We start from the raw sequence: 54321 nt of genomic DNA, 5'->3' as shown, positions 1-54321 counted from the left end.
GTGTGCATCTCCTCGGGTGAGGCCCTCCCGCTGGAGCTGCACCGCCGGTGGCTGGACACCTTCGGCGTGGAGTTGATCGACGGGATCGGCTCCTCGGAGATGTTCCACGGCTACGTCTGCAACCGTCCCGGCCGGGTGCGCATGGGCAGCCTCGGCGAGGCGGTGCCGGGCTACCGGGTCCGGGTGGTGGACCGCGACGGGAACGAGGTGCCGGACGGCGAGGTCGGCCGTCTGGAGATCACCGGGGAGACCGCGGCGCTCGGATACTGGCGCGAGCCGGACAAGAGCGCCGCCACGTTCGTCGCCGAGCACACCGTCAGGTCGAGCGACCTGTTCAGCCGGGACGCCGACGGCTACTTCCACTACAAGGGCCGCGCCGACGACATGCTCAGGATCGGCGGCAGGTGGGTGGCGCCGGCGGAGGTCGAGAACTGCCTGCTGGCGCACCCGCGGGTGGTCGAGTGCGCCGTCTCCGGCCACGAGGACGGCGGCCTCACCGTCCTGCGCGCCTTCGTGGTGATCGGCGGCGAGGCGACCGGCGGCGAGGTGACGTCCGACGAGCTGCGGGAGTTCGTCAAGGAGCGGCTCGCGCCGTACAAGTGCCCGCGGGAGTTCCGCTTCGTGACCGCGCTGCCGCAGACCTCGAACGGCAAGCTCGACCGCACGACCCTGCGGAATCTGTCCTGACGACGCACCGCCCGGCCGGCGGCTTCCCGCCGCCGGCCGGGCGGCCGTGTGCCCGGTGGTGTCCCAGGTGGCGTCACGGATGGCGTCCCGGCCGCCGGCCGGGACGGACGCCGGTCAGCCGCGCGGCTCCGCCAGGGACGACGCCTGCGCCTCGTCGCCGGACACACCCTGCTGCGCGCCCTGGTCGCGGCCGCCCCGCGCGAGTACGGCGAGGGCGAGGACGGCGAGCGCTACGAAGATCACGGCGCCTGCGGCGGCGACCGTGTTCAGGCCCGCGTCGAAGGCCGAGCGGGCGGCGGCGAGAAGCTCGGCGGCGGCCTGTCCGGGCAGCCGGCCGGCCTCGACCACGGCGGCGGCGATGCCCTCCCGCGCCGCGCCGGCGGAGCCCGCGGGCAGGCCGGGCAGGTCGTCGGGCAGCCGCAGCCGGTAGACGAAGGCGCCGAGGCTGCCCATGATGGCGACGCCGAGCGCGACGCCGAGCTCGCCGCTGGTCTCCATGATCCCCGCGGCGGACCCGGCCTTCTCCGGCGGGGCGGAGCCCATGATCAGGTTGCCGGACAGCGTCATCGGGAGGGCGAGCCCGCCGGAGGTGAGCACGAGCCCGCAGGCCAGCGCGTACGGCTCGCCGGACGTGCCCACCTGGGTGATCACGAGGAGCCCCGCCGCGGAGAGCAGCAGGCCCGCGGCCATCACGTACACGATGGGGAAGCGGCGGGTGAGCATGGGGGCGACGATGGAGCCGGCGACCATCGCCAGGTTGAAGGGGAGCAGCCACAGCCCCGCGGTGAACGGCTGGAGCCCGGCCACCATCTGCAGGTGCATCGAGGACAGCAGGGTGATGCCCGCCATGACGATGCCGCTGATCAGCATGATCGACAGCGAGACGCCGAACCTGCGGTCGCGGAACAGGAGCAGGTCGAGGAGCGGTTCCGCGAGGCCGCGCTGCCGGCGCGCGAAGACCACGCCGACCACCACGCCGGCCAGGACGGCGGCGGCGGGGACCGCGCCCCAGCCGCTCCTGGCCAGCTCCTTGACTCCGTAGGTGAACAGCAGGATCGCGCCGAGCGAGAGCGCGACGCTGGTGAGGTCCAGCCGGCCCGTGCCCGGGCTGTGGTGCTCGGGCAGCAGCAGGGGGCCGGCGACGAGGACCACGACCATGACGGGGACGCCCAGCAGGAAGACCGAGCCCCACCAGAACGAGTGCAGCAGGAGTCCGCCGATGAGCGGCCCGATCGCCATGCCGCCCATGAAGCAGCCGAACCAGATGCCCATGGCCCGCCCCATCTCGTGGGGGTCGCGGAACATGGTGCGCAGCAGGGCCAGGGCCGAGGGCAGCAGCGTGGCCGCCGAGACCCCGATCAGCGCCCGGGCCGCGATGAGCGTGCCGGGATTCTGGGCGAACGCGGCGAACAGCGAGGCCACCCCGAACACGGCGGCGCCGACGAGCAGCAGGCGCCTGCGGCCGATGCGGTCCCCGAGGCCGCCCATCGTCACGAGGAAGCCGGCGGTCATGAACGAGTAGATGTCCATGATCCACAATTGCTGGGAGGCGCTCGCCCCGAGATCGGCGGTCAGCTCCGGCAGCGCGAGATAGAGCACGCTGATGTCGAGTGACAGCAGCAGGGTGGCCAGGGCCAGGACGGCGAGCCCGATCCACTCTCTCCGTCCGGCCCGGCTGCCGGCGCTGCCTTCGGCGGTCGTGTCCATGGGAACGCCCTTCCGCTAGCGGTATTCCGGGAGTGTTTTTCCGCCGCAGCATAGTGCCGAATGCGCCGGGACGTTTCTCGCAGAATGCCGAAATGTGGAAGGGGAGGTTTCGCTCCTCCTTATCGACGGTAGTGTGTTGTCCCTTTCAGACCGACATTTCCTGATTTGTTTCTTCGGCTCGCGCAGGCGAAACGGGCAGGGGCGGCAGTTCGTCGAGTTCGATGCCGAACCAGGCGCGGTAGGCCTGGCGCAGTTCCTCCTCCCCGTCGAGCACCGTCCGCACCCGCCGCCCGTTCTCCCGCAGGGTGAGGGTGTCCCCGCTCAGCGTGACCCTGCCGCCGGGGGTGGGCAGGGTGCAGTAGAGGTGGGTCACGTGCGGGGAATCGGGGGCGTTGTAGTGCCACCAGCACATGGGGTGGAAGTCCTCCGCCGCCCGGGGCCGCGTCTCAAACCGGTACTGCAGGACGTCGTCGCGGAACAGGTCGAGGTCGCCGTACGGCGCCTCGGCGAGCCGGAACACGCCCTGCGGGTCCTGCTGCGGCCCCCGGGAGCCGAACCGCAGCGGGTGCCGGGCCCCCCGGCCGTAGCCGACGTCCGCCAGCCACTGACCGGGGGAGTCCGCGGTCGTCACCAAGAGCAGCATGTGGCCGAACACCGGGCCGAGCACGCCGCCGTCGGACACCCGGCCGGCGAGCATGGTGACCTCGTACCCCAGGGCCCGCAGCAGCGCGGCGAAGGCGCCGTTGAGCTCGTAGCAGATGCCGCCCCGTCGCCTGTGCACGATCTTGTCGATCGCCCGCAGGCCGGTGGCGTGCGGGCGGCGCAGGTGGACGTCGACGGTCTCGAACGGCACCGTCATCACGTGCCGTTCGTGCAGCTCGCGCAGGGCGGCGGCGGTCGGCCGCGCGGGGCGTGCCGCGCCGATACGCCGCAGGTACGCCGCCACGGTCGCGTCGTCGAGCACGGGCTCCGGGAAGTCGGTCATGCCATGGCCTCCTTCGGTCGGCTGCGGGTCAGTTGCGCGCGGGCAGGTCGGCGGGCACGGCGGGGGGCGCCGGGCGGCGGCGCGGCGAGGCGAAGCGCCGCATGAGAGGCTGCTCCACCAGCGTGAACAGCGCCCAGGACAGCGCGAGCACGACGCCGAACAGCAGGACGAGCACGCCTGCCGCGACCGGGGTGGACCAGCTCTTGCCGGGGCCGAGCCACAGGTGGCCGTAGGTCAGCACCATCTGCTGCCACAGGTAGAAGGCGAACGAGATCTCCCCGAGGCGGATCCAGAGCCGCCCGGACAGCCCCGTACGCCGGCCCGCCACGTCGGCGGCGGCGCCCGCGGCGACGAGGAGGCCGAGCGGCACCACCATGACGGCCGTCAGCGTGTAGGTCGTCGGGAACAGCGGCGCGACGGCGTACGCCGCGACCGCGAGAACGGCCGCACCGCCGAGGCCGAGCGGAAGCCGCCGGCCGGTCATGACGATGCGGGCCAGGATGATCCCGAACACGAAGTCCAGCATCCGCACGGGCGGGAACTGGTAGATGATCCAGAAGTCGTACGCCGGGATCTCGACCATGGGCAGCACCGGTTCGCGGGGCAGCAGGCTCGACGCGACCGGGACCAGGAAGATCGCCACGGCCACCCCGGCGGCCCACGCCCACAGCCGCTCCGGCCTTATCCGGCTCAGCGGCCGCATCAGCAGCGGGAAGGCGAGGTAGAACAGCAGCTCGCACGACAGCGACCAGGTGACGCCGTTGAGGCTGCCGCGGATCTCGAGCTGCGGGAACCACGACTGCACCAGGAGCAGGTTGTACAGCGCGTGCCAGTGGTCGACCGCGACCTTCGACACCAGGGTCAGCAGGACGAACGCGACGACCATGGTGACCAGGTGGTTGGGGTAGATCTTGACGAGCCTGCGCCGCCAGAAGCGCCGCGCCGGCTGCCCGGGCCGGTACGACCAGGCGAGCACGAAGCCGCTGAGCACGAAGAAGAATCCGACCCCGGCCCAGCCGCCCTGGGTGAAGACGGCGCTGAACGTCTTCTGGGCCCCGGGCTCCGCGAAGAGCTGCTGCACGGTGGCGTGGAAGAGGAAGACCAGCGCCGCCGCGATGAAGCGCATCCCCGTGAGCGTGGGCAGCCGGGAGGGCGGGGGCGCGGGCGCGGCGGGAGGACTGTTCGCGGGCTGAGCTGAGGATGTCATCGACAGGCTCCTTTACGTCATCGCGTCATCCCTGTAAGAATTCATCGAAAGCGGTGATGTCGCGCCCGTAATCGGTGACGGGCCGGATACGCATGCGCCATCCGCCGGATCGATGCCCGTACCGTGCCACCTTCCGGCGGGCGCGGCTTCTTTTCTCTTGCTGATTTTCCTCCGGCCGCCATATATCCGACGGCAATACAGGAGATGCGTCGCGTTCCGGCCGCGGGTGACCATACGACAAGTGATCGACACCATTCGTCAAACGTGTCGATAAACAACCCGGAAAAGCCAAGGCCGGAGGCCAGCCAAATGACGAGTAACAACTCCGCGGAGACCGGGGCCGGCGGGATCACGATCGAGGTGCCGACGTCCGACGACTGGGACGGCATCTACCGGATGTTCTCCGCGGCCATCAACATCGACGGGGACCCCATGTCCTCGGCGGCGGAGCGTGAGCTGTTCGAACCCGACCGCTCGCTCGTCGCCCGCCGCGACGGTGAGATCGTCGGCACACTGGGCTGCACCACCCGGAACATCGCGGTGCCGGGCGGTGTCGTCCCCGCCGCCCACGGCTGCCGCGGCGCGGTCTCGCCCACGGCCCGGCGGCAGGGCGTGCTGACCCGGATGATGCGCAGGCACTTCGAGGACGCCCGGGCCCTGGGCGAGCCGATCGCCCTGTGCTGGGCGAGCGAGGGGCGCATCTACCACCGCTACGGCTACGGCCTGGCCATCCGCAGGCTCGGGCTGAACATCGAGACCCGCGAGGTCGCCATCCCCCGCGGCGCCGCCAGGGGCAGACTGGTCGAGGCTTCCCCCGCGGACGTCAGGGACGACCTGGTGAAGCTGTACGACCAGGTCCAGGCCCAGCGTCCCGGGTGGTCGGAGCGCTCCGCCAAGCACTGGGACTACCTGCTGGCCGAACTGCCCGCCTTCCGCGCCGGGGCCACCGCGCTGCGGGCCATCGTGCACGAGGGCGACCACGGCTTCGACGGCTACGCGCTGTGGCGGGCGACCGGCGCGTGGACCGAGTCCGGGCCGTGCGGCGAGGTGCGCGTCGTGGAGGTCGTGGCGACGACGCCGCAGGCCTACACCGACCTGTGGACCTTCCTGCTCACCGTCGACCTCACCCGGTCGGCGCAGGTGTGGTCGTGCTCGGTGGACGAGCCGCTGTTCTACTGGGTCGGCGAGCCCCGCCGGATGTCCGCCCGGATGAACGACGGCATGTTCATCCGGATCGTGGACCTGCCCGCCGCGCTCGCGGCCCGCCGTTACGCGGCACCCGTCGACGTCGTGATCGAGGTCGAGGACGCGTTCATGCCGGTCAACGCCGGCCGCTGGCGCCTGACCGGATCGCCCGACTCGGCGTCCTGCGTCGCCACCACCGACGAGCCCGACCTCGTCTGCGACATCCGGGCACTGGGCGCGGCCTACCTCGGCGGCGCGTCGCTGACGTCCCTCGCGGGAGCGGAGCTGGTCCGGGAGACGCGGCCCGGCGCCCTGGCGGCCGCGGACGTCGCCTTCCGGTGGCCGCAGGCTCCCTCCGCGTTCGAAATCTTCTGACCTCGTCCCAGCGCCACGGCCTCCGCCGTACCGGATCGGGGCGGAGGCCTTTCTCACAGCGGGGAACCGGAACCTGGAGGAAGAATTGACCGAGGCGAGTATCGCAGTGCGCGGTGCCTACACCAGCGTTCCCTCGCGCATCGCGTGGTGGGCGCAGGTGCAGCCGCAGCGGCCGGCCATCGTGCACGCCGGCACCGTCGTCACCTATGCCGAGCTCTACGACCGCGCTCGTCGCCTCGCGGCGGTCCTGCGCACCCGGGGGGTCACGCCCGGCACGTTCGTGGCCCTGGCCCTGGAACGCTCGCCCGACCTTGTCGTGGCCGCCCTGGGCGTGCTGCTCGCCGGCGGGGCCTACGTCGGGACCGACGTGGACGAGCCGGAGCCCCGGCTGAACGCCATCCTCGCCGACTCCGGCGCGTCCCTGGTGCTGACGCGGGCGGCCAGGGCGGACCGCTTCGCCGGCGGCCCGGTGCCCGCGCTCCCGGTGGAGGAGGCCCTCGCGGAGGAGGCGGTCGCCGACGAGGTCGCCGAGGCGCTGCCCTCCGACGCGTTCTACGTCGTCTACACCTCCGGTTCCACGGGCAGTCCGAAGGGCGTGGTGGTCGCGCACGAGGGCGTCTCCAACCTGGTCGCCTGGTACCACCAGGCGTTCGAGGTGCGCCCGAGCGACCGGATGACGCAGCTCGCCCGGCCCTCCTTCGACGCCTGGGCGCTGGAGGTGTGGCCGTGCCTGAGCGGTGGCGCCACGCTCTGCCTCGTCGAGACCAGGCTGCCGGAGTCGCCCCTGGACTTCGTCCGCTGGCTGGCCGCCGAGCGGATCACCGTCTGCTTCCTCACCACCGCGCTCGCCGTCGAGATGCTGGACCAGCCGTGGGCGAGCCACGGCGCCGCACTGCGGGTGATGCTCACGGGCGGCGAGAAGCTGCACCGTCACCCCCCGAGGGGGCTGCCGTTCCGGCTCTACAACCTCTACGGGCCGACCGAGACGACCGTCGTGGCCACCTGGACCGAGGTGCCGCCCCGCGCGTCCGGCGACGACCAGGCCCCGCCGATCGGCCGTCCGCTGCCGGGGCTGCACGCGTACGTCCTGGACGCCGAGCGCCGTCCCGTGCCGCCGGGCACGGTCGGCGAACTGCACGTCGGCGGGGTCGGCGTGGCGCGGGGCTACCTGAACCGCCCCGAGCTCACGGCCGAGCGCTTCCTGCCCGACCCGTTCGTCCCCGAGGCCGACGCGCGCATGTACGCCACCGGCGACCTGGTGCGCGAGCTGCCCGACGGCGCGCTCGACTTCGTCGGCCGCGCCGACGACCAGGTGAAGCTGCGCGGCTTCCGCATCGAGCTGGGCGAGGTCGAGACGGCGCTGAACCGGCTCGCCGGGGTGCGCGAGGCCGTGGTCGTCCTGCACGAGCGGGGCGACCGGCTCGTCGGGTACGTCGTGCCCGAGGATCCGGGCAACCCGCCGGAAGCCGGGGAGCTGCGCCGCGAGCTGGGCCTGCGGGTGCCGGACTACATGGTGCCGCACACCGTGACGCTGCTGGAGGCGCTGCCGCTGACGCCGCACGGCAAGGCGGACCGCAAGGCGCTGGCCGGGCGCCCGCTGCCGGTCGGCCGGGGCACCGACGGCGACCAGCAGTTCCGGACCGACACCGAGCGGGTGCTCGCCGAGCTGTGGTGCGAGGTGCTGGAGGTCAGCTCGGTGGGCCGCGAGGACAGTTTCTTCGAGCTGGGCGGCGACTCGCTGCACGCCATGCGCCTGGCCAACCGGGCCAGGGAACGCGGGATCCGCCTGGGCGCCGACGACCTGTTCGAGTTCGACGTGCTGCACGAGCTGGCCGCGTCGATGAACGCGGCGGCGGACGGGTGAGGGGGCGGCGGCGATGAAAGTGGTGCTGCTGGAGCTGTCGGCCTACCCCAACACCCTGCCGCTGGCCTCGGGCTACCTGCAGGCGTACGCGCAGCAGGACGAGCGCGTGGCGGAGAACTGGGACTTCACGATCCACGCGGTCGCGGCGAACACCCCGACACAGGAGATCGTGGCCGCGCTCGCCGGCATGGAAGCCGACGCGTACGGGCTGAGCTGCTACCTGTGGAACATGCGCCGGATGAAGGAGGTGCTCGACGAGCTGGTCCGTCTCCGCCCCGGCGCCCACTTCATCCTCGGCGGGCCGCAGGTGATGAACCATGCCACCGAGTACGTGCCCCGCGAGTGGGAGCACGTGCTGGTGTGCAACAGCGAGGGCGAGCAGCCGTTCACCGCGTTCCTGCGGGAGCTGAGCGACCACGGCGGCGACGGGCCGGACTTCCGCCGCGTCCCCGGAGTGAGCTTCTGGTCCGGGGGCGAGCTGGTGACGACGGACAAGCCGCCCCGCATCAAGGACCTGGACGAGATCCCCTCGCCGTTCGCCGCCGGGATCTTCGACGGCGGCGAGTACACCTTCGCCGTCGTCGAGACCAACCGGGGCTGCCCCTTCCGCTGCTCGTACTGCTACTGGGGTGCGGCGACCAACGACAAAGTGCACCGCTGGGAGCTGGACCGGGTCAAGGCGGACCTGACCTGGATCAGCGAGCACGGCATCGAGAGCATCTTCCTCGCCGACGCCAACTGGGGCGCGCTGCCCCGGGACGTGGAGCTGACCCGGCACATCGTCGAGTGCAAGGAGCGCAACGGCTACCCGCTGATGGTCGCCATCCAGGCGGCGAAGAACCGGCCGGACCGGGTCACCGAGATCACCGAGATCCTGGTCGAGGGCGGCATGCTGACCAGCCAGCCGGTGTCCCTGCAGACGACCAGCCCTCAGGCGCTCGAGATGGTCCAGCGGTCCAACATCAAGGAGTCCACCTATGTGGAGCTCCAGCTCAAGCTGAAGGACAAGCAGATCAGCTCCTACACCGAGCTCATCTGGCCGCTGCCCGGCGAGACGCTGCAGTCGTTCCGGGAGGGCATCGGCAAGCTGTGCGCCACCGGCGCCGACGCGATCGTCGCCTATCCGCAGCTGCTCCTGCGCAACACCCCGATGTACGAGCGGCGCGAGGAGCTGGGCGTGGTCACCGTCCGGGTGGACGACCCGGTGGCCGAGGCGGACGTCGTGGTGGGCACCAACTGGGTCACCCGGGAGGAGTTCCAGGAGGGCGTCTGGTTCTACTACGCGGTGATCAGCCTCTACAACGCGCGCTCCGCCTTCTACGTCGCGCGTGAGCTGCACCGGTCCGGCGCCTGCTCCTACACCGAGTTCCTGACCAGGGCCGCTGATTACTACAAGCGGCGCACCGACACCGAGATCTGCCGCTTCTTCGCGGATTCGGTCGCCACCCTCGGCAACTACGACATCAACAACATCGGCAAGGTGCTGCACTACGTGTTGCACTCGCACCGGGGCGAGATGGACCGGCTGCTGGAGGGGTTCCTCGACGAGCAGGGCTGGCTGGCCGACCCCCGGGTGCGGCTGGCCTTCGAGCTCGACCTGCTGGCCCGCCCGTACGTCTACCGCGAGGCGGTGGCCGAGCCCGTCGTGGAGCTGCGGCACCTGCGCCTGCTGTCGCGCGAGCGCTTCCGCCTCACGGCGGAGCTGCCCGCGGAGGCGGCCGAGCTGCTCGCGTCGTACGAGAACGTTGCCGGCCTGGACGGCGCGGAGGCCGGCATCGGGCCGGTACGCATGCGGATCGACCACCTGGGCCGGCGCAAGATGCCCTATCCCAAGCAGCGCAGCATCGACCACAACGCCGCCTACTGCCAGGCGATGATGAACCGGCTCAAGGACATCCTTCCGTCGTGGACGCCGGTGGTGCCCGACGCGGTCGCCGGAGTCCCCTGATGCGGCGCGAGGTGTTCACCGCCGAGCACGACGCCTTCCGCGACCTCGTCCGGACGTTCGTGAGCAAGGAGATCCTCCCCTCGTACACCCGATGGGAGGAGCAGGGAAGCGTCGACCGGTCGGTGTGGCGCAGGGCCGGGGAGCACGGCCTGCTCGGCATGGACGTCGACGCCGAGTACGGCGGCGGCGGCGACCCGGACTACCGCCACCACGTCATCGTGGCGGAGGAGCTGGCCCGCGCCGGGGTGTACGCCCCGGCGCTGTCGCTGCACAACGAGATCGGCGGCCTCTACCTGCGCACCCTCGCCACCGAGGAGCAGCGGCGGCGCTGGCTGCCCGGGTTCTGCTCGGGGGAGCTGGTGACGGCCATCGCGATCACCGAGCCCGACGCGGGCAGCGACGTGCAGCGCATGCGCACCAGGGCGGAGCGCCGCGGCGACCGGTATGTGCTCAACGGCCAGAAGACCTTCATCTCCAACGGGGCGACCGCCGATCTCGTCCTGGTGGTCGCCAGGACCCCGGGCGGGCGGGGCGCGCCGGGCGCCAGCGTGCTCGTCGTGGAGCCCGGCATGGCCGGTTTCTCCCGCGGCCGCAAGCTTGACAAGATCGGCATGCGGGCGATGGACACGGTCGAGCTGTTCTTCGACGACGTGGAGGTCCCCGCCGAGAACCTGCTCGGCCGTGAGGGCAGGGCGTTCGCGTACATGATGCGCACGCTCCGCCAGGAGCGCATGATGATCGCGGTGGGGGCGCTGGCCGCCGCGGAGCGGATCTTCGAGGAGACGCTGGACTACTGCCGCCGGCGCGAGGTGTTCGGCCGGCCCGTCGGGCGTCACCAGTACAACCGCTTCGTGCTGGCGGAGCTGGCCACCGCGCTGGCCGTCGCCCGCGCCTTCACCGACCGGTGCGTGGCCGGGCACGCCGCCGGCGAACTGGGCGCCGAGGAGGCGGCGATGGCCAAGTGGTGGAACACCGAGCTGTGCCAGAAGGTGGTGGACCGCTGCCTCCAGATGCACGGGGGCTACGGGGTGATCAGGGAGTTCCCGGTGGCCAGGGCGTTCGTCGACACCCGGGTGCAGACCATCTACGGCGGCACCACCGAGGTCATGAAGGAGATGATCGGCCACTCGCTGATCTGAGCAGCCGAAGGCGGCGATGGTGAACCGTTCCTCGTGGTATCTGGCATTCGAACCCCGGCCGCGGGCGCGGGCGCGCCTGTACTGCCTGCCCTGCGCGGGCGGCGGCGCGTCCATGTTCCGCCTGTGGCCCAGGCACCTGCCGCCCTGGGTGGAGGTGCGGGCGGTGACCCTGCCCGGCCGCCAGGCCCGTCGCCGGCAGCCGGCGTTCACCGACTGCGACGAGGCCGCCCGGTGGCTGGCGGAATCGCTGGCCGAGACCCTGGCCGAGGAGGCCGCGCAGACGCCGGGCGGGCCGCTGCCGTACGCCCTGTTCGGGCACAGCATGGGCGGGATGCTCGGCTACCGCCTGACCCGGCTGCTTCTGGCGGAGGGCGGGGCGCCGCCGCCCGCCCTGCTCGCCGTCGCCTCCTGGCCGGTCCGCGGCGCGACGGCGGCGGGTCTGCCCGACCCGGACGACTCCGACGACGGCTTCCTCGCCGCGCTCGGGGCTCTCGGCGGGCTGCCGCCCGAGGTGGCGGACGACCCGGCGATGCTGGCGCTGACCCTCCCCGTCGCCCGGGCCGACTTCACCCTGTGCCGGTCGTACGCGTACCGGGACGAGCCGCCCCTACCGGTGCCCGTCGCCGTCTTCGGCGGCACGGAGGACCTGGTGGCGCCGCCCGTGAGCCTGGAGGAGTGGCGCGACCACACCGAGGACTTCCTCGGCACCCGGCTGTACGAGGGCGGCCACTTCTTCCTGCGCGAGCATCTGGCGCCGCTGGCCGCGTCCCTGACGGCCGCCCTGACCGGAGTCCTCGGCCGCGGCGTCCGCGCGGGCTCCGCACGGTGGGAGATGCCGTGGACGGCGTCGCGGTCGCAGGCTTGTGTGGCCGATTGACCGTATTGACCGTGACGACCGAGCGGTGCCCGTACGGCCACCGCTCCTGGAGGTGCGACCGTGACCGATGCGATGGAAGGCCTGGCGGGCCTGACGGCCGCCGACCTCTTCGGCGGGGCCCGCGCCGGCCGCCTGCCGGCGACCGTCATCACCCCCGAGGACCCGCGTTACGAGAGCATGCTGCGGGGCATGAACCACCGCTTCGTCCCACGGCCCGACTACGTACGGGTGACGAGCACGACCGAGCAGGTCGTGGCGGCGGTGGGCGAGGCCGTCGCGGCGGGCAAGCGCGTCACGGTGCGCAGCGGCGGGCACTGCTTCGAGGACTTCACCGCCTCGCCGGACGTCGAGGTCCTGCTGGACATGTCTGAGATGACCGACGTCTACTTCGACGAGGAGCGGCGCGCGTTCGCGATCGAGCCGGGCGCCACGCTGGGTCACGTCTACCGGGCGCTCTTCAAGGGCTGGGGGGTCACCATCCCGGCCGGGGAGTGCACCGAGGTCGGCGTCGGCGGTCACCTCGCCGGCGGCGGGTACGGACCGCTGTCGCGCAGGTACGGCTCCATCGTCGACTACCTCCACGCCGTCGAGGTCGTGGTCGTCGACGAGGACGGCACCGCGCGGGCCGTGGTCGCGACCGCCGATCCCGGCGACCCGAACCGGGACCTGTGGTGGGCGCACACCGGCGGCGGGGGCGGCAACTTCGGAGTGGTCACCCGCTACTGGCTGCGCACGCCGGGCGTCACGTCGGACGACCCCGCGCTGCTGCTGCCCCGGGCGCCCGGCCGCTGGCGGGTCGGCTTCATGATGTGGACCTGGGACGGGATGACCGAGGAGGCGTTCGCGAAGATCCTGCGCAACTTCGGCACCTGGTACGAGCGCAACAGCGCCCCCGGCTCCGCGGAGGCGAACCTGTTCGGGTTCTTCGAGGGACTGGGCCGCACCGGGCACGTGATGGTGGGCGCGTCGGTGGACGACGACGTGCCGGGCGCCGAGGAACTGGTGGCCGGCTACCTCGACGCCATCGCCGAGGGGGTGGGCCTGGAGCCGGCGCACCGCGGGCAGCAGGTGCAGCCGTGGCTGTACTCCGCCTCCTACCCGGGCCACGGCGACCCCGGCAACGAGCACACCCGGCGTCTCAAGATCAAGGCCGGCTATCTGCGCAAGGGGTACACCGACCGGCAGATCTCGGTCATCTACCGCTACCTCAGCACCCAGGACTACGTGCCCGCCGTCATCGTGGTCGGGTACGGCGGCCAGGTGAACACCGTCGCGCCGCACGAGACGGCCGTCGCCCAGCGCGACTCCATCCTCAAGGCCGTCTACCTGTCGGTGTGGGGCAACGAGGCCGAGGACGAGGCGCAGATCGCCCGCCTCCGCGAGTTCTACCGCGAGGTCTACGCCGACACCGGCGGCGTGCCGGTGCCCGGAGAGGTCAGCGACGGCTCCTACATCAACTACCCGGACGCCGACCTGGCCGACCCCGAGTGGAACACCTCCGGCGTGCCCTGGCACACCCTGTACTACAAGGACAACTACCCCCGGCTGCAGGCCGTCAAGAAGCGCTACGACCCGCTGAACGTCTTCCGCCACGCCCTGTCGGTGCGACCGGCCGACTGAGCCGTACGGAACCGGCCCCGAAGACCCGCCCCGGCGGGAAAGCGCGACCGGCGTTTTTCCCCTTCCGCGCCTGATTCCCGCTTTCCCGCCGGTGGGCGTTTTTCGGCAATCGAGAAGATGCGGGGGGTCGGGGCCGGGATCAAGCTGGGTGAAGTCGTTCATACCAGAAGGAAGGGCCATGGCAACAGATATCGCCAGCGGATCCAGTGCGGACGCGCGGGGTTCCGCGCCCGCGCCTTCCCGAGTCAAGCGCCAATACTTCGCCGAGCTCCAGGGAATTCGCGCGCTCGCCGTGCTCGCGGTCATCACCATTCACAGCGCTTTCACCGCGGGCCAGATCGGTTTCATGGGCAAGCCCGGCAACGGCTTTTTCGCCATCATCCTGGAGAGGGTCACCCGGGAGTCCCTGCCGATCCTCTTCGCGCTGTCCGGGTTCCTGCTCTACCGCCCGTTCGTCCTGGCGACCATGGCGGGGGCCCCCAAGCCCGACCTGAAGTCGTACGCCTGGCGGCGCGTGCTGCGCATCGGCCCCGCCTACTGGCTGCTGGCCGTCGTCATGCTGCTGACCCTCGGCCGCGAGCAGGTCACCGGCGTGTGGTACGTCCTGCGGGTGCTGGTCATGCAGCACGTCTACCAGGCCGGCGCGATCCCGACCGGCATGGAGTCGACGTGGAGCATGGCCACGGAGACCTTGTTCTACGCGCTCCTGCCGATCTTCGCCTGGCTGTTCGCCCGCTTCGCGCGCGGCGCGTCCGGCCCGGCCGGGCAGGCCCGCCGTCTCCTCGTGGGGGTCGCCCTCATCGCGCTCGTCGCGTACGCCTTCAGCGCCTACAGCCACCTGCCGTCCCTCGGTCCCTGGCCGGTCCAGGGCAACTGGCCCATCGGCTGGTTCGGCTACCTGGCGGTCGGCATGGCGCTGGCGGTGCTGTCCGCCGCGGCGGAGACGTCGCCGGACGGGATGCTCGCGCCGTACCGCCTGATCGCCAGGCACCAGGGGGCCACCTGGGCCGTGGCGGCGGTCGTGATCCTGCTGTTCTGCTTCTCGCCGGTGGGCGGCCAGGGCACCTCCGACTACCCGACCCTGGCGCAGGTGATGTTCGACCAGCCGATCGACCTGCTGATCGTCTTCCTGCTCCTGGCCCCGCTGACCGTGCCGGGGGAGCGCTCGAAGTTCATCGCGGCCACGATGACCTGGCGGCCCCTGCAGTTCATCGGGAAGGTCTCGTACGGCATGTTCCTCTGGCACATCCCGATGATCTACTTCTACAACGGCAGCATGGTCGGCGGGTCGAACTTCCCGCGCACGCTGCTGGTCGTCGTCGCGGGCAGCTTCCTGGCCGCGGTGGTGAGCTACTACCTCGTGGAGCGGCCGGCGCTGAACCTGCGCAACCGGTTCGGCAAGGCCTCGCGCGAGCCGAGCACGCCGGTTCTGGTGCGCTGAGCGCGCCGTTCGAGCGGGCCTTCGACGCCTGAATCACGGCCGGGCCCGGCGGATTCCGCGCCGGGTCCGGCCGTACGCGCACAGATGGGATGAGTTCTCCGAGCACGAGTACGAACAGGGAGGCGAAGGGTGAAGATCGGACTGGAGATCGGGGAGTTCGCCTGGGAGGGCGGTCCGGCCGCGATGGGGCGGATCCTCGCGGACGTGGCGAGCACCGCGGACGAGGCGGGCGTCGCGCTGATCGGGGTCGGCGACCACCTGTGGCAGGGCCCGCACGCGGGCGGCCCGGAGCAGCCGGAGCTGGAGTGTTTCACCACGCTCGCGTTCCTCGCCGCGCACACCCGGCGGTGCCGGCTCGGGCCGGTGGTCGCCGGGGTCCACTTCCGGCAGCCGGGCCTGCTCGCCAAGACCGTGACGAGCCTGGACGTGCTGTCCGGGGGACGGGCCATGCTGGGCATCGGCGTGGGCTGGTACGAGGACGAGGCCCGCGGCATGGGTGTGCCCTTCCCGCCGCTCGCCGAGCGGTTCGGCATGCTGGAGGAGACCGTCCAGGTGTGCCTGCGCATGTGGGAGGGCGAGCAGGGTGACGAGCGGCCGTTCGACGGCGCGCACTACCGGCTGGAGCGGCCGCTCAACGCGCCGCAGAGCCTGTCCCGGCCGCACCCGCCGATCATGATCGGCGGCGGCGGCGAGAAGCGCACGCTGCGCCTGGTGGCCCGGTATGCGGACGCCTGCAACCTCTATCCGGGGCCGGACCTGCCCGCCAAGCTCGACGTGCTGCGCGGCCACTGCGAGGCGGAGGGACGGGACTACGACGCCATCGAGAAGACCTGCATCCTCCCCCTCACCCTGGGCCCGGACGGCTCGGGAACCGACGAACTGCTCGGCGCGCTGCGCGGCATCGCCGCCGCGGGCGTGGACACCGTGATCGGCATCCTGTCCGGTCCCGACCCCCGCCGGCAGGTGGACGTCGTGGCCGGGAAGGTCATCCCCGAGGCGGCCGGCCTGTGACGGTCCCCTGAGCCCCTCGCGACGAAGGGCGCACGACGACGAGGTGCCCGTGAGCCGTCCGGCTCACGGGCACCTGGCGTGTTACGGGATCAGCGCGCCTCGGCGCCGACGGGAACCGGGGCCTCCACCACGGGCGCGGGCTCGAGGATGACCGGCAGGCTGCGGTGCCCGTTCATGATGAACGTGGGCAGGGGCACCAGCTCCTCCACCGGGACCGCGAGCTTCATGTCGGGGAAGCGGGCGAACAGCGTCGACAGGCTGATCGTGCCGATGAGCCGGGCGACACCCGCCCCCAGGCAGTAGTGCGGGCCGTGGCCGAAGGAGATGTGCTCCTTGTCCTCCCGGGTGATGTCGAACCGGCAGGCTCCCTCGCCGTGCAGGGCCGGGTCGCGGCCGAGGGCGGCGTAGTTGACCAGGATGGGGTCGCCCTGGGGGATGGTCACGCCGTCGATCTCGATGTCCTCCACGGCGTAGCGCAGGGGGAGCTGCGCGAGGGGGGACTGCACGCGGAGCGTCTCCTCGATCACCTGCTCCCACGTGGCCCGGCCCGAGGTGACGAGCTCGCGCTGCTCGGGGTGGGTGAGCAGCAGCGTGATCGCGTTGTCGATGAAGTTGATCGTCGTCTCGGAGCCCGCGCCGAGGATCGCGAAGATCGTGTCGGTGAGCTCGGACTCGCTGAGGCGGGAGCCGTCCTCGTCCTGGGCCGCGATCAGGTCGCTGGTGATGTCGTCCCCGGGGTTCTCGCGCTTGGACGCGATCAGGTCCACCATCGCGCCGCGCCAGCCCTGGAGGATGCCCTGCGCGACCTCGGGAGTGACCGTCGTGTCGACCATCATGTCGATGACCTTGGCGGTCTCCTGGCGGGCCGCCTCCGGCATGCCGATGAGGTCGGCGACGAGGCGGGCGGGCAGGGGGTTGGCGAACCGGGTCTTGAGGTCCGCCGCCTCACCCGCCGGGGTGGTGGCGAGCCCCTCGATGAGCTCGTCGACGAGCTCGACCACGCGCGGGCGGAGCGCCTCGACGCGCCGGGGGGTGAAGGCCTTGCCGACCAGCCGGCGCAGGCGCAGGTGGTCCTTGCCCGCGGCGGTCGCGATGTTGTCCATGGCGACCCAGCTGATCATCTCCCAGTCGGGCCGGATCTCGCCGTTGCGGAAGGCCGGCCAGTGCTTGCGCGCGCTCTTGGTGACCCGCGGGTCGGTGAGCAGCCGCTTGGCGACGTCGTACCTGTTGACCGACCACGCGGTGACGCGGCCGGGAAGTTCCACCAGGGTGGCGGGGCCGAGCGCGCGAAGCCGGTCGGCCTCCGCGTGGATGTCTCGGCCGGTCGGATCGAGGGCGATGGGACAGCGGTTCTCCATCGATTTCTCCCGCATCGTAGAACTGGTCGGACTGCCGGGAACGAAAGACGGTCTGCGACGCGATTCCATGGCAGATAAGCGGCCGCAGGGTCATCCAATATTCGGAATATACGGCGTGGCAGGCCTTGGACAAAGAAGAGAAAAGCGCTCTCGGTCAATTCGGCAATCTGGGAGACGGCCGCCCTCGGAACGCTCGGGGAAAGGTGTGCTAGGCGCCGGGCGGCATTCTCGGAGATGCGGGGACGGCGTCGCTGACGTGACCATGTGCTGGTGAGGATCGCGTATATCCCGGAGGGCGCCGGATCAACCGCCGGCACCGGTGCGCCGCCGGCGATATTCGCCGGGAATTCATTTCCCGCGCGCTCTCCCGATCCACGACGTCGAGCCGCCCGGGACGCGCCCCGCACGAGGCCCCGGGAGACAGGGGAACCGGAGTGACCAAAGCGTTCCCGGAACCCGCGCGGCCGGGCACGAGGCGGGCAGTGACCTCCTGCGCCCAGGACGAGCTGTGGTTCCGGCAGACACTCGTGCCCGACTCGCCCGCGCACACGCTGTGCCGGGCCTACCACGTCCGCGGCGACCTCGACGTCGCCGCGCTGCGCTCGGCCTGGCGGGCGGTCGTACGCCGGCACGACATCCTGCGGACGACCCTCGTCGTGGTCGACGGCCTGCCGGTGCAGTCGATCGCCCCGGACGGCGCGGCGCCCGAGGCCTTCTCGGACCTCGGGGCGATCGCCCTCCTCGACGCCGCGCCGCACGCCGCCGAGGCCGCCGTCGCGGGCCTGGGCGCCGAGCTGGCCGGCCGCCCGATGGACCTCGCCGCGGGCCCGCTCGCCCGCCTCGCCGTGGCCCGCCTGGCCCCCGGGGAGCACGCCGTGCTGCTGCTCGCGCACGAGGCCGTCGCCGACGACCGGTCGATGGCGATCCTGGCGAACGAGCTGTCGGCGGCCTACGCCGCCGAGGCGGGCGGGCGGCCCGCGCACGAGGTGCTGCCGCCGGCGTCCGCGCAGTACGCCGACTACGCGCGCTGGCAGCACGACCGGCGGACCACCCCGGAGTTCCGCCGCCTGCTGGAGTGGTGGACCGCCAGGCTGCGCCCGCTGCCGCCGCGGCTGAGCCTGCCGGCCGACCGGGCCCGGCCGGCCGGCCCGTGCTGGCGCGGCGGGATCGAGCCGTTCACCTGGACCGGAGAGGCGCCGGCGCTCGCCGCGCTGGCGGAGGCGGAGGGCACCACGCCCGACATCGTCGTGCTGGCCGCCTTCCTGTGCCTGCTGCACCGGCTCGGCGGGGAGCGGACGGTGGCGGTCGGCCTGCCCGTCTCCGCGCGCCCCCGGCCCGAGTTCGCCGGTCTCGTCGGCCCGTTCCGCAACGACTTGGTGCTGTGCGCCGACCTGTCCGGCCGTCCGGGCTTCCGCGAGGTGCTCCGCCGGACGGCGCGGGCCGAGCGCGAGGCGTCCGCCCACGCTGAGCTGCCCTTCGACCAGCTCGCCCGGGCGCTGGAGATCGACCACGACCCGCGTACGCCGCCGCTGTGCGACGTGATGTTCGTGCGCGGGGACGCGCCGGGGCGGCCGCTCGCGCTGCCGGGCCTCGCGGTCCGCGAGGTCCGGGTGCACAACGGCGCCGCCACGGCCGACCTCACGCTCACGGTCGGCACGGCCGCTCCCGCGGTCACCGGTTTTCTCGGCTACCGGGCGGACCTGTTCGAGCCGGCCTCCGTGCGGCTGCTGCTCGGCCAGCTGAGGACCCTGCTGGCCGCCGCGCTGCGCGACCCCGGCCTGCCCGTGGACGAGCTTCCCCTGGAGGACCCCGCCCGGATCCGCGCCGCGGTGCGGGCGGCGGACCTGACGGCCGACGCGTCCCACGTACGCGCGCCGGCGAACGAGCTGGTGCGCATGGCCGCCCGGCGGCACCCGGACAGGGTGGCGGTGGCCTGGACCGGCGGCGAGGTCACCTACCGCGAGCTGGAGGAGCGCGCGGCGCGGCTCACCGCGGCGTTGCGCGCGGGCGGCGGCGTCGCCGGCCGGCCGGTGGCGGTGCGGATGCCGTCGGGGCCCGGGCAGGTCGCCGCAGTGCTCGCGGTCCTCGACGCGGGCGGGCACCTGGTCTGCCTCGGCACCGGCGACGCGGGCGAGCGCGGCCGCATGATGCTGGCCGAGATCCGGCCCGCCTGTCTCGTGCTGGACGACGACGACGGCGGCGACGACCTCGCCGTGTGGTTCGCCGAGGAACTGGGCGGCCGCGTGCTGGATGCGGGAGCCGCGCTGCGCGGCCCCGGCGTGGGAGCCGTGGCGCCGGTCCCGCCCGCCCGTCCGGACGCGCGGGCCTACGTCGCCTACACCTCCGGCTCGACCGGCAGGCCCAAGGGCATCGTCCAGTCGCACGGCAGCCTGGCGCAGTTCGCCGCCTGGTTCGGCGCGGAGTTCCGGCTCGGCCCCGGCCGCCGGGTGGCGCAGTGGGCCGCGCCGGGTTATGACGCCGCGCTGGTCGAGATCTTCGCGACGCTGGCGGCGGGCGCGACGCTGTGCGTCGCGCCCGACCGGATCAGGGCCAACCCCGAGAAGCTGGCCGCCTGGCTGGACTCCGAGCGGGTGACGTTCCTGCAGACCGTGCCGACCTTCGCCCGCGGTCTCCTCCAGGTGCTGCGCGGGCGCGAGCCGGGGGAGCGCGCGCTCGCGCTGGACCACCTCCTGCTCGCGGGCGAGCCGCTGCCCGGCGGCCTCGCCAACGAGCTGCGCGCGGCGCTTCCCGGCGTGCGCCTGGTCAACCTGTACGGCGCCACCGAGTCGATCCTCGCGACCTGGCACGACATCACCGGCCCGGTGTCGGGCACGACGCCGATCGGGGTGCCCATCCCCGGGCGGCAGGTCCTGGTGGTGGACGAGCGCGACCGGCCCTGCCCGGCCGGCGTCACCGGGGAGATCGTCGTGCGCAGCCCCTACGTCGCCCTCGGGTACGCGGGCGAGGCCGCCGCGGACGAGCGGGCCTTCCTGCCGGTGCCCGGCCTGGACGGCTCGGGCGACGCCGGGTGCAGGTTCTACCGCACGGGCGACCTGGGCCGCCGGCGCTGGGACGGCCTGCTGGAGTTCCGCGGACGCAGGGACTCCCGCATCAAGTTCAGCGGGATCCGGATGGAACTGGCCGAGATCGAGTCGGCCCTCGCCGCGCACGAGGCGGTGGCCGAGTGCGCCCTCGTCGCGGTCGCCGGACCTGACGGGCTGGTGAGCCGCCTCGTGGCGTACGTCGTCCCGCGCGGCGCAGCCGCGGGCGAGGCGACGGTGTCCCCGTCCGAGCTGCGGGCCGGCCTGCGCCGCCGCTTCGGCAAGGCCACGCTGCCCGTCTCCGTCAAGTTCCTGGACAGCCTGCCGCGCAACGTCGGCGGCAAGGTCGACCGGCGGAGGCTGGCCGACCCCGGCGCGCCGGCGGCCGTCGCGCCCAGGACGCCGGGCACCCCGGCCGAGCGGGAGATGGCCGCCATCTGGGCGGAGCTGCTGGGCGCGGAGCCCGGCGGCGCCGACGACAGCTTCTTCGCGGCCGGAGGGCACCGCCTGCTGGTGCCGCGCCTGCTCGGCCGCGTCCGTGAATGGTTCGGCGTCGAGGTCTCCCTGTGGGACTTCTTCACCAACCCGACGCTGAGCGGCCTCGCCGCTCTCGTCGATTCGTCAGCCGTGTCCACCCAAGCCGTTACCCAACCTACAGCGGGGTGAGAGTTGTGACTCTGGTCGAGACCGAAACGTCGGTCGACTTCGATGGCGAGACCCTGGACATCCAGGGCGTGCGCCGCGTCGCCGAGGAACGGGCCGTGTGCGCCGTCGCGCCCGCCGCCCTCGCCAAGGCAGCGGCGAACCGGCGGCTGTTCGAGGACATCATCCAGCAGGGGATCCCCGTCTACGGCGTGACCACGGGTTACGGCGAGATGATCTACATGCTGGTGGACACCGACAAGGAGACCGAGCTGCAGACCAACCTGGTCCGCAGCCACAGCGCGGGCGTCGGCCCGATCTTCGCCGAGGACGAGGCGAGGGCCATCCTCGCGGCCCGCGTCAACGCGCTGGCCAAGGGCTACTCGGCCGTCAGGCCCGAGCTGATCGAGCGCCTGGCCCTCTACCTCAACCTGGGCGTCACCCCGGCCATCCCCGAGATCGGCTCCCTGGGCGCCAGCGGCGACCTCGCCCCGCTGTCGCACATCGCCGCCACGGTCATCGGCGAGGGCTACGTCCTGCGCGACGGCCGCCGCGTGCGGACCGGGCCGGTGCTGCGCGAGCTCGGCATCGAGCCGCTGCGGCTGCGCTTCAAGGAGGGGCTCGCGCTGATCAACGGCACCTCGGCGATGACCGGCCTCGGCTCCCTCGTCGTCGGCCGCGCCCTGGACCAGGTGCGGCAGGCGGAGATCGTCACCGCGCTGATCTGCGAGGTCCTGCAGAGCTCGACCAGCCCCTTCGGGGCGGACGGCCACGACGTGGCCCGGCCCCACCGGGGGCAGATCGACACCGCCGCCAACATGCGGACGCTGCTGCACGGCAGCCGCCTGGCCGTCGACCACGCCGACCTGCGCCGGGAGCTGAGCGCCGGCCGCGACGAGAACGGCGGCCGGGGCGTCCACCGCACCGAGGTCTACCTGCAGAAGGCGTACACCCTCCGGGCCATCCCGCAGGTCGTCGGCGCGGTCAGGGACGCCGCCTACCACGCCTCGAACACCCTGGAGATCGAGCTCAACTCCTCCAACGACAACCCTCTGGTGTTCGAGGGCAAGGAGGTCTTCCACGGGGCCAACTTCCACGGCCAGCCGGTCGCCTTCGTGATGGACTACCTGACCATCGCCCTCACGCAGCTCGGGGTGTTCTCCGAGCGGCGCACCAACCGGCTGCTCAACCGGCACCTGAGCAACGGCCTGCCCGAGTTCCTCGTCGCGGGCGACCCCGGGCTCAACAGCGGGTTCGCCGGCGCCCAGTACCCGGCGACCGCCCTGGTGGCCGAGAACCGGACGATCGGCCCCGCCAGCACCCAGAGCGTCCCGTCGAACGGCGACAACCAGGACGTGGTCAGCATGGGCCTGATCGCCGCCCGCAACGCCCGCCGCGTCCTGCAGAACAACACGCGGATCCTCGCGGTGGAGTACCTCGCCGCGGCGCAGGCGGTGGACCTGTCCGGCAGGTACGACGGGCTCAGCCCGGCCGGCCGGGCGGCGTACGACATGGTGCGCTCGCTCGTGCCGACGCTGGACCGCGACCGCTACATGGCCGACGACATCGAGCTGGTCGCCGCCGCGCTGTCCCGCAACGAGTTCGGCCGGGCCGTCGAGCGGGCCGGCGTCGAGCTGCGGTGAGGGGGACGCGGACACCATGAGCACGCTGGACAAGGTGCGGGTCCCGCTCTCCTTCAACCAGGAGTTCCTCTGCCTGTTCGACAAGGGGGACGAGGAGGGGCCGTTCGGGCCCAGATACAACATCGTGTGCGGGTGGCGGCTCGGTGGCGCGGTCGACGTCCCCACCTTGCGGGCGGCGCTCCACGACGTGGTGGAGCGGCACGAGGCGCTGCGCACGCGGTTGGTCCGCGACGAGGGAGACCGGCACCAGGAGATCCTGCCGGCCGAGCCGCCGCGGGTGGAGGTGCGCGACCTGCCGGGTGTGCCGGTGGACGAGCGCGACCGCCGCGCCGAGGAGCTGCTGATCGAGCTCGAAGGCGGCTCCTACGGCCTGGACGAGCTGCCGCTGATCCGCGCGGTGCTCGGCCGGTTCGACGAGCGGGACTCGGTGCTCGCGCTCATCGCCCACCACTCCGCCGTGGACGAGTGGTCCATGAAGGTGGTGATCCAGGACCTGGCCAACCGGTACGCCGCCCGGCGCGGGTACGACGTGCCCGAGCTGCCCCCGGCGCACCAGTACCAGGAGTACGCCCTCTGGGACCGCGAGCGGGCCGCCTCGCCGGCGTTCGCCCGGGCCAAGGAGTACTGGCGCGAGACGCTGGCCGGCGGCCTGATCATCCCCACCCGGACGGACCGGCGGCGCTCGGAGAACCTGCCCAAGAGCACCGCGGCCTACCGCTTCCTGATCGGGCCCGAGGAGACGTCGGCCGCGCTGGCGCTGGCCAAGGCGACGCGCAGTTCGCCGTTCATGGTCCTGCTCGCCGCCTACGAGGTGTACCTCCACGAGGTCACCGGCCGTACCGACATCGCGGTGACGACGCTGGCGGCCGGGCGCACCCAGTCCCGCTTCCAGCAGACCGTCGGCTCGTTCTTCAACCTGCTGCCGCTGCGCAGCGACCTCTCGGGCTGTCGCGACTTCCGCGACGTCATCGCCCGCGTGCGCGCCGCCTGTATCGGGGCGTACGCGCACGACATCCCGTTCGGGCAGATCGTGGAACAGGCCCCCGAGGCGGCGGCGTCCTTCGAGGGCGACGACACCGCGGTGATCTCGTTCCAGGTCTTCCAGTTCCCGTTCTCCCTGGAGCGGGAGCGGATCGGCGACATCGAGTACACGGACATGCGGCGGCGGGTGCTGTCCCAGCCGGTCACCACCGACGTCCCCGACGGCGCCCTGTGGACGCTGGACATCCACCCCGAGGGGGACATCGTCGCGAGCCTGTGGTTCAACACCAACCTGTTCGTGGAGGAGACCATCCGCGACATGGTGTCGCGGTTCCTGCGAGTGCTGCGCACGGTGCTCGCCGATCCGGACGCGCCTCTGGCGTGGGGCACGTCCGGCCGAGTACGGACCGATGCGGAAGAGAGGTGACACACGATGGCCGAACTGACGAGGGTGCGGCCCGACGCCGACCTTGACGACGTCGTCGCGATCATCGAACGGGACGGCGCGGTGATCGTCGAGAACTTCGTCGACGAGGAGACGCTGGCGGGGCTGTGGGCCGACCTCGGCCCGGCGCTGGACGTCGACACCTTCAGCGACAACTGGTACGACGGGTTCCGCACGCGGCGTGTGTCGTCGCTGTTCGCCCGTACGACCCGCCTCACGCCGGTGGTCACGCAGCGCCTGTACCTCGGCGCGGCCAGGGCCCTGATGCAGAAGCCGAAGACCATGTGGATCGGCCGGTCGCGGCAGGAGGTGACGCCGAGCATCCAGATCAGCACCACCCAGCTGATCCAGATCCACAAGGGGCAGGGCAAGCAGCCGCTGCACCGCGACGACGCCCTGCACCTGACCTCCCACCCGGGCAACACCACTCGGGTGCAGCTCATGCTCGCGATGAGCGACTTCACCGCCGAGAACGGCGGCACGCTGGTGATCCCCGGCAGCCACCACTGGGACGATGAGCGCGCCCCGCAGGCCGAGGAGGCCGTTCCCACGGTCATGCCGGCCGGGTCCGGCCTGATCTGGGTGGGCGGCGTCTACCACGGCGGTGGCCGGAACGTCACCGACGTGCCGCGCACGGGCATGACCATCGCGCTGGACCTGGGCAACCTCCGCCAGGAGGAGAACCAGTACCTCGCGGTGCCGAGGGAGAAGGTGCTCGCCTACCCGGAGGAGGTGCGGCGCCTCCTCGGCTACGACCGCTGCCCGCCGGGCCTGGGCTGGGTGGAGATGCACGACCCGGACATCGTGCTGCAGCCGGCCGAGGTCCGGCGCGCGGCCGGTCTCCAGGAGGCGTGGCCGGCCGAGCCCGCCCACGCCGTCTGACCCGGTTCGATATCGCACCCGACGCGACGGGCGCGGCCGACCCCGGCCGCGCCCGTCGCTTATTTCATGCGCGCGGCCACGGGCGAGAACGCGAAGCCGGAGGCGGGGGCGGACAGCCGGACACGGAGCCAGGAGACACGGAGCCGGGAAAACGGACGCGCCGCCGGGGCTGACACCCCGGCGGCGCGTCGCCTGCCGGCAGAGGCCGCGTCCCGCGGGCCGCGGGGGAAGGACCCTACAGTTCGCCGATCCGCCGCAGCTCGTCGAAGGACGACAGGTCCGGCACCGTCCACCCGTCCAGGTCGTACTCGCCGAGGCACTGGTCGACGAACGCCTTGTATCCGTCGAGCTGGCCGCCGGCGGTCTGCGCCGCCAGGAGTTCGATCCTGGTGGCCTCGTGGCTGCCGGCGTAGTTGCGCTCGTACAGCTCGTGCCGCCCACCGAACTCGGTGCCGACCGCGTCCCACAGCAGTTTCATGACCTTGACCCGCTCGACCGCGTCCACGCCGTTGGAGCCGCGCACGTACTTGTCGAGGTACGGACGGATCTCGGGGTTCTTGAAGTCCTCGGCGCTGGAGTTGATGTAGATGAGGCCGCTGGCGATGTCCTGCTCGACGATCTCCTTGACGCGGGGGTAGCCGACCTGCATGAACCAGCGGTACGCCAGGCCGTACTGCGGGTTGGGCAGCACGGCGCCGTTGTTCCACGGCACGGGGTTGCGGGCGGCGGCGTCCGACAGCGCCCAGAAGAGGTTGCGCCACGCCAGCACCTCGCCGATACGGCTCTGCACGCCCCGGAAGTCCTTGGTGCCGGTGATCTCGACGGCCTTGGCCAGCAGGCCGGCGATGAACTCCAGCTTGACCGCGAGCCGGGTGCAGCCGTGGAAGGTGAAGCGCTCGGGGAACCCCGAGCGGCCGGTGAAGAGCTGCACCTTGCCGAGGTGGCCGTAGATGAACACGTTCTCCCAGGGGATGAGTACCTTGTCGAGCACGAGGATCGTGTCGTTCTCGTCCAGCCGGGAGGAGAGCGGGTAGTCGAACGGGCTGCCCATCACCGCCGCGGTCGCGGTGTAGGACGGGCGGCAGATGAGCTTCAGCCCGGGCGCGCCCATCGGGACGGTCGCCACCAGGGCGAATTTCCTGTCCTTGATCGGCAGGCCGTAGTGCGCGATGAAGTTGTAGTGGGTGAGCGCCGATCCGGTCGCCACGACCTTGGCGCCGCTGACCACCAGTCCGGCGTCGGTCTCCCGCTCCACGTGCACGAAGACGTCGGCCACCTCGTCCGGCGGCCGGTTACGGTCGACCGGGGGGTGCACGATCGCGTGGTTCCAGTACAGAACCTTCTCCTGCGACTCCCGGTACCAGCGGCGGGCGTTGTCGGAGAAGGGCTCGTAGAAGTCCGCGTTGGCGCCCAGTGTGCCGAGGAAGGCCGCCTTGTAGTCGGGGCTGCGCCCCATCCACCCGTACGTCATCCGCGCCCAGGCCGCGATGGCCTGCTGGTTCGCCACCAGGTCGGCCGCGCTGCGCGGGGTGGTGAAGAAACTGTGGGTGTACCCGTCGCTGCCGGTGTCGGTCGGCGTGGTCAGCACGTCACGCGTCTGCGGGTCGTGCAGGGCGTCGTACAGCCGGGCCGTCATCCGGATCGGGTTGTGGAACGCCGGATGCGTGGTGACGTCCCGGACCCGGTCGCCGTACAGGAAGATCTCCCGGTCGTCGCGGAGGCTCTCGATGTACTCGGCGCCGGTCATGGGGCGCGTCTTCGGCCGCGCGTCCTCCGTGACGGGCGCGTTGTCCAGAAGGTCCGTCATCGGCCCTCTCCCTTTCGTCCTCGTCGCCCGGCTTGTCCCCGCATCGAGGGCTTGAGGGAGCGCTCGCTGCACGGCATCGCCGGCGCGTGTCAACTGTGTCGGTCGCGCCCTATCCGATGCCGAACCGGGCCCGGGCCAGGTCGCGCTTGGCGAGGGTGGCGAGGAAGGTCGACACCCCGGCGTGGGTGTGGAACATCGACATGTCCCGCCACACGCGCTCGATGCGCTCGCCGTGGCGCACGGCGCTGGAGCCGGCGGTGGGGAACAGGTACCGCTCCACCGCGCGCCAGCAGAGCGTGACGGCCTCCCCGCAGATGGCCGCGATGCGCAGCTCCTGCTCCTTGGTCACGGCGGCGGGACCGAGGGCCGCGGTCTCCCGCCACTGCCGGACGGCGTCCAGGGTCGCCGCCTCGGCCGTGGCGATCATGCCGGCGGCCTTGCCGTACCGGAACTGGTAGTCGGGGTCCTCGGCGCGGACCACGATGGGCGGGAAGGACGTCGTCCGGGTGCGCATGAGGTCCTCGTAGGCGTCCAGGGCTCCCTTCGCCATGCCGACGGCGAGCGCCGCGTCCTCCAGCACCATGAAGCTGAGCTGGCCGCCTCCGTACTCGGGGTTGTCGTGCAGGGCCCGGCCGGGCGTGCCGTCGGTGACGGTCAGCTGGCTCATGTGCGCGGCGATGGTGTGGTGGTCGGGCACACGCCCGCGCTCGACGCGGATGCTGTGCGAGCCGCTGCCGCGCAGGCCGAGGGCGTGTCCCCAGTCGTCCAGGCGGGTCCACTGGTCGCGCGGCACGACGAACAGCATCGGCGCGGGCTCCCGCCCGTCGCCGGCCGAGACCATGGTGTGGCCCATGAAGTGCGTGGCGTAGGGCGAGCCTGAGCAGTAGCCCCAGGTGCCGTCGATCACCCAGCCGCCGTCCGGGTGCCGCTCCGCGGCGCCGCTGGGAACGACGGTGGCGGGGCAGATGAAGTCGCCGCCGGCGAACAGTTCGGCCTGCGCCCGCTCCTCGAAGAGCGAGGCCACCGCGAGCGCGTGTGACGCCCCGAGGCAGTACATCCAGCCGGTCGAGGGGCAGCCGCGGGCCAGCGCGATGACCACGCGCACGAACGTCTCCACGCCGAACTCGTAGCCGCCGTACCGGCGAGGAACCAGGATCCGGTAGAAGCCGGCCCGGGAGAACTCCTCGTGCGTGTCCTCGGCGTAGAAGGTGCGCCGCTCGGTTTCGGCCTGGCGCTCGACCAGGGACGGCGCGATGGCCTCGGCCCGCGCCACGACTTCCGAGGGGGTGAGGTCCGGCTCGGGCGGGCCGGGAACGCGGTGTCCGGAAAGGGTCGCGGCTACTCCCATCGTTGCGCCGTCCTCACGCTCTCGTCGTCGAATTCGGCATGAGGCCAGCGTCGCAAGCCGGGCCCGCGGACCGCATCTCCCGTATTGCGATTCACGGTCCGCCGCCCGCCGATAGGGGCGGCGGCGGTGAAACAAGCACGCGCAGAGATGCCGCGAATCAGGCGGCCACGGACGATGGATGGCGAATTGTCCGTGTCTGGCGGCCGCGCCGTCGCGAAGCTCGGGCCACCAGGCAAACCCTTCCGGTGAAAGAGGCCGACGTACATGAGCTCAGACACGATCGTCATCGACGCCTGGTTCTCGCATTATCCGTTCCCGGCTTTTCTGGAGACCGTGCGGAAAAGGGCCGAGGAATTCGAGCGCGCCCACCCGGAATATCGGATCGACATCACCACCTGCTGGTGGCAGAAGCTGCCCGAGGAGGTCGCCGAGGCCGCCGCGCAGGGCCGGCCGCCCACGATCGCGTCGTACTACACCGGCGCCACCCAGCACGCGCGCGACACGCGGGCGCGGGACGGCCGCCCGTTGTACACCTCTGTGGAGAAGGCCATCGGCGGCCGCACGGAGATCCTCGGCGAGCCGGTCGTGCTGGACGACCTCGTGGACGCGGTCCGCGGCTACTACACGCTGGAGGGGGACCTGTCGTCGATGCCGCTGACGCTGTCGACGATGCTCCTCTACACGAACATGACGGTGCTCAGGGCCGCCGGGATCGCCGAGCCCCCGCGCACCTGGGACGAGGTCGACGCCGCCTGCCAGGCGATCGCGAAGCTCGACGGGGGCCCCTCGCACGGGATGGCCTGGGTGATCGACGGCAAGTTCGTCCAGCACGCGCTGGCCCAGCAGGGCGCGATCTTCGCCGGGCACCGCAACGGCCGGTCCGGCCGCGCGACCACCGTCGACCTCGCCACTCCGGAGATGCTGGCGTACGTGGACTGGTGGAACCGGCTCTACCAGCGGGGCCACTTCCTCTACACCGGTGCGATGCAGGACTGGGAGGGCACGTTCAAGGCGTTCACCGACCAGCGCATCGCCTTCCGGCTGAGCTCGTCGTTCGACGCCAAGTACATGGTCGAGGGCGCCCGGCGGGAGGGCTTCGACATCGCGGTCAGCCCGGTGCCGCACAACGGCCGCGTGCCGTACGCCGGCAACTGGATCGGCGGCGACTCCCTATGGCTGGCGGACGGCCTGGACGAGGCCGTGCGGGACGGCGCGCTGGCGTTCATGCTCTACCTCAACAATCCCCGCAACGCCGCCGAGTGGCACAAGGTGTACGGCTCCGCGCCCGTCACCAAGCCGGCGCTCGCGCTGCTGGACGAGGAGGGCTGGTTCGCCGACCAGCCCTACTTCCGGGTCGCCAGCGAGCAGCTCGAGATGATGGACGGCGAGCCGACCCAGGCGGTGATCGGGGGCTACGCCCACATCCAGCGCCTGGTGATGCGTGCCGTGGAGGACGTGCTGGTGCGGGGCGCCGACCCGGAGGCCCGTCTCAAGGAGGCCACCGCCGACGCGCAGGCGCTGCTCGACGGCTACCACGCCCACTGCCGCGAGGGCGGCCCGCGCGGAGCCTACTGGCTCCACGTCGACAGCTGACCGGAGCATCGAGGAGGAGGGCCGGGTCGCCTGGCCCTCCTCTCACACCACCGGACACGCACAACGCCGAGGGGGCCCCGATCTCGTGGATCGGGGCCCCCTCGCTGCCGGTGACAACCGCGTGAGGCGTCGTCTCCCGCCCGCCGGTCGGAGCGGGTCAGGACACGACAACCGTCCGCCTGGCCCGGGTCTTCGGGTCCGGCGGCACGTCCAGGGGACGACCCGCGGTCCGGTACAGCCACCACTGCACGAGCATGAGGTTGACCACCCAGCCGAACCAACGGGCCGCCTCGATGAGGTAGGGAAGCTGCACGTGGTTCGCGATGCCGATGTTGACGATCACCGGGCCCCACACGTTGTTCATGACGAGCGCGAAGCTGTAGAGCATGAAGCGCCGGTGCAGGACCCACTTGCCGCGCACGGCCGCGATGTACGCGACGACGGTGGTGACCAGCCACAGGACCGTCGCCATCGTGACGCCGATCTGGCCCGTGACCGGAGCGAAGCGCACGATGACCAGGCCTGCCACGCCGGTCACCAGCGTGGCGACGACGTAGATGCGGCCGGCCCACCGGTGCACCGCGGGGCGGCGGCGCCGCAGCCGCGGCCACAGCTGGAGCACGACGGTCACCATCGTGACCGACCCCATGATGATGTGGGTCAGCAGCAGGGGGTAGTACAGCGAGAAGCCGTCGTGCGGCGGGATGGGCGCCTTGGTCTCGTCCAGGCCGGCGCGTGCGAACGGCGAGGTCTGGTAGACCAGGAACGCCGCGACGACGATCGCCAGCGGGACGATCCAGGGGCGGCGCCACCAACGCTGCTCCCCGTGCGGGCGCCCGTTCAGGTCGCCGGCCTTCGGGACCGGCTTCTCGATTTCTATGCGGGTCATCGTTCGTACTCTCCTGTCGGAGCGCCCTCGGTCACCGGGGGCTGATGATGGTGCTCGTGCCGGGGGGCTGCTCCCCGGCGAGCAGGGCGCCGAGCGCGGCCGCGGCCGCCTCCGGTCCCCGCTGCCGCCGCACGTCGAGCCACGTCGTCGTCGACTCGACGAAGCGCCGCTCGGACGCGGCGTACCGCGCGTAGTAGGCGTCCTCGCCCTCCTCGGCCGCGGTCTGCATCTCGATCGCCGGGGTGAAGAACACCTCCGGCTCGGGACCGGCCAGGCCGGGCGGGGGCAGGACGGACGCGTTGGAGTGGGTGAACCCGACCAGCGCCGTGTGGCGGAGCTCCCCGGCGAAGCGCTCGCAGACGGTGGTGCGCCGGACCGGGTCGCCGGTGAGGTCGACGAAGACGGCCGGCGGCGTCGGCGACAGCGAGGAGATCGCGTCGTAGGAGACGACCTTGTCGTACAGGCCGAGCCCCTCCACGAAACCGACGTTGCGGGCGGAGGTCACGCCCACGGCGGACAGGCCCACCTGCCGGAAGGCCAGCTCCTCGGCCAGACCGATCGCCACCTTGCTGGAGGCGCTGGTGATCAGCACCGACTGGGCGCCTTCCGCGGCCTGCCGCTGCAGGAGGTCGGCGAGGTTGAAGGACGCGGGGTAGACGGGGTGGAGCACGGCCCAGCGGTCGTCCAGGGGGCCGGGTTCCGCCACGCGCTCGAAGGTGAGGTACCAGGGGTGCAGGAAGCCACGCTGGGGCGTGGTGTCGACGAAGCCCCGCGCCGTCGGCTGGGCGGCGACGACGTGGTGCGTGGACATGGGCATGTAGCCGAAGTACCTGTCACCCACGGCGATCTCGGGGTGGCGGGACTCCTCGACCCGCGCGAACCCCCACACGGGCACCCGGCCGTACCCCTCGGGGCCGGGGAACGCCTGCCAGAAGGCGATCACGGCGTCGTCGCCGAAGCGGGCGTACGTCGCGTTGTTGGTGGTGAGGCCGAAGCTCTCGACCGCGAGCCGGACCTCTCCCTCGCCCAGCGGAGCGGGCGTGGCCTCCCGCACCTCGCTCACCGTGAGGTCGTCGCGCCTGAACAGCAGGTCCCATCCAGCCGAACCGGACATGTCGTCTCCTTGCCGTGGTGTCGCGTCAGGCCGCGTTGATCGGAGTGTTCTGGTAGGCGGTGAGCAGCCACCGGCCGTCCTGCTTGGACAGCACCCAGGTGGCGCGGACGGCCCGCTCGGGGGCGGGCTCGGTCTCGCCGGGGGCCAGGACGCCGCCGCGCGTCACGAGCACGGCCGCGTCGGCGCCGAGGAACTTGGCCACCACGGGCTCGCCGGTGACCCGGGTGCCCTTGTACGGCCCGGCGAAGGCGCCCGCCATGAAGGCGCGGATCTGCTCGCGCCCGGTGACGAAGACGCCGGGGAGGATCATCGTGGCGTCCTCGGTGAAGACCTCCGCGAACGCGTCGGCGTCGTTGCCGCTCCAGGCCTCGATGATGCGGCCGGGCACCTCGCGGATGGCCGTCGCGTCGTCCACGACGGTGGGGGAAGAGCTGACGGGTGACATGGTTCGGTCCCTTTCACGATCGCTGGAAGGGGCGGGGACGGCGGATCCGGGCCGGATCGAGGATCCGCCCGGGGCCGTCCCCGCATTCGGAGTGTGGTCGCCGGTTCTCCCGGCACGCATCTTGCGGCGTGCGCTCTGCGCGGCGGCTCGTGCCGGGACGCGGCACGGCCCCTGCGGCGCGCCTCCTACACGGTCTGCCGCTGGCGCCGGACGACGCCGCGCGGCGGCAGCGTCTTCGGCCCGCGCAGCGACTGCAGCAGGATCCGCAGGAGCATCGCCGGGCGCTGCAGCGTCTCGGGACGCTCCACCTGGCCGGCCGCCCGCATGTACGCGGCGGTGACCTTGCCGTCCCTGGTGGCGGCGATGATCGTCCGCTTGGCCATCGCCTGCGCCAGGCGCACCTTGAACGTCCGCTTGCCCTCCACACCGGGGAAGCTGAGGTCCACGGTGTTGGTCATCTCCCACTGCGGGTCGATCACGGTCCTGGCCAGGTCGCGGAAGTACTCAAGCGGCCGGGGCGCGGCACCGGTGTGCAGGTGGTCGCGGATGACCAGCGCGGACTTCGCCGCGACCGTCATGCCGCCCGCGTACACGGGGTTGAAGCAGGTCACGGCGTCGCCGGTGACCAGCAGGCCCTGGGGGAAGCGGGGCATGTCCTCGTAACGGCGCCGCATCGTGGTCGGGAAGCGGAACGCCACCGGCTCGGTGAGGGGCTCGGCGTCGCGCAGCGCCTCGGTGTACTCCGGGATGCCGAGCGAGTCGATCCAGGCGTACAGGCCGGCCTGGTCGGTCGGCGGGTGGTCGCCCAGGATGCCGTAGGTCGTCATCTCGACGCGGTCGCCCTCGGTCTTGGCGAAGATGCAGCCGCGGGGCAGGCCCGGGTGCGCGACCACGTTGATCGACAGGTCGCCCTGGTAGGGGTCGGAGTTCAGCCGGTAGTACTGCGTCACGTAGCCCAGGCCGATCTTCTTGCGGTCCTCGGGCACCGGCGGGTAGCCGAGCTCCTCCAGCCAGACCGGGGTGCGCGAGCCGCGCCCGGTGGCGTCGACGACGAGGTCGGCGTCGAGGACCTCCACGTCCTGGCCCTGGCGCTGCACGCGCACGCCGGTGATCCGGCTGCGGTCCGGCGTGGCCTCCAGGCCGAGGATGTCGGTCTGCTCCACGAGCCTGACGTTGGGCAGGGCCTGCGTGCGCTCACGGACGTGGTACTCCAGCTTCGGGCGGCTGGCGCCCACGCACAGCATGTCCGCCGTCTGCTGCTGCAGCCGCTTGCCCAGCATGTACCAGCGGACGGTCCCGCCGAGGTCGCCCTTCGGCACGCCGTCGGCGAACAGCTCCTCGGTGATGCCCGGGTACATCTGCTCGATGGCCCGCTGGCCACCGGTCAGCAGGCCGTTGATGTGCTTGCCCTGCGGGCAGCCGCGGCGGGGCTCCTGGACCCCGGCCAGCAGGTCCCGGTCCACGACGAGCACTTCGTCGTACGCGTCGGAGAGCACCCTGGCCGCGAACAGGCCGGCGAGACTGCCTCCGAGAACCACGGCGCGAGTCTTGATCCCGTCGCCCATCCCGTTACCTCCTACGACTTTCTGGATTGATCTGTTGACCGGAGGCGGATCGTCGTCCACGTACGCGGACCGGCTGCCGGTCGGGGCGTTGAGCGGGGAACCCTCAGGCGGGCCGGAGGGAGTTCAGTTGGGGATGGAGCCGACCAGGCCGCCGTCGACGACGATCTCCTGGCCGGTGATGTACGAGGAGCGGGGCGACAGCAGGAAGAGCACCGTCTCCGCGATCTCCTCGGGGTCGCCGATGCGGCCCAGCGCCACCTGGCCGCGGAAGAACTCCCGCACCTGCTCCTGGTTGCCGGTGACGACGTCCAGCATCGGCGTCTGGACGTGGCCGGGGGTGACGGCGTTCACCCGGATGCCGCGCTCGGCCAGGTCCGGGGCGAGCGTGCTCGCCAGGCTCAGCACCGCCGCCTTGCTGGCGGCGTACAGCGCTCCCATGGCCGCGCCGCGGTGTGCGAGCCAGGACCCGTTCAGAACCACCGATCCGCCGTCGCGCAGCAGCGGCAGGGCCTTCTGGACGGTGAAGAGGGTGCCCTTGAAGTTGGTCCCGACCACCAGGTCGTAGTCCGCCTCGGTGATGTCCGCGGCCCGCGAGGCGAACGGCACGCCCGCGTTCGCGAAGACCCCGCCGAGGCCGCCGAACCGTTCCCCCACCCGGTCCATGAGCCGGTCCAGGTCGTCGCAACGGGACACGTCGGCCGGCACGGTGAGGAGCCGCTCGCCGTGCCCGAGCTCCCGGGCGGCGGCCTCCAGCCGGTCCTCGTCACGCCCGGCCAGCGCGACGCGCGCACCGGCCTTCAGCAGACTCCGGGCGGTGGCCAGGCCGATGCCGCTGCCGCCGCCGGTAATGAGTACGGCGATATCCGCGAATTCGCTCATGCTGTCACTTCACACCGCCGCCGCGCGGTTGCGCATCTCATGGAATGCTCATGCGCGGCCATTCATATGTGGCCTGGTGGCCGCCGGAAAGTGTCCAGCACACTGGGAGAAGACCCGTAAGGCCGCCGGTGCGATGATTTCCGCGGACGTTTCGCGATCGCGGGTCTATTCGAGTTCAACACGTGGTTGCCGGTCCACGCGGAATATGGCCGATCCATGCCTTCGAGCATTTATGGAAAGGATTCGCCGATGAGCGTTGCCACGATTACCCCCGCCGTGGCCGACCTCCTGGACTCGTTCGAGAACGCCGCCCCCGACCGGCTCGACGCCGAGTTCCAGCGGCTGACCGGGGCCCTGTGGTCGGAGGGCGCGCCGACAGCCCTCGCCGAGTCCACCGTGCCCGCTCTGATCGCGCTACTCGACCGCGCCGGCGACGACCGCCGGGGGCTGCTGGCCGTGCTTCTCGGCCTGCTCGCCGAGACCGACATCCAGGACGGCGGCGGCGAGGTGGCCGCCGCGGTCCGCGAGGGCCTCGACCGCTACCTCGACCTGCTGCGCGGCGGCGACTCGCGGTCGCCGCTGACGCTCGCCCTCCTCTACCTGCTGTCGCACTTCCCCGCCGACCGCGACCGGATCCTCGCCGCCGCGGGTGAGGCCGCGCTCGACGAGGAGGACCTGACGAGGCTGGAGCGGACGCTGCGGCTCCTGGACCCCGCCGACCCGGACCTCGGCCGGTGCTGGCCCGCGCCGTCGGTGTGGTCCCTGGACGAGACAGAGCGCAAGTTCGACCAGCGGTGGATCCGCGAGCTCACCCCCGAGCAGGTCAGGGCCAACTGGGACTACGACACCCAGACGGTGCTGGCCTACACCGGCGCGAAGGCCTACTGGGCGGCCCGCAACGGGACCCCCGCCCCTTCGAAGGCGCGGCCGATCGACGACAGGCTGCGGACGAGCCCGTCCCCCGTGGCCGCCGACATCTTCCGGCGGCACGCCGGGGCGCTGCGCTGCCCGGGCTGCGGCGGCGCCTTCGAGCTGAGGGACACCGGCGCCCGGTGTGACCGGTGCGCCACCTCCTACCCCATCGCGCACGGCATCCTCGACCTGTCCGCAGGCGTGCGGGACACGGCGGACGTCGCCGACGACGTCACCGCCGACCTGCTGCAGAAGCTCGCCGAGATGCCCAGCATGGGCCTGTACTACGAGTCGGTGCTCCGCCCGGCCTTCCTCCGGGTGGCGGGCTCCAACTGGGGCGACGAGGTCACGTGGGACGACGAGGACGCCTACATCGCGGAGCACGTGCGGCCCGTGGACGGGCCCGTGCTCGACCTCGCCGCCGGCGCGGGCAGGTGGACCGAGGTCCTGGCGCGGACCGTCGGCGCCGAGCGGGTGATCGCCCTCGACGCCGGGCTGCCCATGCTGAACGTGCTGCGGCGCAGGCTCGCCGACGTGCCGGCCGTCCTCGGCGACGCGCTGGCCCTGCCCTTCGCCGACGCCAGCCTCGGGGCGGTGCAGTGCTGGAACGCGCTGCAGGCGTTCCCCGAGGACGCCGAGCGGGTGATCGGCGAGGTGGGCCGGTGCCTGCGGCCCGGCGGCACCTTCACGATGATGACGTTCCGGTTCTCGGACGACCCGGTGGAGCGGCACTTCCAGGAGTCCCACCACTTCCCGAGCCGCCCGGAGGGCATGCTGCTGTTCGACATCGGCCGGATCGCCGAATGGCTGGACGGCGCCGGGATGACCGTCCAGGACCTGTCCGGTCCCGGCACGTTCGTCTTCGTCACCGCGGTACGGCGGTGAGCGGCGCAGCGGCGACCCGGGCCGCCGGGCGGGACCCGGGCGTCACGCCGCCGGGGACGGCGGAGTACGAGGCCGCGACCGCGGTCTTCAACCTGCACGCGCCGGTGCGGCCGGCCGCGGCGATCACCGCGCGGACCGTGGACCAGGTCCGCGCGGCCGTCCGGTACGCCCGCGAGAACGGCCTGGGCGTGCGGGCGCACACGACCGGGCACCAGTCCGCCGCCGCCCGTCCCATGGGCCGCGACCTTCTGGTGCGCACGCTGCTGGACGGACCGGTCGAGGTCGACGCGGCGCGGCGCAGGGCGTGGATCCCGGCGGGCACCCGCTGGGGCGCCGTGGTCGAGGCGGCCGCCGCCCACGGCCTGACCGCGGCGCACGGCTCGTCGCCGACCGTCGGCGTCGTCGGCTACCTGCTGAGAGGCGGCCTGAGCTTCTACGGCAGGAAGGTCGGTCTCGCCGTCAACACCGTGCGCGCGGTCGAGCTGGTCACCGCGGACGGCGAGGTCCGCCGGGTGGACGACGCGTCGGACCCGGAGCTGTTCTGGGCGTTGCGCGGCGGGGGAGGGGGATTCGGCGTCGTCACCGCCATCGAGATCGACCTGTTCCCCGTGGCCCGGGTCGTCACCGGGGCGGCCTTCTGGCCCGCGGCCCACGCCGCCCGGCTGCTGTCGGCGTGGCGCAGGTGGACCTTGGACGCGCCGCCGGAGGCGTCCACCTCCCTCCGCATGATGAACCTTCCGCGCGTGCCGGAGGTGCCGGACGTGCTGTCGCGGGGCACGATGCTGTGCGTCGACGGCGCGGTGCTGTGCGAGTCGGAGGACGACGTGGCGACGGCGCGCCGGCACGCGGAGGACCTCCTCGGGCCGCTGCGCGCCGTCGCGGAGCCGGTGCTGGACACCTGGCACCTCACCACACCGGCCGCAGTGCTCGAGACGCACATGGATCCGGCGGACCCCGTCCCCATCCTCGGCGACCACCTGCTCCTGCGGGAGCTCGACGAGGAGGGCGAGCGGGCGTTCCTGCGGGTGACGGGGGAGGGCTCGGGCTCGCCTCTGATCCTGGCGGGCCTGCGCCAGCTCGGCGGGGCGATCTCCCGCCCGGTCCCGGGCGCGGGCGCGCTCGGGCACCTCGACGCCCGCTACGCCTACTCGGGCGCGGGGGCGCCGGACGGCCCGGCCGCCGAGGAGACGATCAGGCGGCACTGCGCGAAGGTGCGGGCGGCGCTCCGGCCGTGGGACACCGGCCGCACGGCCCCCACCTTCGTGGAGACCTTCGACCAGCCGCAGGGGCATCTCGGCGCCGAGCAGGTGGCGGCCGCCGACCGCGTCCGCGCGCGGGTCGATCCGGCCGGGCTGTTCCTCGGCGACGCCATGGCGAACACGTCCGCCCTGCTGTGACCATGGGGGCCGCTCAGGGCACGGGCCGTACCCCGATCGGCAGGTACGGCCCGGCGCTCGCGTCCACCACCGTGCGGCCGGGTCAGCCGGCCGCGGCGCGCAGCCGCCCGAGCCGGTGCTCCCAGCCGGCGCGGTGGTTGCCGATGTGGGCCGACGGCAGGTCGCGGTGCGTGAGTACGACCATCGTGTCGTCGCCGTCAGGGGTCAGCACGACCTCGACGGTCGATCCGCCGGGCGGCAGCGCGTCGTTGCCGGGGATGCCCCAGCTGAACACGACGCGGTACGGCGGCTCGACGGTGATGTAGACACCGCGCGCGACGACCTCGCCCATGTCGAGCGAGAACACGCCGCCGGGCCGCGGGTCGAGCTCGGCCCGGTCGCCGATCCACTTGACGATGAGCGCGGGGTCGGTGAAGTACGGGAAGACCACCTCGGGCGGTGCCTTGATGTGCTCGGTCGCGACGATGACGTCTTTGCGGATCTGTGCGCTCACGGCTACCTCTTCGGCGGTCGGGGATGGTCCGTCTCGATGGCCTGCTTCAGGCGGCTGAGGGCGTCGGGCCAGAACTCGGAGAGCAGCTCGCGCACCGGCTCGAGCGACTCGTGGCGCAGCGCGTAGAGGCGGCGGGTTCCCTCGCGGCGCTCGGTGAGGAGACCGGCCTGTTTGAGCACGCCGATGTGCTGGCTGACCGCCTGCTGGGTGAGAGTGAAGCTCGCCGCGATCTGGCCCGCGGGCAGCTCGGCGTGCTGGACGAGGCGCAGGATCTGTCGACGGTGCGGGTCGGCGAGCGCCCGCAGCACCGCATCGGGTGCGGCGGACGTCGGCTGCTTCTGCTCGGCCATCGGACTAGGATCTCAGGCCCCGAACGGGGTGCCGGTGCCGGTCTTGGCGAAGGTCTCGATGCTCGCCATGAAGTACGTCCAGGCGGCGACGCAGGAGTCCCAGCACTCGAGCTGCGTGGTCAGGCCGGCGTGCCGGAAGCGGAGCTCTGTGCCGGTGCCGGAGGGGACGATGTCGAACTCCATCGTCGTGCCGAGCCACTCCTGGGTGTGTCCGGTGGGTGTGGTTCCGTCGGGCGTGATGGACTCCCAGACCACGCGGGTGGGCCCGGCTTCGAGGACGCGCATCGCGTTGACGCCGTGGTCGCCGAAGCTGGTGACGAGCGTGCCGCCGACCGTTCCATCGCCCTCGGTCGGGCCCCACCAGCGGCTGACGCCGGCGGCGGAGGTGAAGAGCGCCGACACGGTCTCGGGGCTGGAGGGGAGGTTCAGGACCGCGGTGAAGTCCTCGGCCCGCGTGCTGGTGGTGCTGGTCATCCCGGTCTCCTCTCGGATGTACAAGCAATAACTTGTACAAGCTAATGCTTGTAAACGTAGGTAGACCTCTGCCGCGTGTCAAGGGCCGCAAAGCACCTCGTGTTGGACGGGACGGGACGGGCCGCCGGCCCGGGTCGTCTCCCCGGCCGGCGGCCCTTTGCCGTCGTGCCCCTGGCTACACCTGGCCGGCCGCGGCCTTCTCCGCGCTGCCGTCGGCGGTGTCTCCGGCCGTGCCCGCGGCGTCCGGCCCGGCGGCCTCGGGCTGCGCGCCCAGCGGGGGGATGTGCCTGAGCCGGACCAGCGCCACGACGGTGACGACGGCCATGACGGCCGCGCTCACGGCGGCGACGCTGTTGAGCGAGGTGGTGAACGCGTCCCTGGCCGCGGCGAGCAGCTGCTCGCCCAGCTCGGCGGGCACCCGGCCGGCCGCCGCGACGGCGCCGTCGATGTTCTCCCGGGCGGCGGTGGCGGCGGCGGGGGGCACCGCGCCGGGCACCTCGATCTGGGCGCGGTAGACGGCGACGCCGAGCGTGCCGACCGTCGCGATGCCCAGGGAGTAGCCGAACTCGCTGCTGACCTGGGTCAGCGACGACGCCGAGCCGGCCTTCTCCGGCGGCGCGGCGCCGACGATCAGGTGCGTGCCCAGGGCCAGGAGCGGGCCGCCGCCGAGGCACCACACCGCGAACCCGGTCACCAGGGGGGCCGAGCCCGAGGCGGCGTCCGCCTGGGTGAGGATCAGCAGCCCGGCCACCACGACGGCGAGACCGCCCGCGATGAGGTGACCCGGGCGGAACCGGCGCGCGAGGATCGGGGCGACGAGCATGCTCACCGTGCTGACCGCCATGCCGGGGATCAGGCCCAGCGCCGACTGCAGCGGCGAGAGCCCGTCGACCGACTGGAAGTACTGCGTGACGAACACCAGCGTCGTGCCCGTGAGCATCGTGTAGAGCAGCGCGGCGACGAGTGTGACGGTGAGGGTGGGGTTGGCGAAGAGGCGGAGGTCGAGCAGCGGATCGGCCAGCCGGCGCTGGCGGCGTACGAAGGCGGCGCCGAAGGCGAGTCCGACCACGAGGGCGACCAGCGGCAGCGGCCGCCAGCCGTATCTGACCAGCTCCTTGATCCCGTAGACGGCGGGCAGCACGGCGGCCAGGGACAGGGCCACGCTCGCCAGGTCGAGTCGGCCGGCGTCGGGGTTGCGCGACTCCGGCACCACGAACGGGACCACCAGCAGGAGCAGCGCCATGGCCGGCACGGCCAGCAGGAACACCGAGCCCCACCAGAAGCTCTCCAGCAGCACGGCGCCCGCCACCGGGCCGATGATCGCGCCCGCCGTGAAGCAGCCCGCCCATATGCCGATGGCCAGCGCCCGCTGCCGGTCGTCGCCGAACATCGTGCTGATCAGCGCCAGGGTGGACGGTGCCAGCGTCGCGCCCGCGACGCCGAGCAGGGCGCGCGCCGCGATGAGCATGACGGGGTCGGTGGCGTACGCCGACAGCACGGACGCGATGCCGAACCCGGCCGCCCCGATCAGCAGCAGCCTGCGGCGGCCGATGCGGTCTCCCAGGGAGCCCGCCGTGATCAGGAAGCCTCCGACCATGAATCCGTAGATGTCGACGATCCACAACTGCTGGGTGGCGCCGGCGCCCAGGCTCGTGCTCAGGTGCGGCAGCGCCAGAAGCAGGACGAAGACGTCGAAGGAGACGGCCAGGGTGGCCAGGGCGAGCGCGCCGAGGCCGATCCACTCGCGCGGGCCGGCTTTGCGCGGTGTGTCGTCTGCAGTCACGTTCTCGAACCTTTCGCGATCGTGGGGCCTCTGGTCCGGGCGGCGGACGGATGGTCTGCACCGCCCGGCGCTCATGGTGACGGCATTCCACGGTTACACGCGATGGGAGCCGCGAAATGCTGCACGGCCGGAGAAAATCGATACGTTTCCGGGGTGAGCACGATGGAAGAAGACGCTCGGCATCGGGGCCGGGCAGGCTATAACTTCAAACTGTGCCTGAGGGCCCGGCTGAGGAAAGGCAATGGCCCGGTCCTCGCGGCCTATTCCGGACAGCCGCGACAATTCGGAGAAATCCCACATGACTCACACAACATCGGCGGACGGCACCACCATCGCGTTCGATCGGTCGGGCGAGGGACCGGCGGTGATCTTCGTGCAGGGCGGCTTCACCGATCGGAGCCACCCGACCTGGAGTGGTCTCGCCGCCGCCCTGTCGCCGCACTTCACGGTCTACAACTACGACCGGCGCGGTCGCGGGGGCAGCGGCGACCACGAGCACTACGCCGTCGAGCGCGAGATCGAGGACCTCGCCGCCCTCATCAAGGACGCCGGCGGTGAGGCCTTCGTCTTCGGCGGCTCCTCGGGCGGCGCGCTCGCGCTGGAGGCGGCGGCCCGCGGGCTTGCCATCACGAAGCTGGCGGTCTACGAGCCTCCGTACATCGTCGGTGACAGCCGCGCCCCGCTCCCGGACGACTTCCAGGAGCAGCTCAGCGCCCTGATCGAGGAGGGACGCCGCGGCGACGCGGTCGAGCTCTTCATGGTCCAGGCGTCGGAGGTGCCCGCCGAGATGGTCGCCGGGATGCGTACCCAGCCGTTCTGGCCTGACGTCGAGGCCGTGGCCCACACCCTTCCGTACGAGGCCGCCGTCGTGGGCAGGGGCAACAGGCTGCCCGCCGAGCGGCTGGCCGGGATCACGATTCCCACCCTGGCCCTGGCCGGTGAGAACAGCCCCGAGTGGCTGCGCCAGGGGGCCAAGGCCGTGTCCGAGACCGTCCGGGACGCCGAGTACCGGGTTCTGGAGGGCCAGGCCCACGACGTCAGCCCGGAGGCGCTCACCCCCGTGCTGAAGGACTTCTTCAACGGCTGAGCGTCCGCTCACCGATCTCCGCATCCCCTCGCCGCGATCTTCGCGCGGCGGGGGGATGTCGCGTTCACGGGGGCTCTGCGATGGCAGGAACCGGAATCCGGTGTCACCTTGCTGCCGCCGTCCCCACCTGGTCGCGCCGCCGCGGCGGTACGACGATCGCCGGTGAACGGGTCCCCGGCCGGAAGGCGGCGGTGTCGCGCCGCCCGGCCGGGGCCCGTGCCTTCCCCGCCGGCCGTGCCCCCGAAGGGCACCTCGACAAGGGATGATCAATGTCTGCTTCACTCCGCCGCGTCCTCGTGCTCGGCTGCGGCCTGATCGGCACCTCCGTGGCGCTCGCCCTGCGGGCCGCCGGCGTCCACGTCCACCTGGCCGACCGGGACCTGCGCGCCGTGCAGCACGCGGAGCGGTTGGGCGCGGGACTGCCGCACCGCCCCGGCGACCCCGCCGCCGACGTCGTGGTCGTCGCCACCCCGCCGTCCGCCGTACCGCGCGTGCTGCGGGACGCCCAGGCGCGTGGGCTCGGCGCCGTGTACACCGATGTGGCCAGCACCAAGGGCCGGCTCCTCGCCGAGGCGGAGGCCGCCGGGTGCGACCTCGCCACGTACGTTCCCGGCCACCCCCTCGCCGGAGGGGAGTCCTCCGGCCCCGCGGCGGCCAGGGGGAGCCTGTTCGCCGGCCGGAGCTGGGCGTTGTGCCCGCATCCCGCCACGTCGCCGAAGACGCTCGCCGCCGTGGCGGAGCTGGTGCGGCTGTGCGGTGCGGAGACCGTACTGCTGCCCGCCACCGCTCACGACAGGGTCGCCGCCGCGGTCTCGCACGTGCCCCACCTGGTGTCGTCGGCGCTCGCGGCCAGGTTCGCCGACGCCGACGAGACCACCCTCTCGCTGGTCGGCCAGGGCCTGCGGGACGTGACCAGGATCGCGGGGGGCGCCAGCGGGCTGTGGCGCGACATCCTGGAGCAGAACGCGGACGCCGTCGCGACGGTTCTGGAGCAGCTCGTGGAGGACCTCGCCATGGCCGCGGCCGCGCTGCGGGGGAGGGGCGGCGCCGCCGGCGACCCGCCCACGGACCCGCTCACCGACCTTCTCGTCCGGGGCAACCGGGGGCGTGAGCTCATCGTGCGAGCCCGCGCCGCGAAGGTGGAGTCGCTGGCCGCCTGACGGTTCCAGGGCAAATGGGTTTTGTCGGGGCTTTTTGTCCGATTTCTGGCGTCGTTAATTCAGCAATTTAGAAGAAGCATGTCGCCCCCCTGGGGCCGATAGTTGGATAGCGTGGAACATCCATGGAAAGTCGCGGGCGAGGCGAAAGGCGGTCTCCTGGTGAGGAGGCCCCGATGCCTCACACCTGCCGTCGTTTACCGACGTGCCCCCGGAAGCGTCCGGTGAAGGCGCGGGACGAGGTATCCGTCCACGACGCGCCGAACAAACGCCGGCCGCCGCCGGATCTGCTTGTGAGTAATGTGTCCGATGGATAAGGAACCCCACGTGTCAACTTCCTTCGATCACACAGTCGTCCCTCTCGACCAGTTGCTCGCGGAGTTCGGCGAGCAGGTCGTCACTCCCGACGATCCGCGCTACGACGAGATGCGCGCGGTCTATCCCGGTCAGTTCGACCGCAGGCCGGCGGTCATCGTCCGGCCGAAGGACGCCGCGCAGGTCGCGCGGGTCGTGACGATCGCCCGCGAGAACGGCTGCGAACTGGCCGTCCGCGGCGGCGGCCACAGCAACGCCGCGCACGGCGTCATCGACGGCGGCCTGGTGCTCGACCTGCGCGACATGCGCGAGCTCGACATCGACGTCGAGGGCCGCACGGCGTGGGCGCAGGGCGGCATGAGCGCGGGCGAGTACACCCACGCCGTCGTCGCCCACGGCCTGGTGACCGGATTCGGCGACACCGGTTCCGTCGGACTCGGCGGCCTCACCACGGGCGGCGGCGTCGGCTACCTCGTCCGCAAGCACGGTCTGACGATCGACGACCTGCTGGCCGCCGAGGTCGTGACGGCGGACGGGCAGATCCTGCACACCGACGCCGACACCCATCCGGACCTGTTCTGGGCGATCCGCGGCGGCGGAGGCAATTTCGGGGTCGTCACCCGGCTCAAGTTCCGCCTGCACGAGCTCGAGTCGATCTACGGGGGCATCCTGATCCTGCCCGCGACGGCCGAGACCATCGAGGCGTTCGTCACGCAGGCGGAGGCCGCGCCCGAGGAACTGTCCACCATCGCCAACATCATGCCCGCCCCGCCGATGCCGTTCCTGGCCCCCGAGCACCACGGCTCGCTCGTGATCATGGCCATGATGGTCTTCGCCGGGCCGCAGGAGGACGGTGAGCGCGTCCTGGCCCCCTTCCGCGCCATCGCCGCGCCGCTCGCGGACATGGTGCAGCAGATGCCGTACTCCGGCGTCTACCCGCCCGAGGATCCCGGCTTCCACCCTGTCGCCTCCTCTCTCACGATGTTCGCCGACAGGATCGACCGGCAGGCGGCCGAGACGATCGTCAAGCGCCTCACGTCGTCCACCGCCTCGATGGCCGCCACGCAGCTGCGCGTGCTCGGCGGTGCCATGGCGCGGGTGCCGGTCGACGCGACCGCGTTCGCCCACCGGAAGAGCCGGATCATGGTGAACCTGGCCGCCATCTACGAGAACCCGCAGGACGCGCCCGTCCACGACGCGTGGGTGGCGGAGTTCGCCGACGAGCTCCGGCAGAGCGACCACGGCGCCTACGTCAACTTCCTGGCCGACGAGGGCGAGGAGCGGATCCGCGCGGCCTACCCGGGGGCCACCTGGGACCGCCTCCGGGCCGTCAAGACGACGTACGACCCCACGAACTTCTTCCACCTGAACCAGAACATCCCGCCCCTGCCGTAGCCGGGGGAGCCGGCGTAAGGTCCCGTGGAACCCGCTCGGCGGGGTCCACGGGACTTTTGCGTGGGTGCCCTTTCGAACCGGCAATCTCAGAGATGAATTGCCTCATCCGGACATGATTGTATAAATCAGGGAATTTACGTGGCGGAATTCGCTCACGCGCCCCTCATGGATGCTTGCGGGAAATTGGGAGGACACCGGATGAATGGCAACCGTCCCAGCGAGCCGAGCCTCTCGCAGATCGAGGAGAAGGTCGCGGAGATCTGGAAGAACGTGCTCAACGTCCCGGACGGGATGGAGAGCGCGACCTTCTTCGACCTGGAAGGGGAGTCGATCTCGGCCGTGCGCCTCGTCTCCCGGATCGAGGAGGAGCTCGGGGTGTCCATCGACGTGGGCGACATCTTCGAGGAGGACCCCGACGCGCGCGCACTGGCGCGCAAGGTCGCGGAGGCGGCCCAGGCGGCCGCCGTGTGACCACCGTGTGACCAGGCCCACCCTGCGACGAGTACGCGTGCCCGGACCGGTGAGACGCCCTCCCGGCCCGGGCACACGTGTCCTCCCGCCCGGAACGGGCCGTCCCCCGGGCCGGCGGGCCGCGTCGTTCCTGGAAGTGACACGTCCTCGTACGTTCTCCCTCGCGGGGTCGCTCCCGCCGTGACGGCGAAAGGCCTCCCCACACGCCCGGCGTGGGGAGGCCTCCGGCAGAAGAGGGGCGGCCCGGGTGGGCGGTCAGACCGGCTCCGGCGCTATCTCCGCGCCGGTGGCGAGGTCGGCGACCCGGATGGCCTGCAGCGGGCAGCACTCCGCGGCCTCCAGGACGTCCTCGTCCTCCGGGATGTCCTCCCGGACGGGCCGCGCGCCGCCGGGGGTGAGCTCGAACCGGTCACCGGCGATCCCGACGCAGAAGCCGGAGGAGTGACACTTCCGCCGGTCGACCGTCAACCTCCATCGTGGTTCGGTCATCGTGCTCTCCACTCCTGTTCCTCAGAACGTGTGCGCGCGGCTTCCGCGGCACGCCGTCGGGCCGCGGAAGCCGCGCGTGGTGGCCGGGGCGCCCGGCTCAGATGTAGAGCGTGTTGGGCTCCAGGCCGCACAGGACCCGGCCGTACAGTTCCGCGTTGGTGTTGGGGTGCATGAGGGCGTGCAGGCTGACGCTGCTCACGTCGCGGGCGATCCGCTGGATCGGCACGTCGGTGTAGATGGACGAGCCGCCGCTGGCCCCCGCCAGGATGTCCACCGCCTCCTTGGCCAGGCGGACCACGGCGCCCATGTCCGCACGCGCCCGGACCCGCTCCTCCAGGGACCACTGCTCGCCCGACTCGCCCTTTCCGTCCACGAGGGCGGTCAGCCGGTGGGCGTGGAACTCCGCCTCGTCGATCTTCATGGTGGCGTCGGCGACCTGCAGGTGGGTCAGCGGCGCCTCGGCCTGGGAGGCGTAGTCGGTGTAGGTGATCTTGCGCTGGGGCAGGCGCGCGAAGAACGCCTCCCTCGCGGCCTTCGCCAGGCCGAGCACGGTGCCGACCGACGACGCGGAGGCGACCGGCAGCAGCGGCGCCCGGTAGATGGGGCTGCCGGCGTTGAGCCGCGAGGCGTACTGCCCGGTCAGGACGGCCGGCAGGGGCAGGATCCGCTCGGCGGGGACGAACACGTTCTCGGCGACGGTGCTGACGCTGCCGGTGCCGCGCAGGCCCGAGGTGTGCCAGTCGTCCACGATCTTCAGGTCCGACATCGGGACCAGCGCCATGATCGGCAAGGGGCCTTCCGGTGTCATCCGGACCGCGATGATCTCCTGCCAGTGGGCGTGCCAGGTGCCGCTGACGAAGCCCCACTTGCCGTTGACGACGACGCCGCCGTCCACCGGGTCGGCCATGGCGCTCGGGCTCAGCGTGCCGCAGATGCGCACGTTCTCGGTCGAGAAGACCTCGTCCTGCACCTCGTCCGGGAACAGGCAGGCCATCCAGGTCGGGATCCAGTAGACGGAGGCGGTCCACGCGGTGGAGCCGTCGGCCTTCGCCAGCTCGGCGGCCACCTCGACGAGAGTGCGGGTGTCGGCCTCGTAGCCGCCGTAGCGTGCCGGGACCCGCAGCTTAAAGACGCCGGCCCCGGCCAGGGCCTCGATCGTGTCGTCGTGCAGGCGCCTGTTCTCCTCCGACCAGCCCGCGTTCTCCCGGAGAGCGGGCACGAGCTCCGATACGCGCCGGACGAGCTCTTCTCTCGTCGGGACACCGGTCAGCAACATCGTTTCCTCCTCGTCGTGTTTCGAAAGCCGTGTCCCGCCGCGCGTGGCCCAGATGGTCGCCTGGCCGCGTTGTCGCCCCACCCGCGAAGACGGCGCTTCTTCAACACTCAGGGGTCCGCAGATGACATCCCACCGAATGTCGCACCCCGTGCCCGACCGGCACACCTTCGTGATTGCGCTCGGGTCGTGCCGGACGGCACGCCGGAAGATGCACCGTCCGTCGGACAACCCGGACGATGAGGACGACCTGAGTCGAACTGAGACATGAGGGAACGCCCATGCCGCCGGGAACCCCAGCAGAGGACAGCATCAGGACAATCACCCTGGAAGCCTTCGCGGACACGATCATCCCGGGGGAGAAGAGGCACCCCGGCGACAGAGCCGTGGCGGGAGCGGCGGCCGGAGGCGGCGCCGTGCAGGCCGGTGCGATCGAGCTGCTGCAATGGAACGCGACCGGTGTGTCCGAAGGGCTGGACGACTACGCCCGCCTGCTGAACGAGCACGCGTCGGCCTACGCGGACGAGGCCGGTCTCGTCCTCGACGCGTCGGTCCCGCCGTTCGTGGCGCTCCCGTTCGAGCACCGTACGGCCTTGGTGGCGCGGCTGACCGCGCCGGACCACCCGGAGAAGCCGTTCTGGATCCTGCTCGCGCTGTTCAGCAATATGGCCTACGACTCGGCCGCCCACATGCACACCGCCGAGGCGATCGCCGCGGGCCACCCCGGCCTGCGCGCGATGGGCATCGCCGCCCCCGGCGCCGATGGCCTGTGGCGCTTCCCCGCGTTCTCGTACGGCCGGCCGCTGGCCCGCCTGCACCCGGACACGACCCCCTCAGGGAGCCCCGCATGACCAGCACAGAGCGTACCGACGTCCTCGTGGTCGGAAGCGGCTTCGGCGGAGCGATCACCGCCTACCACCTCGCCGCGGGCGGCGCGAAGGTCGAGATCCTGGAGCGCGGACCGTGGCTGACCGCCAAGGACTTCGAGCAGGACTTCATGCTCGGGTCGTCGTACACGAGGATCTTCGACTTCACCGTGGGCGAAGGCATGAGCATCCTCGGCGGCAACTGCGTGGGCGGCGGCAGCGTGGTCTACTTCGCCGCGATGCCCCGCGCCCCGCGCTTCGTCTTCGAACGGCAGGGCGGCCTCGGGCGGCGGGTGTGGCCGGCGTCGGTCAGCCGCGACACGCTCGACCCCTGGTACGACCGCGTCGCCGAGTCGATCCCGATCACCAAGCAGGACTGGGACGACGTCACCTACGCCGGCGGCCTGTGGGCCGCCGCCTGCGACCACTCCGGCCGCACCGCCAACCCGGTCCCCGCGGCGGTCGACCGGAACCGGTGCACCAACTGCAACTGGATGATGGCCGGTTGCAAGTTCGACGCCAAGCAGTCGCTGCTGCTCAACTACCTGCCCGCGGCCCTCGCCCACGGCGCGCGGATCAGGCCGCTGCACGAGGTGCAGCGCATCGAGCGCAACCACGACGGCTCCTACCGGGTCCACTACGACCTCATCGACGAGGAGGACTACCGGATCCGCAGCGCCGGCGGGGCCATCGACGCCAAGATCGTCGTACTCGCCGCCGGGGCGGGGGCCACGCCGGTCATCCTGCAGCGCAGCGAGGCCGCGCTGGGCCGGATGCCGCACGGCGTGGGGCGGTACTTCTCCGGCAACGGGGAGCGCCTGAACACCGCGGTGCTCAACGAGGACCGGGTCCGCGAGGTCCTCGGCCTCACCCGGGAGGGCGGCCTGGCCTACGCCGCCAACCAGATCGGCAAGGGCCCCACCGTGGCCAACTGGGACCGGCTCGACGGCTCGCTCCCCGAGTTCACCCGCTACTCCCTGGAGCAGCTGTACTTCCCGCCCGGCCTCGGCACGATCCTCGCCCAGGTCGCGGACGCCGTCGGCCCTTCCTGGTTCGGCGTGCGGAAGAAGGAGATGCTCAGCCGCTGGCAGTCCTGGCTGATCATCTTCCAGATGATCGAGGACGCCAACGAGGGCGTCTTCGGGCCGCCGCCGGCCGCCGGCAACGCCGACCGCATCTCCCAGCAGATGCTCGGCGTCGGCCGCCTGCGCTACGACCCGGCCGAGACCACGCTCCGGGCCTGGGCCATGGCGGACGCCGAGGTGAAGGAGATCCTCGAGCGCGACGGCCTGGCCGAGGTCACCGCCTGGACCAACGACGTCGTCGGGGCGTACACCGTGCACCCGCTCTCGTCCTGCCGGATCGGCGATGATCCCGCCACCTCCGCCCTGGACGACCGCAACGAGCTGCGCGGGCACCCCGGCATCTTCGTCACCGACGGTTCCGCCGTGCCGACGGCGCTGACCGTCAACCCTGCCATGACCATCGCGGCGCTCGCCGAGCGCGCGGTCCCCGGCATCGTACGGGCCGCCCGCGAGCGCGGCGTCGAGGTCACGTACGGAGCCCCCGCGCCTGACGGCGCCACGAGCGGCCGCCGCGGGGTGGCCGAACTGGTCCCCACTCTCATGCGGAAATAGGAAAGGTGACCGGCCATGGGCGCGATCCTCACCCGGGCGACCCTGTCCGGCTCGCTGGCGCAGGTCAGGCACGTCACCCCCGTGCCGCCCGGCGCGGCCCCCGAGCACGTACGCGCGGTGTACGCGCAGGTCGAGCGGGACTTCGGCATGCTGGCGCCGCCGGTGATCCTGCACTCTCCGGCACCGGAGTCCCTCGCGGCGTGCTGGACGATGCTGAGAGAGTCTCTGCTCGCGGCCGGAGCGGTGGGCAGGCCGGTCAAGGAGGCGGTCGCCGCCGCGGTGTCGCACGGCAACCGCTGCCCCTACTGCGTGGACGTGCACGCCGCGACACTGCGGGGCCTCACCCGCGGCCGCCACGCCGCGGAGATCGCCGCAGGGCGGCTGGAGGTCGTCGACGATCCGGCGATCCGCGACGTGGCCGAGTGGGCACGCGACCTCGGCCGCCGCGAAACCGCGCGGCGCCCGCCCGGGTCGCCCGCCGAGGCGGCGGAACTGGTCGCGGTCGCCGTCGTCTTCCACTACCTCAACCGCATGGTGAACGTCTTCCTCGGTGACTCGCCGCTGCCGCCCGAGGTGCCCGCGCGGGCACGTCCCGGTCTCATGCGGCTGTTCGGGCTGGTGATGAGCCCGGCCGCGCGCAGGGCCGGAACCCCGGGGCTGTCGCTCGACCTGCTGCCCGCGGCGCCGCCGCTCGCGGAACTGGCCTGGGCGAACGGCTCGCCGCGCATCGCGAAGGCGTTCGCCCGCGCCGCCGCGGCCACCGACGCCGCCGGCCGCCGTTCCGTGCCGGAACCGGTCCGCGAACTGGTCGGCGCCCTGCTCGACGAGTGGGACGGCGCGCCTCCCGGACCCAGCCGCGCGTGGGCCGCGGAGGCCGTCCGCGCCCTGCCCGAGACGCAGCGCCCGGCGGGCCGCCTCGCGCTGCTCACCGCGATGGCCTCCTACCAGGTCGACCAGGGCGTCGTGGACGACTTCCGGCGCGGGACGCCGGAAGATCGGGCCCTCGTCGAGCTGGTCTCGTGGGCGAGCCTGGCCGCGGCCCGCCGGGTCGGCGCCCGGGCCGTCGCCCGGCCGGCCGCACACGCATCCCGATCCGACCACGAGTGAGAGGACGTCCCGCATGACCCAGTTGGAGACCGTGCTCAAGGACCTCGCCACAGAAGGCGAGAAGCTCGACCGCCTGGTGTCCGGCCTCGACGCGGACCAGTGGCGGCTGCCCACCCCCGCGCCCGGATGGACGATCAGGGACCAGATCGCCCATCTCACCTTCGTCTTCCGGCTGGCCGCGACGGCGGCGAGCGACGCCGCGGCGTTCGAGGCGATGACGGCGCCGGCGAAGGGGAACTTCGACGCGGCGGTGAACGCGGCGCTGAAGGACTACGAGAACGACACGCCGGAGGTGCTGCTCGCCCGGTGGCGGGCCGAGCGCGAGAGGGTGACCGGGGCGCTCGCCGCCGTCCCGGCGGGTCAGAACGTGCCCTGGCTGGTCAACCCGCTGCCCCCGGTGGTGCTGGCCTCCGCCGGGATCATGGAGCAGTTCGCCCACGGGCAGGACGTCGCCGACACCCTCGGCGTGGACCTGGGGTGGTCGGAGGGGCTGCCGCACCTCGTCGTGTTCGCCGTGCTGACCCGCGACTTCGGCTATCTCTCGCGCGGCCTGACGCCTCCGGCGGAGGAGTTCCGCTTCGAGATCACCGCGCCGTCCGGCGAGGTGTGGGCGTACGGCCCGGAGGACGCCCGGCAGCGCGTCAGCGGTCCCGCCCTCGACTTCTGCCTTCTGGTGACCCGGCGCCGGCACCGGGCCGATCTCGCGGTCACCGCCGTCGGCGAGGAGGCCGAGCGCTGGCTGGACATCGCCCAGGCGTACCGCGGGCCGGCGGGCGCCGGCCGTACGCCCGGTCAGTTCGCCCCCGCCCGCGTGTAGGGGTCCCGCCACTCCGGGCCCTGCCGCGCCGTCCCGTGGTCCCGCCGCACGTCCGGCGGGACCACACGCGTGTGCGCGCCGAGCGCGGCGATCTCGGCGCCGAGCGCGTCGACGGCGGCCGCGAGCTGCGCGTCCGACAGGTACGGCGCCGGACCGAGCCGCAGCCACTCGCCGCGGCTGTCGGCCAGCACGCCCCGGGCCGCCAGGCCCTCGCGCAGCCGCGCGGCGTGGGGGGAGCGGAGCGCGAGGAACCCCCCGAAGTCCTCGGGCGCGCCCCGGCGGTCGCGGGTGATGACATGATCGGGGGCGTCGAGCGCGTCGAAGCGCTCCGCCAGCAGCCCAACCTGGCGCAGCGAGACCTCCCGCAGGAACCCCGGGGTGAGCCCGTGCTCGGTGAAGAACCGGAACACCCGGGCGGCGCGGTAGTGGCTCACCGGGTCGTACGTCGCCCCCGCGAAGCGAGCCGCGCCCTCCGGATAGCCGACGCCGCCGGGGCGCGGGGCGGCATCCAGCTCCGCGAACTCCGCGAACCATCCGGTGATCACGGGCCGCAACGTCGCGGCGTGCGGGGGGATCCGCAGGAAGCAGTTGCCCTCGCCGAGCTGGAGGTACTTGTAACCGCCGCCGACCACCCACGCGGACTCCAGGTCCGCCGAGGAGAACGGCACGGCGCCCAGGGCGTGGTAGACGTCGACGAGCAGTTCCGTCCCCCGCCGGCGGCAGGCGGCGGCGAGGCGATCGAGCCCCGGCACGATCCGGGCCGTCTCGAAGAGGACCGCCGACACCAGGACGGCGGCGGTCCGGTCGTCGACGGCCTCGGCCATCCGCTCGGCCAGCGTGTCCGCGGGCTCGGCCGGGATCCTGACGACCTCGACGCCCTCCTCCGCGAGCCGGCCGAGCTGGCGCCGCATCGTGTGGAACTCCCCGTCGCCGGTGACGAGCCGGGGCCGGCCGCGCAGGTCGAGGGCGGACAGGAAGCGCAGCAGGAGCTCGTGCGTGGAGCCGCCGAGGGCGAGCTCCGCGGACGGCTCGTGCAGGAAAGCGCGGAACCCCTCCCTGACCAGCTCCGCCTTCTCCATGGCCCGGCCCCACTTGGCGTCGGCGTCTGCGGCGGCGTCGTGGAACGCCTCGATCTGGCCCTCCAGCGCGACGTCCGGCCACGCCTGGTGGGAGTGGCCCGTCAGGAGCAGGCGCCGTTCGACCCCGAACATCGAGTAATGGGGCGCGAGCCGCGCCGACTGGTCGTTCACGTCAGGCTCCGCATGGTCCACAGATCGGGGAACACCGGCGTGAACGCCTGGGCGTGGGAGGAGATGGGGGCGTGCTCGCCGTCCATCGTCCGCTCCACCATCGACAGGTGGCGATAACGCCATTCCTGGAAGCACTCGTCGAGGTCGGTCAGCCGCTCGCAGAGCTGCGCCGCCATCCCGTCGTCCTGGTAGACCCGCACCAGCACCGTCTGCAGCTCCCGCGAGGGCTTCAGCGGCGCGGACACGTTCCGGCAGAGCAGCTCGTACGGCACCGCGTAGCCCTCGGCCACGAGCAGGCGCAGGAAGGCGTCGAAGACCGATGGCCGGCTCATCGCCGCGCGGATGCTCCTGCCCGCCTCGTTCTCCTCGGGGTGGTGCTCGTACATCCAGGGGTGGCGCTGCCCCAGGACCGCCTCCACCTCACGGAAGCGGGCGGTGGTGCACAGGGCGGCGAACCGGGGGGTGGCGAGCGGTTCGATGATCTCCATCTGGGCGACCGCGGCCTTCAGCACGCGAAGCGACCGGTCGAGGGCGGACAGGGCGCGGGCGCAGTCGCCGGCGGCCAGCCGGACCTGCAGCACCGTCAGCTCGTGCAGCAGCTGGGTGAACCAGAGTTCCTGGGTGCGGTAAACCGTGCCGAACAGCGTCTCGCCGCTCCCGTCCGCCCCTGAGGACCGGCGAGGCGGCGCCCCGGCCGGAGCCGGTGTCGTGGAGTAGGTGAGCAGGGGTGCGTTGCCGGAGTCCATGGGTGCCTCTCCTTCACAGGGATCGCGCGGCGGCGGCCGGGGTCGGTTCCGGGGCGGTGACGGGCGCCTCGTGGCCGTCCCGCAGGGCACGGCGGTCCACCTTGCCGGACGACGTATGGGGCAGCGCGTCCACGAAGCGGACGTCGCGGGGGTACTTGCGCGGGGCGAGCCGCTCCTTGACGAAGTCCCGCAGCTCGTCGGCCGTGACCTCGCCGCGCCGGACCACGTAGGCCCTCGAACGGGTCAGGCCGTCCTCCTGGTAGCCCACGACCGCGCACTCCAGCACCGCCGGGTGCGTGCGCAGGCAGTTCTCGATCTCGGCGGGGGCCACGTAGACGCCGCCGATCTTCAGCAGGTCGTCCACCCGCCCGCGGTACTCGAAGGAGCCGTCGGAGCGGCGGACGACCAGGTCGCTCGACCTGACGGTGTGCTCGGCGACGAACGTGGCGGCGCTCTTGTCCGGCTCGCGCCAGTATCCGAGCGCCACCGGCTCTCCGGTGATCTCCAGACGGCCGACCTCGCCGTCCGGCACCTCGTTCCCGTCGTGGTCCACCACCCGCGCGCGGTAGCCCGGCACGACCTCGCCCAGGCTCCCGGGGCGGGACCGGCCCGGGCGGTTGGACAGGAAGATGTGGTAGGCCTCGGAGGAGCCGATCCCGTCGACGACCTCGACGCCGAAGGTGTCCAGCCACCGGCGGTGCAGTTCCGGCGGGAGGGCCTCACCCGCGGACGTGCACAG

At 72.3% G+C, this 54321-nt stretch carries 44 protein-coding genes; 24 read left to right on the top strand and 20 right to left on the bottom strand.

Annotation, left to right across the window (positions count from 1 at the left end):
• The coding region (locus Msi02_RS38210) for an AMP-binding enzyme (protein WP_204052649.1) at positions 1 to 687 on the top strand (687 nt) is incomplete at its 5' end.
• A gap of 114 nt (positions 688 to 801) precedes the next feature.
• On the opposite strand, the gene Msi02_RS38205 is transcribed toward Msi02_RS38210, so the two are convergent.
• The 3 genes from Msi02_RS38205 to Msi02_RS38195 form a co-directional block, all read right to left on the bottom strand.
• Complete coding sequence (locus Msi02_RS38205; protein ID WP_204052648.1) at positions 802 to 2394, bottom strand: MFS transporter; 1593 nt, start codon at positions 2392 to 2394, stop codon at positions 802 to 804.
• A 145-nt stretch (positions 2395 to 2539) separates the two neighbouring features.
• On the bottom strand, positions 2540 to 3379 hold the full coding sequence (locus Msi02_RS38200) for an arylamine N-acetyltransferase family protein (RefSeq protein WP_239109136.1): 840 nt from the start codon (positions 3377 to 3379) through the stop codon (positions 2540 to 2542).
• Between the two features lie 28 nt (positions 3380 to 3407).
• Positions 3408 to 4586, bottom strand: a complete 1179-nt coding sequence (locus Msi02_RS38195; protein ID WP_204052647.1) for an acyltransferase family protein — start codon at positions 4584 to 4586, stop codon at positions 3408 to 3410.
• A 309-nt stretch (positions 4587 to 4895) separates the two neighbouring features.
• Here Msi02_RS38195 and Msi02_RS38190 point away from each other — a divergent pair, with 309 nt between their 5' ends.
• From Msi02_RS38190 to Msi02_RS38155, 8 genes are all read left to right on the top strand, one after another.
• On the top strand, positions 4896 to 6146 hold the full coding sequence (locus Msi02_RS38190) for a GNAT family N-acetyltransferase (protein ID WP_143737677.1): 1251 nt from the start codon (positions 4896 to 4898) through the stop codon (positions 6144 to 6146).
• Positions 6147 to 6231: 85 nt separating this feature from the next.
• Positions 6232 to 8010: a non-ribosomal peptide synthetase gene (locus Msi02_RS38185; RefSeq protein ID WP_204052646.1), complete on the top strand. Its 1779-nt coding sequence runs from the start codon at positions 6232 to 6234 to the stop codon at positions 8008 to 8010.
• A gap of 13 nt (positions 8011 to 8023) precedes the next feature.
• Positions 8024 to 9958, top strand: coding sequence for a B12-binding domain-containing radical SAM protein (locus Msi02_RS38180; RefSeq protein ID WP_204052645.1), 1935 nt, complete (start codon positions 8024 to 8026; stop codon positions 9956 to 9958).
• A complete protein-coding gene (locus tag Msi02_RS38175) occupies positions 9958 to 11097 on the top strand; it encodes an acyl-CoA dehydrogenase family protein (protein ID WP_204052644.1) in 1140 nt (379 codons plus the stop codon). The genes Msi02_RS38180 and Msi02_RS38175 overlap by 1 nt, the downstream gene beginning before the upstream one ends.
• Positions 11098 to 11113: 16 nt before the next feature.
• Positions 11114 to 11974 carry a thioesterase II family protein gene (locus Msi02_RS38170; protein WP_204052643.1) on the top strand — a complete coding sequence of 287 codons (861 nt, stop codon included), beginning with the start codon at positions 11114 to 11116 and terminating at the stop codon, positions 11972 to 11974.
• 60 nt (positions 11975 to 12034) lie between these two features.
• Positions 12035 to 13594 (top strand): FAD-binding oxidoreductase, encoded by a 1560-nt coding sequence (locus Msi02_RS38165; protein ID WP_239109135.1) that lies wholly within the window; start codon positions 12035 to 12037, stop codon positions 13592 to 13594.
• A gap of 178 nt (positions 13595 to 13772) precedes the next feature.
• Complete coding sequence (locus Msi02_RS38160) at positions 13773 to 15035, top strand: acyltransferase family protein (protein ID WP_204052642.1); 1263 nt, start codon at positions 13773 to 13775, stop codon at positions 15033 to 15035.
• Between the two features lie 129 nt (positions 15036 to 15164).
• A complete protein-coding gene (locus tag Msi02_RS38155) occupies positions 15165 to 16046 on the top strand; it encodes an LLM class F420-dependent oxidoreductase (protein ID WP_204052641.1) in 882 nt (293 codons plus the stop codon).
• Between the two features lie 89 nt (positions 16047 to 16135).
• On the opposite strand, the gene Msi02_RS38150 is transcribed toward Msi02_RS38155, so the two are convergent.
• A complete protein-coding gene (locus Msi02_RS38150; protein WP_079319001.1) occupies positions 16136 to 17404 on the bottom strand; it encodes a cytochrome P450 family protein in 1269 nt (422 codons plus the stop codon).
• A gap of 434 nt (positions 17405 to 17838) precedes the next feature.
• Between Msi02_RS38150 and Msi02_RS38145 the strand changes: the two genes are divergently transcribed.
• Genes Msi02_RS38145 through Msi02_RS38130 form a run of 4 tightly spaced genes read left to right on the top strand, consistent with a single transcriptional unit; the run spans position 17839 to position 25038 of the window.
• On the top strand, positions 17839 to 21111 hold the full coding sequence (locus Msi02_RS38145; protein WP_204052640.1) for a non-ribosomal peptide synthetase: 3273 nt from the start codon (positions 17839 to 17841) through the stop codon (positions 21109 to 21111).
• Positions 21108 to 22730: a tyrosine 2,3-aminomutase gene (gene cmdF / locus Msi02_RS38140; protein ID WP_204052639.1), complete on the top strand. Its 1623-nt coding sequence runs from the start codon at positions 21108 to 21110 to the stop codon at positions 22728 to 22730. The genes Msi02_RS38145 and cmdF overlap by 4 nt, the downstream gene beginning before the upstream one ends.
• Positions 22731 to 22746: 16 nt before the next feature.
• On the top strand, positions 22747 to 24138 hold the full coding sequence (locus Msi02_RS38135; protein WP_204052638.1) for a condensation domain-containing protein: 1392 nt from the start codon (positions 22747 to 22749) through the stop codon (positions 24136 to 24138).
• Between the two features lie 6 nt (positions 24139 to 24144).
• Entirely contained in the window at positions 24145 to 25038 is an 894-nt protein-coding gene (locus Msi02_RS38130) for a phytanoyl-CoA dioxygenase family protein (RefSeq protein ID WP_204052637.1), read from the top strand.
• A 235-nt stretch (positions 25039 to 25273) separates the two neighbouring features.
• On the opposite strand, the gene Msi02_RS38125 is transcribed toward Msi02_RS38130, so the two are convergent.
• On the bottom strand, positions 25274 to 26845 hold the full coding sequence (locus Msi02_RS38125; RefSeq protein ID WP_204052636.1) for a 4-hydroxyphenylacetate 3-hydroxylase family protein: 1572 nt from the start codon (positions 26843 to 26845) through the stop codon (positions 25274 to 25276).
• Between the two features lie 109 nt (positions 26846 to 26954).
• Positions 26955 to 28193: an acyl-CoA dehydrogenase family protein gene (locus Msi02_RS38120; protein ID WP_204052635.1), complete on the bottom strand. Its 1239-nt coding sequence runs from the start codon at positions 28191 to 28193 to the stop codon at positions 26955 to 26957.
• A gap of 264 nt (positions 28194 to 28457) precedes the next feature.
• Between Msi02_RS38120 and Msi02_RS38115 the strand changes: the two genes are divergently transcribed.
• Positions 28458 to 29786: an extracellular solute-binding protein gene (locus Msi02_RS38115; RefSeq protein ID WP_204052634.1), complete on the top strand. Its 1329-nt coding sequence runs from the start codon at positions 28458 to 28460 to the stop codon at positions 29784 to 29786.
• 157 nt (positions 29787 to 29943) lie between these two features.
• Here the strand turns inward: Msi02_RS38115 and Msi02_RS38110 are convergent, their stop codons facing one another.
• The 5 genes from Msi02_RS38110 to Msi02_RS38090 form a co-directional block, all read right to left on the bottom strand.
• Positions 29944 to 30675: a DUF2306 domain-containing protein gene (locus Msi02_RS38110; protein ID WP_204052633.1), complete on the bottom strand. Its 732-nt coding sequence runs from the start codon at positions 30673 to 30675 to the stop codon at positions 29944 to 29946.
• 31 nt (positions 30676 to 30706) lie between these two features.
• Positions 30707 to 31789, bottom strand: coding sequence for a DUF2855 family protein (locus Msi02_RS38105; protein ID WP_204052632.1), 1083 nt, complete (start codon positions 31787 to 31789; stop codon positions 30707 to 30709).
• A gap of 25 nt (positions 31790 to 31814) precedes the next feature.
• The gene (locus tag Msi02_RS38100; RefSeq protein ID WP_079319009.1) at positions 31815 to 32234 is read right to left on the bottom strand and encodes an SgcJ/EcaC family oxidoreductase; all 420 of its coding nucleotides are present in this window, start codon (positions 32232 to 32234) and stop codon (positions 31815 to 31817) included.
• Between the two features lie 185 nt (positions 32235 to 32419).
• A complete protein-coding gene (locus Msi02_RS38095; protein ID WP_204052631.1) occupies positions 32420 to 33799 on the bottom strand; it encodes an NAD(P)/FAD-dependent oxidoreductase in 1380 nt (459 codons plus the stop codon).
• A 123-nt stretch (positions 33800 to 33922) separates the two neighbouring features.
• Entirely contained in the window at positions 33923 to 34678 is a 756-nt protein-coding gene (locus tag Msi02_RS38090; protein ID WP_079319010.1) for an SDR family NAD(P)-dependent oxidoreductase, read from the bottom strand.
• A gap of 249 nt (positions 34679 to 34927) precedes the next feature.
• Here Msi02_RS38090 and Msi02_RS38085 point away from each other — a divergent pair, with 249 nt between their 5' ends.
• Both Msi02_RS38085 and Msi02_RS38080 read left to right on the top strand, forming a co-directional pair.
• Positions 34928 to 36475, top strand: coding sequence for a class I SAM-dependent methyltransferase (locus Msi02_RS38085; protein ID WP_204052630.1), 1548 nt, complete (start codon positions 34928 to 34930; stop codon positions 36473 to 36475).
• On the top strand, positions 36472 to 37872 hold the full coding sequence (locus tag Msi02_RS38080; protein WP_239109132.1) for an FAD-binding oxidoreductase: 1401 nt from the start codon (positions 36472 to 36474) through the stop codon (positions 37870 to 37872). The genes Msi02_RS38085 and Msi02_RS38080 overlap by 4 nt, the downstream gene beginning before the upstream one ends.
• A gap of 82 nt (positions 37873 to 37954) precedes the next feature.
• Here Msi02_RS38080 and Msi02_RS38075 read toward each other — a convergent pair whose 3' ends face one another.
• The 4 genes from Msi02_RS38075 to Msi02_RS38060 form a co-directional block, all read right to left on the bottom strand.
• Positions 37955 to 38365 carry an SRPBCC family protein gene (locus Msi02_RS38075; RefSeq protein ID WP_204052628.1) on the bottom strand — a complete coding sequence of 137 codons (411 nt, stop codon included), beginning with the start codon at positions 38363 to 38365 and terminating at the stop codon, positions 37955 to 37957.
• Positions 38366 to 38367: 2 nt separating this feature from the next.
• Positions 38368 to 38715 (bottom strand): ArsR/SmtB family transcription factor, encoded by a 348-nt coding sequence (locus tag Msi02_RS38070; protein WP_204052627.1) that lies wholly within the window; start codon positions 38713 to 38715, stop codon positions 38368 to 38370.
• A gap of 12 nt (positions 38716 to 38727) precedes the next feature.
• Positions 38728 to 39189: an SRPBCC family protein gene (locus Msi02_RS38065; RefSeq protein ID WP_204052626.1), complete on the bottom strand. Its 462-nt coding sequence runs from the start codon at positions 39187 to 39189 to the stop codon at positions 38728 to 38730.
• Positions 39190 to 39364: 175 nt separating this feature from the next.
• The gene (locus Msi02_RS38060) at positions 39365 to 40972 is read right to left on the bottom strand and encodes an MFS transporter (protein ID WP_239109131.1); all 1608 of its coding nucleotides are present in this window, start codon (positions 40970 to 40972) and stop codon (positions 39365 to 39367) included.
• Positions 40973 to 41270: 298 nt separating this feature from the next.
• Between Msi02_RS38060 and Msi02_RS38055 the strand changes: the two genes are divergently transcribed.
• The 4 genes from Msi02_RS38055 (at position 41271) to Msi02_RS38040 (ending at position 45397) form a co-directional block, all read left to right on the top strand.
• Complete coding sequence (locus Msi02_RS38055) at positions 41271 to 42059, top strand: alpha/beta fold hydrolase (RefSeq protein ID WP_079319013.1); 789 nt, start codon at positions 41271 to 41273, stop codon at positions 42057 to 42059.
• 269 nt (positions 42060 to 42328) lie between these two features.
• Complete coding sequence (locus Msi02_RS38050; protein ID WP_204052624.1) at positions 42329 to 43219, top strand: prephenate dehydrogenase; 891 nt, start codon at positions 42329 to 42331, stop codon at positions 43217 to 43219.
• Between the two features lie 324 nt (positions 43220 to 43543).
• Positions 43544 to 44926 (top strand): FAD-binding oxidoreductase, encoded by a 1383-nt coding sequence (locus Msi02_RS38045; RefSeq protein ID WP_204052623.1) that lies wholly within the window; start codon positions 43544 to 43546, stop codon positions 44924 to 44926.
• Between the two features lie 198 nt (positions 44927 to 45124).
• Entirely contained in the window at positions 45125 to 45397 is a 273-nt protein-coding gene (locus tag Msi02_RS38040; RefSeq protein ID WP_079320828.1) for an acyl carrier protein, read from the top strand.
• A 255-nt stretch (positions 45398 to 45652) separates the two neighbouring features.
• Here the strand turns inward: Msi02_RS38040 and Msi02_RS38035 are convergent, their stop codons facing one another.
• Together Msi02_RS38035 and Msi02_RS38030 are read right to left on the bottom strand one after the other, a co-directional pair.
• Positions 45653 to 45886, bottom strand: coding sequence for a ferredoxin (locus tag Msi02_RS38035; protein ID WP_204052622.1), 234 nt, complete (start codon positions 45884 to 45886; stop codon positions 45653 to 45655).
• Between the two features lie 97 nt (positions 45887 to 45983).
• Positions 45984 to 47162 carry an acyl-CoA dehydrogenase family protein gene (locus Msi02_RS38030; protein WP_204052621.1) on the bottom strand — a complete coding sequence of 393 codons (1179 nt, stop codon included), beginning with the start codon at positions 47160 to 47162 and terminating at the stop codon, positions 45984 to 45986.
• Between the two features lie 278 nt (positions 47163 to 47440).
• On the opposite strand from Msi02_RS38030, the gene Msi02_RS38025 reads away from it, so the two are divergent.
• The 4 genes from Msi02_RS38025 to Msi02_RS38010 are packed head-to-tail and all read left to right on the top strand — an operon-like array spanning position 47441 to position 51586.
• A complete protein-coding gene (locus Msi02_RS38025) occupies positions 47441 to 48010 on the top strand; it encodes a DUF5987 family protein (protein WP_204052620.1) in 570 nt (189 codons plus the stop codon).
• Entirely contained in the window at positions 48007 to 49662 is a 1656-nt protein-coding gene (locus Msi02_RS38020; protein ID WP_204052619.1) for a GMC family oxidoreductase N-terminal domain-containing protein, read from the top strand. Before Msi02_RS38025 ends, Msi02_RS38020 begins: the two co-directional genes overlap by 4 nt.
• 15 nt (positions 49663 to 49677) lie before the next feature.
• Positions 49678 to 50769 (top strand): carboxymuconolactone decarboxylase family protein, encoded by a 1092-nt coding sequence (locus tag Msi02_RS38015; RefSeq protein WP_204052618.1) that lies wholly within the window; start codon positions 49678 to 49680, stop codon positions 50767 to 50769.
• 13 nt (positions 50770 to 50782) lie between these two features.
• Positions 50783 to 51586 carry a TIGR03084 family metal-binding protein gene (locus Msi02_RS38010; protein ID WP_204052617.1) on the top strand — a complete coding sequence of 268 codons (804 nt, stop codon included), beginning with the start codon at positions 50783 to 50785 and terminating at the stop codon, positions 51584 to 51586.
• Here Msi02_RS38010 and Msi02_RS38005 read toward each other — a convergent pair.
• The 3 genes from Msi02_RS38005 to Msi02_RS37995 form a co-directional block, all read right to left on the bottom strand.
• Positions 51562 to 52836, bottom strand: coding sequence for a kynureninase/PvdN C-terminal domain-containing protein (locus Msi02_RS38005; protein WP_204052616.1), 1275 nt, complete (start codon positions 52834 to 52836; stop codon positions 51562 to 51564). The genes Msi02_RS38010 and Msi02_RS38005 overlap by 25 nt on opposite strands.
• Positions 52833 to 53582 carry a tryptophan 2,3-dioxygenase gene (locus Msi02_RS38000; protein ID WP_079320825.1) on the bottom strand — a complete coding sequence of 250 codons (750 nt, stop codon included), beginning with the start codon at positions 53580 to 53582 and terminating at the stop codon, positions 52833 to 52835. Before Msi02_RS38000 ends, Msi02_RS38005 begins: the two co-directional genes overlap by 4 nt.
• A 13-nt stretch (positions 53583 to 53595) precedes the next feature.
• A partial coding sequence (locus Msi02_RS37995; RefSeq protein WP_204052615.1) for an AMP-binding enzyme occupies positions 53596 to 54321 on the bottom strand: 726 nt, incomplete at its 5' end.

The organism is Microbispora siamensis (assembly GCF_016863095.1).
Taxonomy (GTDB): Bacteria; Actinomycetota; Actinomycetes; order Streptosporangiales; family Streptosporangiaceae; genus Microbispora; species Microbispora siamensis.
The sequence above is the reverse complement of the archived record's forward strand: the minus strand, read 5'-3'. Positions and strand labels throughout refer to the sequence as shown.

What these genes read in the sequence shown, in the direction of transcription:
- Msi02_RS38205 (WP_204052648.1), bottom strand. Translation starts at nt 2,394, where the DNA reads ATGGACACGACCGCCGAAGGCAGCGCCGGCAGCCGGGCCGGACGGAGA.
- Msi02_RS38200 (WP_239109136.1), bottom strand. Translation starts at nt 3,379, where the DNA reads ATGACCGACTTCCCGGAGCCCGTGCTCGACGACGCGACCGTGGCGGCG.
- Msi02_RS38195 (WP_204052647.1), bottom strand. Translation starts at nt 4,586, where the DNA reads ATGACATCCTCAGCTCAGCCCGCGAACAGTCCTCCCGCCGCGCCCGCG.
- Msi02_RS38190 (WP_143737677.1), top strand. Translation starts at nt 4,896, where the DNA reads ATGACGAGTAACAACTCCGCGGAGACCGGGGCCGGCGGGATCACGATC.
- Msi02_RS38180 (WP_204052645.1), top strand. Translation starts at nt 8,024, where the DNA reads ATGAAAGTGGTGCTGCTGGAGCTGTCGGCCTACCCCAACACCCTGCCG.
- Msi02_RS38175 (WP_204052644.1), top strand. Translation starts at nt 9,958, where the DNA reads ATGCGGCGCGAGGTGTTCACCGCCGAGCACGACGCCTTCCGCGACCTC.
- Msi02_RS38170 (WP_204052643.1), top strand. Translation starts at nt 11,114, where the DNA reads ATGGTGAACCGTTCCTCGTGGTATCTGGCATTCGAACCCCGGCCGCGG.
- Msi02_RS38160 (WP_204052642.1), top strand. Translation starts at nt 13,773, where the DNA reads ATGGCAACAGATATCGCCAGCGGATCCAGTGCGGACGCGCGGGGTTCC.
- Msi02_RS38150 (WP_079319001.1), bottom strand. Translation starts at nt 17,404, where the DNA reads ATGGAGAACCGCTGTCCCATCGCCCTCGATCCGACCGGCCGAGACATC.
- Msi02_RS38135 (WP_204052638.1), top strand. Translation starts at nt 22,747, where the DNA reads ATGAGCACGCTGGACAAGGTGCGGGTCCCGCTCTCCTTCAACCAGGAG.
- Msi02_RS38130 (WP_204052637.1), top strand. Translation starts at nt 24,145, where the DNA reads ATGGCCGAACTGACGAGGGTGCGGCCCGACGCCGACCTTGACGACGTC.
- Msi02_RS38125 (WP_204052636.1), bottom strand. Translation starts at nt 26,845, where the DNA reads ATGACGGACCTTCTGGACAACGCGCCCGTCACGGAGGACGCGCGGCCG.
- Msi02_RS38120 (WP_204052635.1), bottom strand. Translation starts at nt 28,193, where the DNA reads ATGGGAGTAGCCGCGACCCTTTCCGGACACCGCGTTCCCGGCCCGCCC.
- Msi02_RS38115 (WP_204052634.1), top strand. Translation starts at nt 28,458, where the DNA reads ATGAGCTCAGACACGATCGTCATCGACGCCTGGTTCTCGCATTATCCG.
- Msi02_RS38110 (WP_204052633.1), bottom strand. Translation starts at nt 30,675, where the DNA reads ATGACCCGCATAGAAATCGAGAAGCCGGTCCCGAAGGCCGGCGACCTG.
- Msi02_RS38105 (WP_204052632.1), bottom strand. Translation starts at nt 31,789, where the DNA reads ATGTCCGGTTCGGCTGGATGGGACCTGCTGTTCAGGCGCGACGACCTC.
- Msi02_RS38100 (WP_079319009.1), bottom strand. Translation starts at nt 32,234, where the DNA reads ATGTCACCCGTCAGCTCTTCCCCCACCGTCGTGGACGACGCGACGGCC.
- Msi02_RS38095 (WP_204052631.1), bottom strand. Translation starts at nt 33,799, where the DNA reads ATGGGCGACGGGATCAAGACTCGCGCCGTGGTTCTCGGAGGCAGTCTC.
- Msi02_RS38090 (WP_079319010.1), bottom strand. Translation starts at nt 34,678, where the DNA reads ATGAGCGAATTCGCGGATATCGCCGTACTCATTACCGGCGGCGGCAGC.
- Msi02_RS38085 (WP_204052630.1), top strand. Translation starts at nt 34,928, where the DNA reads ATGAGCGTTGCCACGATTACCCCCGCCGTGGCCGACCTCCTGGACTCG.
- Msi02_RS38070 (WP_204052627.1), bottom strand. Translation starts at nt 38,715, where the DNA reads ATGGCCGAGCAGAAGCAGCCGACGTCCGCCGCACCCGATGCGGTGCTG.
- Msi02_RS38065 (WP_204052626.1), bottom strand. Translation starts at nt 39,189, where the DNA reads ATGACCAGCACCACCAGCACGCGGGCCGAGGACTTCACCGCGGTCCTG.
- Msi02_RS38055 (WP_079319013.1), top strand. Translation starts at nt 41,271, where the DNA reads ATGACTCACACAACATCGGCGGACGGCACCACCATCGCGTTCGATCGG.
- Msi02_RS38050 (WP_204052624.1), top strand. Translation starts at nt 42,329, where the DNA reads ATGTCTGCTTCACTCCGCCGCGTCCTCGTGCTCGGCTGCGGCCTGATC.
- Msi02_RS38040 (WP_079320828.1), top strand. Translation starts at nt 45,125, where the DNA reads ATGAATGGCAACCGTCCCAGCGAGCCGAGCCTCTCGCAGATCGAGGAG.
- Msi02_RS38035 (WP_204052622.1), bottom strand. Translation starts at nt 45,886, where the DNA reads ATGACCGAACCACGATGGAGGTTGACGGTCGACCGGCGGAAGTGTCAC.
- Msi02_RS38030 (WP_204052621.1), bottom strand. Translation starts at nt 47,162, where the DNA reads ATGTTGCTGACCGGTGTCCCGACGAGAGAAGAGCTCGTCCGGCGCGTA.
- Msi02_RS38025 (WP_204052620.1), top strand. Translation starts at nt 47,441, where the DNA reads ATGCCGCCGGGAACCCCAGCAGAGGACAGCATCAGGACAATCACCCTG.
- Msi02_RS38020 (WP_204052619.1), top strand. Translation starts at nt 48,007, where the DNA reads ATGACCAGCACAGAGCGTACCGACGTCCTCGTGGTCGGAAGCGGCTTC.
- Msi02_RS38015 (WP_204052618.1), top strand. Translation starts at nt 49,678, where the DNA reads ATGGGCGCGATCCTCACCCGGGCGACCCTGTCCGGCTCGCTGGCGCAG.
- Msi02_RS38010 (WP_204052617.1), top strand. Translation starts at nt 50,783, where the DNA reads ATGACCCAGTTGGAGACCGTGCTCAAGGACCTCGCCACAGAAGGCGAG.
- Msi02_RS38000 (WP_079320825.1), bottom strand. Translation starts at nt 53,582, where the DNA reads ATGGACTCCGGCAACGCACCCCTGCTCACCTACTCCACGACACCGGCT.